The following is a 45629-nucleotide window of genomic DNA, read 5'->3' as shown; positions in this document are numbered from 1 at the left end:
GCTACCCCACCCCGGGCGGGGCCCCCCCCCCCGGCGGGGGGTACGGGCCACAGCCGCAGGAAGGTCGGGAGGTCAGGCCGGAACCGGCACCCGCTCCGACTCGCTCTCGGGCACCTCGGCGTCGTCGACCGGGGAGGACGAGGCCGAGTTGTACGCATCGTGGTCGAGGATCTTCTCGCGGGCCGCGACGATCACCGGGACCAGCGCCTGGCCGGCCACGTTCGTCGCGGTCCTCATCATGTCCAGGATCGGGTCGATGGCCATCAGCAGGCCGACGCCCTCCAGGGGGAGGCCCAGCGTCGACAGCGTCAGGGTCAGCATGACCGTGGCGCCGGTGAGGCCGGCGGTGGCCGCCGAGCCGATCACCGAGACGAACGCGATCAGGATGTAGTCACCGACGCCCAGCTGGACGTCGAAGATCTGCGCGATGAAGATCGCGGCCAGCGCCGGGTAGATCGCGGCGCAGCCGTCCATCTTGGTCGTCGCACCGAACGGGACCGAGAAGGAGGCGTACTCCTTCGGGACGCCGAGGCGCTCGGTGACCTGCTGGGTGACCGGCATGGTGCCGACCGAGGAGCGCGAGACGAAGCCCAGCTGGATCGCGGGCCAGGCGCCCTTGAAGAACTGCAGCGGGCTGACCTTGGCGACCGTGGCGAGGAGCAGCGGGTAGACGCCGAACATCACCAGGGCGCAGCCGATGTAGACGTCGGCGGTGAACGTCGCGTACTTGCCGATCAGGTCCCAGCCGTAGTCGGCGATGGCGTAGCCGATGAGGCCGATGGTGCCGATGGGGGCGAGGCGGATGACCCACCACAGGGCCTTCTGGAGGAGCTCCAGGATGGCTTCGCTGAGGTTGAGGATCGGCTGGGCCTTCTCGCCGAGCTGCAGAGCGGCGATACCGGCGACGGCGGCCATGAAGACGATCTGGAGGACGTTCAGCTCGGTGAACGGGGTGATCACGTTCTCCGGGATGATGCCGGTCAGGAAGTCGAGCCAGGAGCCGGCCTGCTCCGGGGCCTGGCCGTCCTTGGGCGTGAGGCCGGTGCCGGAGCCCGGGTTGGTGATCAGGCCGATCGCGAGGCCGATGGCGACCGCGATCAGTGAGGTGATCATGAACCAGAGGACGGTGCGTCCGGCCAGCCGGGCTGCGTTGTTGACCTTGCGCAGGTTGGTGATCGACACCAGGATCGCGAAGAAGACGAGGGGCGCGACGGCCAGCTTCAGCAGCTGGACGAAGATGTGGCCGACCTTGTCGAGCGTGGTGTAGAGCCAGTTGATGTCCTGGCTGCGGGCGAGCCAGCCCAGCAGCACACCGAGGACGAGACCGGCGACGATCTGGGCCCAGAACGGGACCTTGGGTATGCGGAAACCGGAGCCGGAGGGCTTACCGGCGGTGGCGGACGCGGGGTTCGCGGACACGGACACACTCCAGATGTGACGCATCGGGACGCACGGGGACGGTGTGCGTTGCGGGGACGGGGGTGCGGCGCCCGCGTCAGGGGCGGCGCCGCTGTGATGCCGTTATCAGACGTTGCGGCAACAGACCGCGGACATACAGCGGCAGAGATCGACATGCAGGCGCTCCACGAGCGGGATGCTCGCGGCAGGACTGAGGCGCACAGCTGTCTTCATGTCGAACACGTTAACACTTGAACTTTGAGAAGCTCAAAGGTCTTCTTTGGGTCCGGGTCGGCCCCGGATCACCCCCGCGTCGCGGGCGGTCGCCCCCAACTGGCCCTGAAAGCGCGAAAACCCCAGTACAGGAGCGTTCGCTCAAGTGCTGGGGTTTCGAGAAGAATTGGGGTGGGTGTGAGGTAGCTTACATTTCCCTTACTGGGTGACGCTGTCCTCACGGGTCCGGTTCGCATCGAGACGGGCCTTGGTCCGGTCGACCGTGGAGACGATCTGCTCGGACATCTCGTCGCGCTGCTTGCGCAGCAGGACGTAACTGAGGGGCGCCGACAGCACGAGGGCGAGCAGGATGACCCAGATGAGGTTCGAGCCGCCCGCGCCGGAGGGCAGCAGTCCGAAGTTGACGGCCACGGCGGCGAGCGCGAAGCAGCCGACGAAGATACTGAGCCGCATGGCGGTGTACCGGATCATTGCGCTCGGCTTTGCAGCGGACACAGCTCGCCTTCTCTCTACGTGACAGTCCTGCCCGTCCAGTGAAGCATGCCCCATAACCGATCAGTTCGGAGGGTTCCTCCAAGCGCTGCCCGGCAGGCCCGCCGTCCGCTCTCAGCCGAGCGGCAGCAGCATGATGACGTCGTCCCGGTCGTCCCCGTCGGCCACCCGGATCCCTCCCGGCACCCGCCCGACCTCCTTGTAGCCGCAGGAGGCGTAGAAGCGGTCGGCGCCCGTGCCGCCGCGGCAGGTGAGGCGGATGGCCTCCACGCCCTCGATGGTGCGGGCGGCGTCGGCGGCCGCGGCCATCAGGGCGCGGCCGTATCCGCGACCCTGGTGACGGGGGTGGACCATCACCGTGTACGCCCAGACCCAGTGCGCCATCAGCCGGTGCGTGTTGAGCGCGAGGAAGGCCGTTGCGGCGACGGCACCCTCCTCGTCGTAGCCGACGAGGAGCCGGGTGCGCCCCTCGGCCATGGCGGTGAGGTGCTTGACCAGATCGGGCCGGACGTCCTCGACCGAGACGGGCGGTACAAAGCCCACCGCGCCGCCCGCGTTGGACACATCGGCCCAGAGTGCGGCGACACCGTCCCGCAGGGGCCTGTCGAAGGAGGGGTCCAGTTCAAAAGTAAGCGCCATATAGGCAGATTAACTATTACTCACCCGACCCTCAAGCCCCGTCCGGAACGCGAGAAAGCTCCGGCCGGGGACGGCGGCCGGAGCTTTCGTACAGCGTCACGCGCGCCGGGGCGCGCGCCGGGTCAGACCCGCATCGGCTGCGGCGACTCGCGCCGCTCCGCGTCCGGGCCCGGGTACTCGCGGAGGATCTCGTACCGGGTGTTGCGCTCGACGGGCCGGAAGCCCGCGTCGCGGATCAGGTCCAGCAGATCCTCGCGGCCGAGCTTGTTCGGCGTGCCGTAGTTGTCCGCGTCGTGCGTGATCTTGTACTCGACGACCGAGCCGTCCATGTCGTCCGCACCGTGCTGGAGCGCGAGCTGGGCGGTCTGCACACCGTGCATCACCCAGAACACCTTGACGTGCGGGACGTTGTCGAAGAGGAGCCGGGAGACCGCGAAGGTCTTCAGCGCCTCCGCACCCGTCGCCATCGTCGTCCGCGCCTGGAGCTTGTTGCGGATCTTGCCGTCCTTCATGTCCACGAAGTCGTGCTGGTAGCGCAGCGGGATGAAGACCTGGAAACCGCCGGTCTCGTCCTGGAGCTCACGCAGCCGCAGCACGTGGTCGACGCGGTGACGGGGCTCCTCGATGTGCCCGTACAGCATCGTCGCCGGGGTCTTGAGACCCTTCTCGTGCGCGAGCCGGTGGATGCGCGACCAGTCCTCCCAGTGGGTGGCGTGGTCGACGATGTGCTGACGGACCTCCCAGTCGAAGATCTCCGCACCGCCGCCGGTCAGCGACTCCAGACCGGCCTCGATGAGCTCGTCGAGGATCTCGGAGGCGCCGAGCCCGGAGATGGTCTCGAAGTGGTGGATCTCGGTGGCGGTGAACGCCTTGAGGGAGACCTCGGGCAGCGCTTCCTTCAGCGCGCTCAGCGAGCGCGGGTAGTAGCGCCACGGGAGGGTGGGGTGCAGCCCGTTGACGATGTGCAGCTCGGTGAGGTTCTCGCCCTGCATCGCCTTCGCGAGGCGGACGGCCTCCTCGATGCGCATCGTGTACGCGTCCTTCTCGCCCGGCTTGCGCTGGAACGAGCAGTACGCACACGACGCGGTGCACACGTTGGTCATGTTGAGGTGACGGTTGACGTTGAAGTGGACCACGTCGCCGTTCTTGCGCGTACGCACCTCATGGGCCAGACCGCCGAGCCACGCCAGGTCGTCGGACTCGTAGAGCGCGATCCCGTCCTCGCGGGTCAGCCGCTCGCCGGCCCGGACCTTCTGCTCCAGCTCGCGCTTGAGTCCCGCGTCCACTAGGGCGCCTCCCATTTCTCTACGTAACAGACTTCGCTCACCGTACTCCCCCGCCCGACGCGGCCGGTGGACCCCCCGTCAGCCCTCCTCGGGCAGCTCACCGACCCGGTTCTCCCACTTGGTGGACAGCACGATCGTGGTCCGGGTCCTGGAGACACCCCTGGTGCCGCTGAGCCGGCGGATGGTCTTCTCCAGACCGTCCACGTCCCCGACGCGCACCTTGAGCATGTAGGAGTCGTCACCCGCGATGAACCAGGCGTCCTCGATCTCGGCGAGGTCCTTGAGCCGGTGCGCGACGTCCTCGTGGTCCGCGGCGTCGGAGAGCGAGATGCCGATCAGTGCGGTGACCCCGAGGCCGAGCGAGGCCGCGTCGACGGTGGCGCGGTAGCCGGTGATGACACCGGCGGTTTCCAGCCGGTTGATGCGGTCGGTGACGCTGGGCCCGGAGAGCCCCACGAGCCGTCCCAGCTCGGCGTACGAGGCCCTGCCGTTCTCCCTGAGGGCCTGGATGAGCTGCCTGTCCACCGCGTCCATGTGACTGGAACCTTCCATTATTCAGCAGTATCGCGAGTCTACGTGTAGAATCTAAGGCATGCAGGCTTCAGAGCCTGTAAATCTTCCCGAACATCCAAAAAATGCTTTCGAATCTTCAGGAGTGAAAACACCGTGTACACGATCGAGATGGCCTACGCCCGGATGCGCGAGCTGCAGGACATGGCCAACCGCTCGCGTGCCCATCAGCCCGCCGCTGCCCACCGGGTCGACAAGACCCGCAACCCGCGCGCAGCCAAGAAGCGCTGACCCCGGCCGGATCAGCCACGGGAGCCGCCACCGAGCTCTCCCTCCCAGCGGCGGTACAGCCGGTGCGGCACCCCCGCCGCGTCCAGCACCCGCCCCGCGACGAAATCCACCAGATCCTGGATGTGCGTCGCACCCGCGTAGAACGCCGGAGAGGCGGGCAGCACGACCGCGCCCGCCTCGTCCAGGGCCACCAGATGCTTCAGCGTCTGACCGCTGAGCGGAGTCTCGCGCACCGCGACGACCAGCTTCCGCCGCTCCTTGAGCGTCACGCTCGCGGCCCGCTGCAGCAGATCCTTCGAGAGCCCCAGCGCCACCCCCGCCACACACGCCGTCGAGGCCGGGACGATCAGCATCCCCTTCACCGGATACGAACCCGACGACGGCCCGGCGGCCAGATCACCGGCCGGCCAGTGACGTACACCGGACACGTCCACATCGAAGGTGTGCGGCTTCCCGTCCGCGCCCCGCGCCAGCCAGCCGCGCAGGTCCTCCTGCCAGTGCGCGTCACGGAAGGCGATCCCGGTCTCGTCCAGCAGGGTCAGCCGCGAGGCCCGGCTCACCACCAGATCGACGCTCTCCCCCGCAGCCAGCAGACCGCGCAGCACCGCAGCGGCGAATGGTGTACCCGAAGCGCCCGAAACCCCGACAATCCAAGGCTGTCGCTGGTGCTGACTCACTGAAATCCCGGAATCCACAGACCCGAGCCTATCCGGCACCCGCCGGCCGGAACCGAGCCAGGGCCTCCGTACGTTCCGAGGGATGAGGGGGGTGTGGTCATGACCGTCATGGAGACACGGACCGGAGCCCGGGCCCTGCTGGCCGGCGCGCTCATGCTGGGCTGGGTCGGGCTGCTCTGGGTGCTGGAGGCCGTCGACCTCGCGACCGGCCACAGCCTGGACAGCCACGGCATCAGCCCGCGCGAACCGGGCGAACTGCTCGACATCGTGCCCGCCGCCTTCCTGCACAGCGGCTGGGAACACGTCGCGTCCAACAGTCTCCCGCTGCTGGTTCTCGGCTTCATCGCCGCGCTCGGCGGGCTGCGCCGCTTCGCCGGCGTGGTGCTCACCGTGATCGTGGTCGGCGGCCTCGGCGTCTGGCTCACCGCCCCGGCGAACACGGTCACGCTCGGCGCGTCGGGCGTGGTCTTCGGCCTCTTCGGCTACCTGCTGATCCGCGGCTTCGTCGACCGCCGCCCGCTCGACGTGGTCGTCGGCCTGGTCGTCGCCGCGGTCTACGGCTCGCTGCTCCTGGGCGTCCTGCCGACCGACTCGGGCGTCAGCTGGCAGGGACACCTCTTCGGCCTGATCGGCGGAGCGGTGGCCGCGTTCGTCCTGCGCCGGAGCACGCCCAGGCCGCTCAGACCGTCAGGCCCCGCACCAGCAGGTCAAGCAGTGCGCACGCGAACAGAGCGATTCCGATGAACCCGTTGACCGAGAAGAAGGCCCGGTTCAGCCGCGACAGATCGTGCGGCCGCACCACCCGGTGCTCGTACACGAAGGCCACGGCGACGATCACCATGCCGATCCAGTAGAAGAGCCCCGCATCGGTGGCCAGTCCGAACCAGACCAGCAGACCGGTCGTCACCGCGTGGCAGACCCGCGCCCCCCACAGCGCGGCCGGAATACCGAAGCGCGCCGGGAAGGACAGCACCCCGTGGGCCCGGTCGGCCTGCACGTCCTGGCAGGCGAAGATCAGATCGAAGCCACCGATCCAGATGCCGACGGCAAGGCCCAGGATCACCGCGTCCCACGACCAGCTCCCGGTCACCGCCAGCCAGGCCCCGATCGGCCCCATGGCCTGGGCGATCCCCAGAATCGCGTGCGGGTAGTTCGTGAACCGCTTCCCGTACGGATAGACCACCATCGGGACGACCGCGAGCGGCGCGAGTGCCAGACAGAGCGGGTTCAGCAGCGCCGCCGCACCGAGGAAGACGACGACGGCGACGAGCGCCCCCGTCCACGCCGACTTCACCGACACCGCACCCGTCACCAGCTCACGGCCCGCGGTACGCGGGTTACGGGCGTCGATCTCCCGGTCGATGATCCGGTTCGCGGCCATCGCGAAGGTGCGCAGACCGACCATGGCCACGGTGACCAGCAGCAGCGTGACCCAGTGGATCGACCCGTCGTCCAGGAACATCGCGGTCAGGGCGGCGATGAACGCGAAGGGCAGCGCGAAGACCGAGTGCTCGATCATCACGAGCCGCAGGAACGCCTTGACCCTGCTGTTCGGTTGCGCGGGGCCGGAGCCCAGAGTCGCTTCGGCGGCGCTCACAGTCCGTATTCCTTCCACCGGCGGTCGACCTTCGCCGCCGTGTCCGGGTCGGACTCGACCATGTCAGGCCAGCCCCCGTCCCGGGTGTAACCCTCCTCGGGCCACTTCTTCGTCGCGTCGATACCCGCCTTGCCGCCCCAGAACTGCTGGTAGGAGGCGTGGTCGAGATGGTCGACGGGCCCCTCGGCGACGGTGAGATCCCGCGCGTAGTCGGTGTTCCCGAGCGCGCGCCAGGACACCTCGTGCAGATCGTGGACGTCGCAGTCGGAGTCCACGACGACGATCAGCTTGGTCAGCGACATCATGTGCGCGCCCCAGATGGCACTCATCACCTTCTGGGCGTGCTTGGGGTACTTCTTGTCGATCGAGACGATCGCACAGTTGTGGAAGCCACCGGACTCGGGCAGGTGGTAGTCCACGATGTCCGGCACGATGATCTTGAGCAGGGGCAGGAAGAACCGCTCGGTGGCCCGCCCCAGCGGCCCGTCCTCAGTCGGCGGCCGGCCCACCACGATCGACTGGAGCAGCGGGCGCCTGCGCATCGTCACGCAGTCGATGGTCAGCGCGGGGAACTGCTCCTGCGGCGTGTAGAAGCCGGTGTGATCGCCGAACGGCCCCTCGGGCAGCGTCTCGCCGGGCTCCAGCCATCCTTCGATGACGACCTCGGCGTTGGCCGGGACCTGGAGCGGGACGGTCTTGCAGTCGACCATCTCGATGCGCTTGCCCTGGATGAACCCGGCGAAGAGGTACTCGTCGATGTCCCCGGGCAGCGGTGCGGTGGAGGCGTACGTCACCGCGGGCGGCGCCCCGAACGCGATGGCGACCGGCAGCCGCTCACCGCGCCTGGCCGCCACCTGGTAGTGGTTGCGGCTGTCCTTGTGGATCTGCCAGTGCATCCCGATGGTGCGGCGGTCGTGGCGCTGGAGCCGGTAGAGCCCCAGGTTCCGGACGCCGGTCTCGGGGTGCTTGGTGTGCGTGAGCCCGAGGTTGAAGAACGAGCCGCCGTCCTTGGGCCAGGTGAACAGCGCGGGCAGCTGGTCCAGATCCACGTCGTCGCCGGTGAGGACGACCTCCTGCACCGGGGCGTTCTCCGCCTTCACCTTCTTCGGCGGCACGTGGACCATCGTCCCGAGCTTCCCGAAGGCCTCCCGGACCCCGACGAAGCCGTGCGGCAGCTCCGGCTTGAGCAGGCCGCCGATCTTGTCGCTGATGTCCGCGTACGACTTCAGCCCGAGCGCCTTGAGGAGCCGCTTGTCGGTGCCGAACACGTTCATGGCCAGGGGCATCGAGGAGCCCTTGACGTTCTCGAAGAGCAGCGCGGGCCCGCCGGCCTTGTTCACCCGGTCGACGATCTCACCGACCTCCAGGTAGGGGTCGACCTCGGCCTTGATGCGCTTGAGCTCGCCCTCGCGCTCCAGAGCCCGGAGGAGGGATCGAAGATCGTCGTAAGCCATGCCTCCCAGTATCGGCCACCGGTTACCCTGGGCCCGTCACCGGGGCGGGACATTGCCCCGCCAACTCTCCTCTGGGGGACTTTTCCACCATGCTCCGGGCCCTGATCTATCTCCTGCCGCTGGCGCTGACGATCTACGCGTTCATCGACTGCCTGAACACCCCGGAGGCCGAGGTCAAGCACCTGCCGAAGGTCGGCTGGGTCTTCATCATCCTGCTGTTCTGGGTCGTCGGCCCGATCGTGTGGCTGGCCGCGGGCAAGGTGCGCGCGGCGTCCGCCGGGGGCCCCTCCGGCCGGCGCGGCCGGTGGGTGGCGCCGGACGACAACCCCGACTTCCTCAACTCGCTCAAGGACGAGAAGAAGGACGAGAAGAAGAACGACGAGGCGAAGAAGGACGAGTCGCACCTTGAGGACTGGGAGGCGGACCTGCGCCGCCGGGAGGACGAGCTGAAGCGGCGCGAGAGCGGGCCGGAGGCGCCGCCCGCTTCGTAGCGCGGGTTGAAGCGCGGGGGCGGATCACGCGTACAGGAGCTGCCCCAGCCGGTTGAGCAGGGGCAGCAGTGCCGAGCGCTCCTCGGGTGTGAGCGCTTCGAGTGCGCCGTGCACGGCGCGCATCTCGGCGCGGATCGTGTGGGCGAGTGCGGTGCCCTCGGGGGTGCGGCTCGCGACCTTGGAGCGGCGGTCGCCGGGGGCGGGGGCCCTGCCGACCAGGCCGCGGGTCTCCATGCGGCTGATGAGGCCGGTGGCGTTCGACGCGTCGCAGACCAGATGGGCGGCGAGTGCGCTCATCGGCATGGGCTCGTTGAGTGCGATCAGCGCGCGTGCCTGGGAGGTGGACAGGCCGTGGCGGGCGGCGACGGCGGTGAGGTCGTCGTGGTGGCCGCGGACGACGACGGCCAGCGGCTCCAGGAGGTCGTCCGGGGCCGGGGCGGCTCGATCGTCCGGAGCAGTGACGGCGCGGGGCGTCGGTTCGGTGGTCATGGTCGGCCATTCTTCGATCGGCGTCCGCCGACTTTTATTTGACATGCTCAACTGTTGGCAGTTACATGGACTGAATTGCTTGAGCATATCAAGTTCTGTGCCGGAGGCGCCGCGTTTCCCTCGCACGCATTCGACCAGGCCCGCATTTCGCCCGCCCGCAGGGAGTACCCCCCATGCCCTCCGTACTGTTCGTTCTCACCGGCGCCGACCACTGGACGCTCAACGACGGCACCACCCACCCCACCGGGTTCTGGGCCGAGGAGCTGGCCGCGCCGCACCGGGTCTTCACCGGGGCCGGATACGCCGTCACGCTCGCCACGCCCGGAGGCGTCACCCCCACCGTCGACGCGGGAAGCCTGACGGCCGCCGCCAACGGCGGGCAGGAACGGGCCGACGCGGTCGCCGCGTACCTCGACTCGATCCGCCCCGAGCTCGCCGCACCGGCCCGGCTGGAGGACATCCACCCGGACCGCTACGACGCCATGTTCTACCCCGGCGGCCACGGGCCCATGGAGGACCTGGCCGTGAGCGAGCTCTCCGGGCGGCTGCTGACCACCGCGCTCGACTCCGGCACCCGGCTCGGCGTCCTGTGCCACGCGCCCGCCGCGCTGCTCGCCGCCCGCCGCGAGGACGGCGGCTGGCCGTTCGCCGGCTACCGCATGACCGGGTTCAGCAACGCCGAGGAGACCATCGGCGGGCTCGCCGACAAGGCGCCCTGGCTGCTGGAGGACCGGCTCACCGAGCTGGGCGCCGACTACACCGCCGCTGCCCCCTTCACCCCGCACACCGTCACCGACCGCACCCTGCACACGGGCCAGAACCCGGCCTCCTCCGAGCAGCTGGCTCGCGAGATCGTCGCCGCGCCGGCCCCCGTCGAGTCCCCGGCCGAGACCGTCGACCGCCTGCGCACCACCTTCCGCACCGGCCGCACCAAGAGCCTCGACTGGCGCACGGACCAGCTCCGCCGGCTGCGGGCGCTGCTCACCGAACGCGGCGACGAGCTCGCGGACGCCCTCCGTGCCGACCTCGGCAAGAGCCGCAAGGAGGCGTACCGCACCGAGATCGACTTCACGATCCGGGAGATCGACCACACGCTGGAGCGCCTGGCCGACTGGCTGCGGCCCGAGCCCGCCCCCGTACCGGCCTCGCTGGGCGGGGCGAAGGCGCACACCGTGCAGGACCCGCTCGGCGTCGTCCTGGTCATCGCGCCCTGGAACTACCCGCTGCAGCTGCTGCTCGCCCCGCTCGCCGGTGCGCTGGCCGCGGGCAACGCCGTGGTGGCCAAGCCGAGCGAGCTGGCGCCCGCGACCTCCGCCGCCGTGGCCCGGCTGCTGCCGCGCTATCTGGACCGGGACGCGGTCGCCGTCGTCGAGGGGGCGATCCCGGAGACGACCGCGCTGCTCTCCGAGCACTTCGACCACATCTTCTACACCGGCAACGGCACGGTCGGCCGGATCGTGATGGCCGCCGCGGCGAAGAACCTCACGCCGGTGACGCTCGAACTGGGCGGCAAGTCGCCGGTGTTCGTGGACCGTGGCACGGACCTGCCCAAGGTCGCGGGCCGGCTCGCGGCCGGGAAGTTCCTCAACGCGGGCCAGACGTGTGTCGCCCCCGACTACGTGCTGACCGACCCGGAGACCGCCGCCGCCCTCGCGGACGCGCTGGCCACCGCAGTCGAGGGCCTCTACGGGGCGGACGCCTCGACGCACCCGGAGTACGGCCGGATCGTCAACCGGCGCCACTTCGACCGGCTGACGGGCCTGCTCGGCTCCGGCCGCACGGTGACCGGCGGGACGCACGACCGGGACAGCAAGTACATCGCCCCGACCGTGCTGGCCGACGTGGCACCGGACGCGCCCGTGATGCGGGAGGAGATCTTCGGCCCGGTGCTGCCGATCGTCACGGTCGACGGTCTCGACGGGGCGATCGCGTTCATCAACGACCGCGACAAGCCGCTCGCGCTGTACGCGTTCACCGATTCGGACTCCGTACGCGAACGGCTGGTCGCCGAGACGTCGTCGGGGGCCGTCGGGATCGGGCTGCCGCTGGCCCATCTGACCGTGTCGGACCTGCCGTTCGGCGGGGTCGGTGAGAGCGGCATGGGCAACTACCACGGCCGGTACTCGCTGGAGACGTTCAGCCACCGCAAGGCGGTCCTGGACACTCCGATGCCCTCCTGAGCACGGCCGGCCGGGATGCCGCACCCGCTCACAGCCCGGCCGCGTACTCCTCGCGCAGTCCCGCCCAGCGCACCGGCGTCCACTTCGACCAGTCGGCGGGGTAGCCCAGCAGGGCGTCCACGAGGTAGCCGAAGTGGTCGTGCCATCCGGCGAGGCAGTCCAGCCGCAGGGTGTCGTCGCCGCGGAACTCGTTGGTGAACCGCAGCAGCACATGGTCGCCGCGCGGGGGTTCCAGGTGGAAGCGCATCCGGCCGTGCAGACCGTCCACGGTGTACTCGGCGATCCGCTCGACGTCCCATGCGGTGACGGTGCCGGAGGCGGTCGTGGCCTGCCCGACCGGTGCGGTGTTCAGCCAGGTCAGCGTGATGGCCCCGCCCATGTGCGGTTCGAAGGGGTCGGCTGCGGCCAGCCACTGCGGCAGCCCATCGGAACTGGCAACGGCTGCCCACACCCGCGGGACGGGGTGGGGCAGCCGGAGGGTGAACCGCAGAGTCTGCAGGTCACCGTGGGTCTCGCTGGTACCGGGCTCGATCACGGGCGTCGCATCGGTCATGGTTCCAGCGTGACCCGGCGGGGCGCGATCCGCACCCGTGCCGTGGGATCTCAGACGCCGGCGTAGGAGTGCTTGCCGGTGACGAAGATGTTCACGCCGTAGTAGTTGAAGATCCAGCAGCCGAAGGCGATCAGCGCCAGGTAGGCGGCCTTGCGGCCCTTCCAGCCGGCGGTGGCGCGGGCGTGCAGGTAGCAGGCGTACGCGACCCAGGTGATGAAGGACCAGACCTCCTTGGGGTCCCAGCCCCAGTAGCGGCCCCAGGCGTCGCCCGCCCAGATCGCGCCCGCGATGATCGTGAACGTCCACAGCGGGAAGACGGCGGCGTTGATCCGGTACGAGAACTTGTCGAGGCTCGACGCGGAGGGCAGCCGGGAGAGCACGGACTCGGCGAACGCGCCGGGCTGCCTTCCGTTGGCGATCTTGCTCTCGTAGCTGTCGCGGAAGAGGTACATCAGGGTGCCGGCGCCACCGATGAAGAACACGGCGCCGCAGATGATCGCGGTGGAGACGTGGATCCAGAGCCAGTACGAGTGCAGTGCGGGCACCAGCTGGTCGCTGGAGGTGTACAGCACGGTGGTCGCGATGCCGAGGTCCAGCAGGACGACGGTGACCAGGATCAGGCCCATCCAGCGGACGTTCTTCTTCAGCGCGAGCAGGATCAGGTACGCGCCGACCGCCACCACGGAGAAGGTGATGGAGAACTCGTACATGTTGCCCCAGGGGGCACGCTGCACGGACATCGCCCGGGCGACGACCCCGCCGGCCTGGACGAGGAAGGCGAGGACGGTCATGGAGACCGCGATCCGCCCGTAGAGGTCGCCCTTGAAGGTGCCGCCGGCGGCGCCGGGTCCGTCCGGGACGTCGCGGGTGCCGGCCGCGGAGCGGGTGACGATCTTCGGCCGCTCCAGTACGGCGGTGGTCCCGCCCTTCTGCGCGACCTGGACCTTCACCGTGCCGGCGGTGGCGGCTTCCTCGGTGGTCAGCGCCGCGGCGGTGCGGCCGACCTTGCTGCGGCTGCCGAACACCCACTCCGCGATGTGCGCGAAGAAGGCCAGTGTGTAGACGGCCATCGACGAATAGATCAGCACATTGCTGGTGTGTGCCAGATTCTCGTTGGTTGCGGCGGCGAGATTCACTTCTCAGCCCCTTCGGAGGGTTCTGCGGAGGACGCGTCGACGGCGTCGGGGTCCTGATCGGTGTCGGGGTCGTTGTCCGGGTCGGGCGCCATGGGCGCCACGGCGTTGAGCGTGACCGCGAGATCGGCCAGCTCCTCGGGAAGCTTCGCGGACTCGCTGCGGCCGAGTCCTGCCATTTCGACGACGGTGACGCCGTCGCTGCCACGTACGGCCCGGACCCAGACCCGGCGCCGCTGGATGAACAGGGAGCCGGCGAGACCGGCGATGGCGCCGATGGCACCGGTGAGCGCCCAGCCGCTGGCGGGCTGCTCCGAGATCTGGAAGCTGGCCCACTCGTCGATGCCCTCGAAGGTGATCGAGCCGGCACCGCCGGGCAGCTTCATCGTCTCGCCGACGAGCAGCCGCTGCTTGAGCTGCTTGCCCTTGGAGTCCTTGAACTCCTTCATCTTGGTCTTGTCCAGCTGGTACACGTTCTGCGGGAGTCCGGAGTCGACGCCGAGCGAGCCGTGGTAGCCGTTGAGCGCCAGGACCGGCATGTCGGCGGCCGGGAACTGGGAGAACATCGTGCCCTTGCCGCTGCCGGCGAAGGTCGGCACGAAGAAGGCCTGGAAGCCCAGCTGGTCCTTCTTGCCGTTCTTGTCGCGGTAGCCGTCCATCACCTTGATCGCACCGCTGGAGGTGACGTTGTTGTCGAGGGGCAGCAGCGGCACCGCGTTGCGGTAGACCTCCTTGCCCCGGCCGTCCTTGACGGAGACGACGGGCGCGTAGCCGTGGGCGTTGAGGTAGACCTTGGTGCCGTCGACGACCAGCGGGTCGTTGACCTTGATGACGGACTTCTTCGACTTGCCGTAGGCGCCCTCGGAGTACGTCACGTGCGCCTCGTAGGTGCGGGGCGTGCCGATCTGCGGTCCGCTGCGCTCGTACGTGCCGACGAAGTTGTCGAGGGTGAAGCTGAAGGGGGCGAGCGAGTCCTTGTCGAAGAGCGACCCGGACTTGAAGTCGTCGTACTGGGTGATCGTGTTGGAGAAGCCGCCGCCCTCGACGATCAGCTTGCCGCCCTCGGACTTGAAGAGCTGTCCCGTGGCGAAGGCCACCAGCATCACGATGAGCGCGATGTGGAACATCAGGTTCCCGGCCTCGCGCAGATAGCCCTTCTCGGCGGCGACCGCGTCCCCGTCGGTGTGGGCGCGGTAGCGGCGCTTGCGCATCATGGCGAGCGCGGCCTCGCGGACCTGCTCGGGCTCGGCCTCGGTGCGCCAGGTGGTGTACGCGGGCAGCCGGGTCAGCCGCTTGGGGGCGCCGGGCGGGCGGCTGCGCAGCTGGCCGATGAACGTGCCGGTGCGCGGCACGATGCAGCCGACGAGCGAGACGAACAGCAGGATGTAGATCGCGGAGAACCACACCGAGCTGTAGACGTCGAAGAACTGGAGCTTCTCGTAGATCGGCGTGACGGCGGTGTGGGCCTTCTTGAAGGTCTCCACCTTGAGTTCGTCGACGCTGTTCTGCGGGATCAGCGAGCCGGGGATGGCGCCGAGTGACAGCAGGAAGAGCAGAATCAGCGCGACCCGCATGGAGGTGAGCTGGCGCCAGAACCAGCGCGCCCAGCCGACGACGCCCATGGCCGGCAGATTCGCCAGGCTCTCCTCGCGCGGGGCGGTGGAGAGCTGTGAGCCGGCCGCGCCGAGTTCACGGGCGGTCTCCCGGTCCCGCTCGGCGCGTACCTCCCGCTCGTCGGGGCGCTCGCGCTCCTGGGAGGGGTTGGACTTGGTGTTGCTCATTGGAACTCAGATCCCCACCGTGAAGCCGTTGGACCAGCCCTGCAATTCCTGCATCATGCTGCCCCACGCGCCGGTCAGCAGGAGCAGCCCGGTCACGATCATCATGCCGCCGCCGATGCGCATGACCCATGCGTAGTGGCGCTTGACCCAGCTGAAGGCGCCGAGTGCCTTGCGGAAGGCGACGGCGGCGAGCACGAAGGGCACGCCGAGGCCGAGGCAGTAGGCGATGGTCAGTATCGCCCCGCGTCCGGCGGTGCCCTGGTCCATCGCGAGGATGCTCACCGAGCTGAGCGTCGGACCGAGGCAGGGTGTCCAGCCGATGCCGAAGAGGGCGCCGAGCAGCGGGGCGCCCACCAGGCCGGACACCGGCTTCTTGTGGATACGGAACTCGCGCTGGGTCATCCAGGGCATCAGGCCCATGAAGAAGACCCCCATCAGGATCATCAGCACGCCGAGGACCTTGGTGAGGATCCCGCTGTTCTCCTGGAGGGTCTGGCCGAAGTAGCCGAAGAGCGCGCCGCCGGAGACGAACACGGCGGTGAAGCCGACGACGAAGAGCGAGGCGCCCGCGACCATCCGGCCGCGTCGCGCGTCCGCCAGGTCCGCGCCGCTGACCCCGGTGACGTAGCTGAGGTAGCCGGGGACGAGCGGCAGGACGCAGGGTGAGAAGAACGAGACGAGCCCTCCGAGGACCGCGAGGGGCAGGGCGGCCAGCAGGGCCCCGCTCAGGACGGTCTCGTTGGTTTCGGCGAGGGTGATCACCTGATCACTTCTCCGTGATCAGCGGGTCGATCATCCGGTGCAGCTTGGTGTCGTCGAGCGCCATGAGGGAGCGGGCGGCGATCTTCCCGTCCCGGTCGATGACGACGGTCGACGGAATGGTCTGCACTTTGAGCATGCCCTTGGGGAAGCGCAGCAGCAGCTTCCCGGTGGGGTCGTAGAAGCTCGGGTACTCGATCCCGAGGTCCTTCTCGAAGCCGGCGGCCGACCCGCGTCGCGCGTCGCCGGTGTTGATGCCGAGGAACTGGACGCCCTGGTCCGCGGTGGCCTTGGCGACCTTGGTGAAGTGCTTGGCCTCCAGCCGGCAGGGCCCGCACCAGGAGCCCCACGCGTTCAGCACGACGACTTTGCCCTTGTAGTCGGCCAGGTCGAGGTGTTTGCCGTCCACGCTCTGCCCGTCGAGCTTCGGAGCGGTGGCGCGGTCACCCTTGTCCACGGTGGAGATCCCGTCGGAGCCCGTGACGAGGTGCGTGTCGCCGACGCCGCCGGACTTGCCGCCCGTTCCGCACGCGCTCAGCGTTGCTGCGAGCGCGACGGCTGCCGCGGGGGCGGCGAGCAGGGTGAAGCGGCGTCGGGATGCGCGGCCATGGCTCATGTGAAAAGTTTCGCATGGCGGTTTCGGGGATCTTGGGCACCCCCCTCGGTGCCCGTAAAGCCCGTTGTCAGGCTTGTTTAAAGAAGGCGTTCCAGCCGCCTGCGGGGGCCTGGCCGACCTCCAGCGTGCGGAGCTTCGCAAGCACGGCCGGGTCCTGGACGTCGAGCCAGTCGACGAACTGGCGGAAGGATACGAGGCGCACGTCCTTCTTCCCCGCGATGTGCTTGAGCGCATCCTCGACCGCATCCATGTAGATGCCGCCGTTCCACTCCTCGAAATGGTTTCCGATGTAGAAGGGGGCGCGGTTCGTCTCGTAGGCCCGCTTGAAACCGTTGATGTAGGACTGGGTGGCCTGTTCGCGCCAGCCGGGATACCGGGACGGCATTCCCTTGGTCGAATTCTTCGACTGGTTGGCCAGGATGTTGTAGTCCATCGAGAGGACCTCGAAGGTGTGGCCGGGGAACGGGATGCCCTGGAGCGGCAGGTCCCAGACGTCCATGCGCTTGGAGGGCCACACCTGTGTGCCGCCGGGCGAGCTGGCGTCGTAGCGCCAGCCGAGCTTCTTCGCCGTGGGAAGCAGATTGTCCTGTCCGAGCAGACAGGGAGCGCGGCCGCCGACGAGTTCCTTGCGGTAGTCGAAAGGCAGCGGATCCTGGTCCGTCCAGCCGGTGTTGGTGCGCCATTCGGTGACGAAGGAGACCGACTGATCGATTTCGCTCTGCCACTGGGAGGGCGTCCACTTCTCGACGGTTCCGGAACCGCTGCAGAAATGCCCGTTGAAGTGGGTGCCGATCTCGTGGCCGTCGTACCAGGCCTGGCGTACGTTCTTCAGCGTCTCCTTGATGTGACCGTCGGTGAGATAACCGATGTCGGATGCGCCTACGGGGTTGTTGGGCGGGCGGTAGAGGGTCTTCTTCGATTCGGGCAGCAGATAGAGCCCGGAGAGGAAGAAGGTCATCGCCGCGTCGTGTTCCTTGGCGAGTTCCAGAAAACGCGGGAACAGCCCGTTGCCGACTTCGCCGGCCCCGTCCCAGGAAAAGATCACGAACTGCGGCGGCTCCTGCCCCGGTTCGAGCGGGACCGGTGCGGCCGGCTGGTGCGGCTGCTTTCCGGTGTCGGCGGTGGAACCGTCCCCGATGGCCCTGACGTCCTTCTTCGCGGACCCGGTCCCCTTGGCTGCCCCGTCGGCACCCTTCTCCCCCTTGGCCGGCCCCGCCCTGCCGGTGTCGGAGGAGTCGGAACTGCAGCCCGCCACCCCGATGGCGGCCGCGGCCCCTAGTCCGGCTCCGAGCAAACCCCTTCGGCTGATGTCACGCATGCGGTTCCCATCTACGGTCGTTTTGCCCTAAGTCCATACAAACTGCCAAAGGCTTAGATGGGCGAAGCAACACGGGGGTTCCCCGAAATAGCACACAATTCTTTGCAGAACCAGACCCCAGCCTTGACCGAACGTAAGTCCGATCAACTTGTTCGCTCAAGTCCGTCCGGCACGCTCAAGTCCGTCCGGCACGCTCAAGCCCGTCCGGCACGCTCAAGCCCGTCCGGCGATTGGGGATAAAACGGTCACCCGAACGAACCCGGGCCCGCCCCCGACCGCAACGGGAACGGACCCGGACCCAAGACCCCCGGACCGGGGTCCGGCTACGCGCCGACCCCCTTGGACGCCCCCTTCACCGGCTTCGCACCGGCCAGCAGATGCGCCGGCACCAGATCCCGCGCCGGCTCCGAGTACCCGACCGACACGATCTTGTCGCCCCGGTACGTGAAGCTGGTCAGCGAGGCGAGCGTGCACTGCCGCTTGCGCGGGTCGTGCCACAGCCGCCGCCGCTCCACGAAGCTCCGCACGATCCAGATCGGCAGCTGATGGCTGACGCACACCGCCTCGTGCCCGCGGGCCGCGTCACGCGCCGCGTCCAGGGCGCCCATCATCCGTACGACCTGCTCGATGTACGGCTCGCCCCAGGACGGCTTGAACGGGTTCGTCAGGTGCTTCCAGTTGTCCGGCTTGCGCAGCGCCCCGTCGCCGACACCGAAGGTCTTGCCCTCGAAGACGTTGGCCGCCTCGATGAGCCGCTCGTCGGTGGCGAGGTCCAGACCGTGCGCCTTGGCGACCGGCGTGGCCGTCTCCTGGGCGCGCTCCAGCGGGGAGGCGACGACGTGCGTGATGTCGCGCTTCTCCAGGTGCTCGGCGACCCGGTCGGCCATCTGCCGGCCGAGCTCGGAGAGGTGGTAGCCGGGACGGCGCCCGTAGAGCACGCCCTCCGGGTTGTGCACCTCTCCGTGGCGCATCAGGTGGACGACGGTGATGTCCTTGCGGTCCGTGCTGTTGCTGCTGGACTCGCTCATGCGGTGGCCTCCGATGCGGCGCGGGCGGCGGCGGGCAGCGCGGCGGCGATCCGCTCGACGGCCCGGGTGTCGTGGGCCGTCGAGACGAACCACGACTCGAACGCCGACGGCGGCAGATAGACGCCCTGCGCCAGCATCGAGTGGAAGAACGGGGTGAAGCGGAAAGCTTCCTGCTGCTTGGCGTCCTCGTAGTTCCGGACGGGCCGGTCCGTGAAGAAGACGGAGAACATGTTGCTCGCCGCCTGCACGGTGTGCGCGACGCCCTCCTTGGCCAGAGCCTCGGTCACCAGCCCCCGGATCTCCGCGGAGACCGCGTCGACCTTCGCGTACGCGGCGTCGTCCAGCAGGCGCAGCTGGGCAAGCCCTGCGGCGGTCGCGACCGGGTTCCCGGAGAGGGTGCCCGCCTGGTAGACCGGGCCGGCCGGGGCCAGGTGCGCCATGACGTCGGCGCGTCCGCCGAAGGCCGCGGCCGGGAAGCCGCCGCCCATCACCTTGCCGAAGGTCATCAGGTCGGGCCGCACCCCGTCGATACCGAACCAGCCGGCCTTCGACGTACGGAAACCGGTCATGACCTCGTCGGAGATGTACAGCGCTCCGTTGGCGGCGCAGAGCTCCTTGAGCCCGGCGTTGAAACCGTCCAGCGGCGGCACCACGCCCATGTTGCCCGGCGACGCCTCGGTGATCACACAGGCGATCTCGCCGGGCTGCGCGGCGAACGCGGCCCGCACGGCCTCCAGGTCGTTGTACGGCACCACGATCGTGTCGCCGGCCTGTGCGCCGGTGACTCCCGGCGTGTCCGGCAGTCCGAAGGTGGCCACCCCGGACCCGGCGGCGGCGAGCAGCGCGTCGACGTGACCGTGGTAACACCCGGCGAACTTCACGATCTTCGCCCGGCCGGTGAATCCGCGGGCGAGGCGGATCGCGGACATCGTCGCCTCGGTGCCGGACGACACGAGTCGCACCTGCTCCACGGGATCGACGCGGGCGACGATCTCCTCGGCGAGCGCGACCTCGCCCTCACCGGGCGTACCGAATGAGGTGCCGCGAGCGACAGCCTCCTGAACTGCGGCGATGACCTCGGGGTGGGAGTGGCCGAGAATCATCGGCCCCCACGAGCACACGAGGTCGACGTACTCACGGCCGTCGGCATCGGTGAGGTACGGACCGGCACCGGACACCATGAAGCGGGGCGTACCGCCCACGGCCCGGAAGGCACGTACCGGAGAGTTCACGCCGCCGGGCGTCACGAGGGACGCGCGGTCGAAAAGCGTCTGCGAAACTGGGGCGTCATAGGGAAAGCTCACACATGCCATGGTGTCAGAGCCACGGACAGTCTTGCGGACAGGTGTTTCACCGCACGCCCGTGGGGGAGGTCACTGACACGATGATCGGGTTGCGCGGCGGGGGCTGTGTCTCCTAGTTAGTAGTCGGGTGGATGAGATATGCATCGCGGTGGCGGAGTGGGCGAAGGGACCGACGACCTGGGGCCCGAGCCTGCCCGGCGAGGGCGGCACCGGCGCGAGGCTGAGCGCAGGCAGGGCATACAGGCCGGTGGTGCGCAGGTGGGCGGCGGAGCCGAAAGCAGGAGTGGTGGCCGGGTGGGGGTGACCTACAAGTACTTCGGGGCACCTGACGGCGCCACTGCCGCACGCGTGCCCGTTTCCATGCGCCCGGAGGAGCTCGGCGGTGACGAGCTGGGCATGGGCGGCATGTTCACCAAGATCAAGCCGGAGACGGTGGCCGCGATGGTGCTCACCGGCATACAGGGCATACCCCTGCACAAGGTCCCGCCGCTGGAGCTGGTCGTCCTGCACCCCGACTACGCGGTGGTCAAGCTCCCGATGACCGTCGTCGACCCGCTGCGCGGCGTCGGCGAGGAGTCGGTGGGTGCCGCCGCCTTCATCTGGTCCACGGTCCCGGACCGCGGCGGTCCTCGTGACGCGTTCAACGTCTACCAACTGCTGCACGAGTGGCAGGACTTCAGCCATCGGCTGCACGACGCCGGGCATCAGGCCTACTGCCTGGTGTGGCCCTGACCGAGGGATTCCCGGGAGACGGGTGGGGTTTTCGGGCCCCTTCCTGACCCTCCGGGCCACCGCCGGGCCCTTCCGGGCCCGTTCCGTGCCGGTGCCGGAGGGAGCCGTTCAGCCGGCCCTGTGCTGCTGCCCTGCGCTGCCCCGTTCCCTCATCGCCGCCCGCCGAACTCCCACCGGTGCACCTCGATCTCGGCGTAGCTGTCCGGGGTGAGGACGGCACGCGCCGTGTCCGGATCCGGAGCGCTGAGCAGCACCGCCGTACCCAGCCAGGTGTCCCCGTCGTCGGACAGCAGCGGTCCGAACGCGATCAGTCCGTCCCGGTCGGGCGGCGGGACGAGATCGGCGGGGAGCCCCGAGCCGAGGCCGAGTACCAGGTACCGGTCGTCACCGGCCGGGCCACCGGGGAACTCCCACATGGTGCGTCCCAGCAGGTTGCGCCACCGGCGCAGCAGCACGTCCCGGTAGGCACCGGCCTGGTAGCAGGGCTCGTCGAAGGCGAACGCACGGGCGGCGGCGGGATCCGGCAGGTCGACGACGTGCACGCTGCCGACGGGCGTTTCGCCGTCGGCAGCGAGGGCCGGGCCGCGGGCGATCAGCTCCTGGGCGTACTGGTCCATGTACGACCAGTGCTCTTCCAGCAGTTCCATGCGCAGGGCGAGGGAGTCGGGGCGGTCGCGGTGGTAGCAGAAGAACTCCATGCCCATGACCTTCTCCGACGGACGGCGGCACCTCAAGGGGCTTTCGCGGCGCGTACGCCCCTGCCCGCGTCGGTTCACACGGTGACGCCGCTGTCCTCGCGCGGTCCAGCCGGATCGGCTTCGTGGGCACGGCCCGCCGGCAGCACGGCGGGGCGGGTGTCCGGCTCACCGGCGGTGGCGCCGCCCGCCGCGCGGCGACGGGCGGCGAAGGCGGTCGCGACGAGGGTGAGTGCGACGGTCCCGGAGAGCGCGGGCCAGTACACGTAACGGTAGTTGGACTCCGGTGCCGTGGGCAGATAGGCGAGGACGTACAGGAGCGAGCTGGCCCCGATGAGCCGGATTTCACGGGCATAGGGGCCGGGCCACCGGCGACGCAGCACGAGCACCAGCGAGACGGCCAGCCAGAACCAGCCCTGGAACAGCATCGGCAGGTCGCGGGCGAATCCGGTCACGTAGTTGCGCAGGGCGGATCTCAGCGTGTCGTTCAGCGGCTCCTTCCGCACGTCGGGGTGCAGCCGGGCGCCGGCGTTGACGTGGGTGCCGTTCCAGAAGACCTGGTTGCTCTGGAAGAGCAGCTTGGTGAAGACGCGGCCCCGGTACTCGGCGTAGCCCTTCCAGTGCCGCGGCATCTGCTGCATCCACATCCGCACGACGACGTCGGCGTGCCGGTCCAGATACGTCACGTCGAACGGCCGGCTCTGGGGGAAGCACTGCAGATAGGCGTCGGACGTGATGTGCCGCTTCTGGCAGGTGTCGGCGGTGGTGACCAGACGGTCACGCAGGTTCGCGCTCGCGCCGGCCTGTTCGGCGGCGGTGCGCATCTGGGCCGGGGTGAGGACGTGGGCGAGATCGTCGACCGGGATCACCGCGTACACACGGGTGGCCAGCGGGGCCGTGACCGCGGAGACAGCGGCGCTGCCGGCGATCAGGACCGCGGCGAAGACACCGGTGGCGGCGAGCCAGCGGCGCCGGCCGGGGGCGGGCCACGCCGCGAGTACCAGCAGGGCGAAGACCGGAATCGCTGCGGGAACACCGTTCTTCCGTACGAGGGCGGCGTACACGAGGAACAGCAGGCCGAGCACCAGCAGGGCCCAGCGGGTCCTGACCCGGCTCCGCGGCAGATCACGCACGGTGAGCGTGATCGCGAAGACCGCGAGGAGCGCGTACGCGAGGTGCACGTCCTTCCACACCACTCCCGTGAGGTTCATGATGTGCGGCGCGAGGCCGACGGCCAGTACCGCGAGGGACAGCCCGCGGCTGCCGGTCTTCTTCCACACCAGCCGGGCGAGGACCCACAGCGTCGCCCACAGCACGGCCGCCTGCACGGCCGCCATGGCCGAGAAGTCCCCCGTGATCCGGATGAGGAGCCGCCACGCGAGTGCCATCACGGGTGGATGCCAGTCGTTCACCGGCTCGTCCCCCAGGGCCTGCCACAGCTGGGTGTTGCTGTCCGAGCTCAGGTACCCGGGGTGGAAGACGGTGGCCACGGCGTATCCGCAGGCCGCCGCGATACCCGCCAGGGACCACGGCCACAGCGTGCCGTCCCTCCAGGCTCTGCGCAGCGCGGTGATCCGACGGCCGAGGATTCCGGACATGTGGGCGGGGCCCTCCCAGCCGATGGCGAAGTGTCACGTTGTCGCTCAACTGCGAGCTGAGAAATCACAGTGAGCGGACAGCGTGGCAGGAATCTATGCGTATCGGACCTTAGGTGACAACCCGGAACTATTATTCACCTGCATGCATCCGTCACCGGCTTCGGTCCCGCCCTGCGGCGGCGCCGGACTCTTCGACGACCCGGCGGGCCGGTCAGGGCGACGAAGGCTGCTGCCGCGGGTCCTGAACCGCCGCTCCTGGGCGTGCCGGTTCCCGTGTGACGGGCGCTCAGCGCATCGCCACCACGAGTGCGTCGCTCGTGGAGCACCAGACCTGGCGGGCCTCGCCGAACCCCGCCTCGCGCAGGGCGTCCTCGTGCCACCGGGTGGTGGTGGGGCGGTCGCGTTCCGCCAACGGCGCGGCGGGCTCACGGGGGTCGCCGAGGAGGGCGAAGCGGCGCCGGGCCGGTTCGGCCAGGTGCTCGTCCTCGGCGACGCTGTTCCACCAGGATGCCCAGTCGGCGGCGCCGGCGGCCTGCTCCCGCTCCTTGCGGGCCGTGTGGAAGGCGTGGACGGCCGCGTTGATGCGCGGGGCGGACGGGTCGTCCATGTGGTCCGCGTTGAGGAACACCCCGCCCTCGCGCAGCACACCGGCCAGATCCGCGTAGAGGCGGCGCAGGGGCCCGGTGTCCAGCCAGTGCAGTGCGGTCGCCGTCACGACGGCGTCGTAGGAGCGGTGCGGCAGGTGCCGGGTCCAGTCCGGATCGGTGAGGTCGGCCGTCACGAAGCCGACGCGCTCCTCGTCGCGGAAGTGACCGCGGGCGATCGTGAGGAGCGCCGGGTCGATGTCGAGGCAGGTGGACCGCGCGTCGGGCAGCCGGCGCAGCAGCCGGTCCGTGATGCTGCCGGTCCCGCAGGCGAGGTCCAGGACCCGGGGCGCACGCCCGACCAGGGCCTGTGTCGTCTCCAGCATGACGCGGAACCGCTCTTCACGGTCGGGCATGTACCAGGCCTGCTGCCGGTCCCAGCTCTCCTGCCATGCGGCCCAGTCGGACGGGCGCGTTGTGGTGGTCACCGGTGTGTCTCCTCTTCGTGGTGCGGGATCATGCCGTCGGCGGTGTGCTCTTCGGCGGGTGGGTACGGGTGCCGCTGCGGCGGTGCAGCGGGTGGTTGCCGGTCCGGCGGTGCGGCGCGTCGGGGCAGCGTCCGGGCCTGCAGCAGCAGCCGGGTCGTCGGCGCGCGGGCGGCGGACAGCACCGCCCCGCACGGCCCTTCCTCCACCACGCGCCCCTGGTCCAGTACGGCGACACGGTCCGCCAACCGCCCGGTCAGGGCGAGGTCGTGGCCGATCCACAGTACGGAGGTGCCGTGCTCGTCGCGCAGGCGGCGCACTTCGGCGAGGACGCGCTCGGTGGCGGAGGGGTCCAGGGCGGTGGTGATCTCGTCGCAGACCAGGACGCGCGGTTCGGCGAGCGCGGCGCGGGCGAAGGCGGCCCGCTGCAGTTCGCCGCCCGACAGCCCTTCGGGGTGCCGGCGCGCGGTGGCCTCGTCGACGCCGAGCCGGGCCAGTACGCCGACGGCCTCCTGCGCCGCGCGCGCGGGGGAGCGGCCGCGCAGGCGCACCGCGGTCCGCGCGATCTGGTCGAGCACGGACCGGCGGTCGTCGAAGGAACTGCGGCTCTCCTGCCAGACGTACTGGACCCGGCGCTTCGTCTCCCGGTCGCGGTGGCGCAGCGCGCGCAGCGGTACGCCGTCGAGGAGCAGTCGGCCGCCGTGCCGTTCGTGGAGGCCGGCCACGCACCGCGCCAGTGTGGTCTTGCCGCTGCCGGACGGGCCGACGACCGCGACGCAGCCGCCGGGGGGAACGTCCAGGGAGACATCGCGCAGCACGGTGTCCCTTTCCCCGGGCCGGAGCCAGGCGGTCAGTGCCCGCACGCTCAGGGCGGCGGCCGGGCCGTCCGCCGAGGGGGCGGGCCGTGGTGCGGCGACTGCCCGCTCAGGGCGGGGTGCGGGGGCCGGCGCCGGGGGCAGGAGTTGTGGGGCCGGTCCGGTGGCGGTGACGCGGCCGGCGTCGAGCAGGACGACGCGGTCGGCGAGGGCACGGACCATGTCGTGGTCGTGGCTGAGCAGCAGGATGGCGAGTCCGCCCCGTGCCAGCGCGGCCAGTTCGCGGACCAGGCCGAGCCGGGTCACCGTGTCGAGCCCGGTGCTGGGTTCGTCCAGGACGAGGGCGCGCGGTCCGCAGGCAAGGACCTGGGCCAGCGCGACGCGTTGCCGCTGCCCGCCGGAGAACTCGTGCGGCAGCCGGCGCAGCACCTCGGCGGTGTCCGGCAGTTGGGCCTCGCGCAGCGCGGAAGCGGCTCTCGCCCTGCTGCCCGCTCGGTCGGCGCCGTGCAGCCGGGAGAGTTCGCGCAGGGTCGAGCCGACCCGGCGCACCGGGTTGAGGGCGCTGCCCGGGTGTTGCGGCATGTAGGCGATGCCGCCTCCCCGGATCGTGCCCGCCTGCCGGGTGAGGCCGTCTCCGTCGACCACATCGACGCCCGCCACCCGTACCGCGCCGCTGAGCCCGGCCCCGGCCGGCGCCTCACCGAGCAGGGCGAGCGCGGTGGTGGTCTTGCCGCTGCCCGACGGCCCCACGAGAGCGGTGATCCCGCCGGCCGCGACGGTCAGGTCCACTCCGTGCAGCAGGGTCGCCCCGGGCATCCAAACGCGCAGCCCACGGACCTCCACGACCTTCTCGCGAGAACTCACCCGGCCACCTTCCTCTTCCGCGTCCCGCGCCGGCCGAGCAGGCTGTCGGCCAGCAGGTTGAAGCCGACGGTGAACAGGACGAGCATCGCGGCGGGTGCGCAGACGGCCCACGGCTGGACGAGAAGGGCCTGCCGGTTCGCGGCCACCGTCACCCCCCAGTCGGCCGAGGTCGGCTCCAGGCCGAGTCCCAGGAAGTTGGCGGCCGCGACGGTGAACACGGCTCCTGCGACCCGGGTTCCGATGTCCGCGGCCATCACCGGCAGCACGGACCGGCCGACGTATCCGAGGGTGACGCGCAGCCGGGACTCGCCCTGCACGCGCATCGCCTCCGCCACCGGGCCGCCGGCCGCCGTGAGGGCCGCGGCCCGCACCAGGCGCGTGACGGCGGGCACGTTGAGCACCGCGACCGCGAGCGCGATGGCGAGCGGCGTGGCATGCCACCGCACCCCGACCACGCTGATCACCAGCAGGGACGGCAGCGGCAGGATCAGTTCCACCGGGCGGACCAGGGCCTCGTCGACCCAGCGCCGCGGGGTGGTGGCCGCTGCCAGCCCCAGGGCGGCTCCCAGGAGGCAGGCGAGTGCGACGGCGCCGCAGGCGACTCCCAAGGTGCTCGGCCCGCCCCGCAGCAGGAGGCCCAGCACGTCACGTCCGAGGCCGTCGGTGCCCAGGAGGTGGCCGTCGCCCAGGGCGTAGGGCGGCCCGTCGGGGCCGGCGACCGCATCGGCGAGGAACGGGCCGGCCACGGCGGCGCCGACGGGCAGTGCCAGCAGCGCGGCGGCGAGGACGGTGACGGCCCGCGAGCGGATGTGCCGCTCACCGGGCCGTGCCCGGACCGGGCGTTTCGCGGCCGGCGGCAGGGCGGGTGCGTCCGATGGGACGGCTACCGATGGGACGGGTACGTCCAAAATGAGTGCGTCCGATGGGACGGGTGCGTCCAATGGGATGGGTGCGTCCGATGGAACAGGTGCGTCCGATGTCATCGCAGGACCTCCGCGCGCGGGGCGAGCCGCTGACAGGCCACGTCCGCGGCGACGTTGAGCAGCAGGGCCAGGGCCGCGAGCAGCAGGGTCAGCGCCTGCACCGTGGGCACGTCCCGGCTCCGGACGGCCTCCACGAGCGCGGTGGCACTGCCGGGTACGGCGAAGACCGCCTCGACGATGAGCACTCCGCCGAGCAACTGGTCACCCGCGCGGGCCAGTTCCTGGATACCCGGGACCGCCGCGTTCGGCAGGACGTGGCGCAGTACGAGTGCCCGCCGGCGCACGCCCAGCCGCCGCGCCTGGGCGACATAGCCCGCCTGCACCGCGTCGATGGTCCCGGCCCTGATCTGCCGGGAGAGCAGGCAGACGGTCCGGGCGAGGAGCACGGCCACGGGAAGGACCAGCAGCTGCGGCCGGTCCCACCACCCTCCGCCGTCCACCCCGACCCACGTCGACGGAAGCCAGCCCAGACGCAGGGAGACGACGGCGACCAGGAACAGCGCGAGGACGAAGTCCGGTACGGAGTTGAGGAAGAGGACGACGGCGGAGACGGCCCGGTCGAGGTGGCTGCCCTCGCGCAGCCCCGTGAGCAGTCCGAGGGCCGTGGCCAGCGGGACGAGAACGACGACGGTGAGCACGGCGAGCACCGCCGTGACGGCGAGCGATCCGGTCAGCACGGCACTCACCGGCCCGTGCCCGACCAGGGAGGTGCCGAGATCACCGGTGAGAAGACCACCGGCCCAGTGGACGAACCGCTCGGCGAGCGGCTGGTCGAGGCCCATCGCGTGCCGGGCCTCGGAGATCTGCTGCGGTGTGGCGAGTTCGTTGAAGGACACGGTGGCGGCGTCGCCCGGCAGCAGTGAGGTCAGCAGGAACACCAGGACGGCCAGCAGGCAGAGTTGCACGGCGGCGAGCGCGAGGCGCCGCAGGACGTAGCGCAGCATGCCCCTCCTCAGCCGAGCCACACGGTGTCGAACCGTGCCCAGTCGACGGTGTTGGGCGGTGCCGGAGCCACTCCGTGCAGCCGCACCGAGACGGCGTTGAGCCAGTCGGAGTGCCCCCACATGAGCAGTCCCCCCTGGTCGTGCACCCGGCGCTGGAGTGCGGCGTACTTCTTGGCCCGCGCCTCGTGGTCGGTGGTCGAGCGGGCCCCGGCGAACGACGCGTCGAAGTCGCGGTGGCGCCAGGCCGTCGCGTTCTGGGGGGACTTGGTGAGCATCCGGTCGCTGAGGTAGGTGGGGATGGGCATCGCACCGCACCGGTGGCTGCCCAGCGTGCCGGTGGTGAGCTGGTCGGTGAAGTAGGTCTCCGGCGGGCCGGTCACCACCTCCACCCGCAGCCCGGCCTCACCCGCCTGTTCCGCGAACAGATGGGCGGCCTCGACGAATCCGTCGGCGGCGGTGGAGGTGTAGAAGGAGACCTTCCGGTTCAGCGCTCCGGTGCGGCGCAGCAGCCGCCGCGCCTCCTCGACGTCCCGTTCGCGCTGCGGGATCGCGGTGGGGTAGTACTCGAAACCCTTGCCGAACATGTCGTTGCCGACGGCGGCGCGGCCTCCGGAGACCACCTCCACCAGGCGCTCGCGGTCGGCGAGCAGCTTGAGGGCGAGGGTGGCGCGCGGATCGTCGAACGGGGGCCGGTCCGTCTTCACGGCGAACCCCTCGGCGCCGGCGTGCGGCGCGGCGACGATCCGGATGCGCGGATTACCGTCGGCCAGCCGCGCGAAGGTGGCGCTCATCTCGTGGGCGTAGTGCACCTCGCCGGCCTGCACGGCGTTGCCCCGCGCCTCGGTGTCCGCCGACAGCAGCCGGATCTCGTCCGGATGGGGCGGCCCCGCCCAGTGATCGTCGAACCGACGCGCGGTGAAGGACCTTCCGGCCGTGAAGGACCGGTACCGGAAGGGGCCCGTGCCCACCGGACGGCCGGGGTCGCGGTAGCCCTCACGCACCACGGCGGTCCCGGTCATGGCCAGCAGCGTGGGCAGTTCCGCGTGCGGGGCCTTCAGCGTCAGCTCGACGGTGCGTCGCCCGATCCTGCGACAGCGGGGCAGGTCGATGACGGGCGTCAGCGTTTCCTTGGCGCGACGGCCCTCGGCGGCCGGGTCGAGGATACGGGCGAGGCTGAACAGGACGTCGTCGGCGTCGAGGACGTGCCCGTCGTGGAAGAGCGCCGCACGGAGCTCGAAGCGCCATACGGTGTCGTCGCTGTTGGACCGCCAGTGAGTGGCCAGCCGGGGGACGGGCCGCAGGGCCGCGTCCAGGTCCACGAGCTTGTCGAAGACCGCCTTGTGCCGGGCGATGTCGACGAACTGCCGCTGCGTATGCGGATCCAGCGTCTCCTTCACCCCTGCGCCCGGGAACACGGCCCGGACGGTGCCTCCCCTGCGAGGGGTGGACGATCCCGCTTCTCCGTCGGGGCCGCAGCCCGTGAGCAGGCCGCCGGCCGCGCCTGCCGACACGCCGCCCGCGATCCGGAGGAACCCCCTGCGGGTCGGGTCTGTCGGCACGCCGGACGTCCTTCCACGGGCAGGGAGAGGGATGATCGTTCTCTGCATTGAACATGCAAATGCAACTGATGTGCAATATGGCCTGCCCGTCGCTCCGGTACGCCCCCTGGCGGCCGCATCGCCTGCCGGTCAGTCATATCCGGCCATTCATTGGCCGAAGAATGATCTTCAGTTGACCTGTCGAACCTGCCGATGCAGGAGGCACCGACACTGAAGGAGGCCTGCCATGGGCGACACTCTGCTGGCCCTGTCGATCCCCGTGCTGGTCTTCGCCGCCGGCATCTACGCCGCGGGTGAGAGCTGGTGGCGGCGCCGGCATCCCGCACCGCCGTCCCCGTACACGCATCAGGCGGCCCGGCTCGCCGAGCAGGCGATGCTGGTGGACGCGGAACGGATCGTGGACGGCGCGTACGTCACCCTGGGCTCCCTCTACGACGGACCGAGTGCGCCGGAGGCGCCCTTTCCGGCCACCGACGCCGCACCCGGGCCCACCACCGCCCGGGACCGCAGCCGACAGGCGTCGACGCCCGCGCGCCGGAACTAGGTCCCCTCGTTCCACGCCGGGCGGGTCCATGGGGCCGACCGTCATGGCCGGGTCATAGGATCGACCGCCATGGCCGGACCCCAAGGACCTCAAGGACCCCAAGGACCTCAAGAAGCCCGCTGCCCCGAGGGACCCGAAGGACCTGACGGCCCTGACGGCCCGCAGGATCCGCGAGGCGCTCACGGTCCGCGGCGGGACACCCGGGGCATCGTCGACGCACCCGAGCTGTTCACACACGTGCGCTTCCGCCGCCGCGAACCCGCCCCCGCGCTGCGGCCGTACCTGGAGCACTACTGGCTGATCGACTGGGACCTGCCCCAGCCGTACGTCTCCCACCTGGTGCCGCACCCCAGCGTGAACCTCGTCTTCGAGCGGTACGCGGGCTGCGGCAACGAGGAGGCCGGGTTCGCGGAGGTCTCGGGCATCGGCCTGGAGCTCTTCACGCAGAAGCTGGAGGGGCGGGGGCGGGTCTGCGGGGTGCAGTTCCGGCCCGGCGGCTTCCACCCGTTCGCACCGGACCGGCCGGTGTCGCAGTGGACGGGGCGCCGGGTCCCGGCGCCCGAGGCGTTCGCGCCGCCCGCCCCACCGTCGGCCGTCCTGGACCCCGCCCAGGAGGACGAGCGGATCGCGGCCCTCGACGCGTATCTGCTGGCACTCGGCCCCGCGCCGGATCCGTCGGCGGACCGGGCGATGGCCCTGGTCGAGCTGGTACGCACCGACCGCGGAATCCGCCGAGTCGGCGAACTCGCCCGCGCCGAGGGCGTGTCGGCACGCTCGCTCCAGCGGCTGTTCGCCACGTACGTAGGGGTCGGCCCGAAGTGGGTCATCCTCCGCTACCGCATCCACGAGGCGCTGGAACGCGCCGAGTCGGACCCGGGCGTGGACTGGGCCGCGCTGGCCGCGGATCTCGGCTACAGCGACCAGGCGCACCTGGTCAGGGACTTCACCGCGACGGTGGGCGTGCCACCGACCGCACTGAAGGCCCGCTGACCGTCAACTGGCCCCACTGGTCCCCCACCGACTGTCAGTGCCCCGTCCTACAGTTCTGACATGGAGCGCACCGAAGCACCATCCGTACGGATCGAGCCCTGGTCGGACAGCGACCTGGAGCTGCTCCGCCGTGCCAACGCACCGGAACTGATGGACCACCTCGGCGGCCCCGAGTCGGAGGAGCAGCTCATAGGGCGCCATGGCCGCTATGTGGCGCTGAGCGCGGACCGTACGGGGCGCGGCAGGATGTTCCGCATCGCGCTGACCGGCGAGGACGAGGCCGTGGGCACCATCGGCTTCTGGGAGCGCACCTGGCAGGGCCAGGAGGTGTACGAGACGGGGTGGGCCGTTCTCGCGGGGTTCCAGGGCCGGGGCATCGCGTCGGCCGCGACCGCGGCGGTGGCCGAGCAGGCGCGAGCCGAGAACAGGCACCGCTATCTGCACGCCTACCCGTCCGTGGCCAACGGCGCGTCCAACGGGGTCTGCCGCAAGGCGGGATTCACCCTGCTCGGCGAGTGCGAGGTCGAGTACCCGCCCGGCCACCCGCTGCTGACGAACGACTGGCGGCTGGATCTCCACCCGGACCGCTGAGGGATCACGGGCCGGATCACCGAGCGGGCCGGAATACCGAGCGGACCGCTGACCGGTCCCACTGCCGGGCCGAGGTGCCGGGCCGCGGTGCCGGATCGCCCTACCTGATCGCGCTGCCGAGCCCCACTGCCGGACAGGTGCTCGCGCCGCGCCCGGCACGTAAAGCGTTTGACGACCGAGTCCCCCTCCGGAATATTTACCTGCGTCACACAGATTATGTGCACCACAGATATTGTGCGACCACAGAGACCACGCCGGGGCCGAGACATACGCATACGCCCATCACGCCCATGACCGGATAACCCGAGGAGACCCACCGCCATGCTCACTCTCGTCACCGGATGCCGCGGCCGCGTCGGCTCCGCCCTCGCCTCGCTCCTGCACAGCGGTGGCCACGCCGTCCGTGCCGCCTCCCGCAACCCCGCCCAGCTCTCCCTGCCCGCCGGCATCCCGCTCGTGGCCTGCGATCTCGGCGACCCCACGACCTTCGCCACCGCCCTGGAGGGCGTCGACTCCGTCTTCCTCTACGCCGAGCCGTCCCACATCGACGACTTCCTCACCGCCGCGCAGGCCGCCGGGGTCGGGCACATCGTGCTGCTCTCCTCCAGTTCGGTTCTCGCCCCGGATGCCGCCACCAACCCGATCGCCGCCTCCCACCACGCGGTGGAAGCGGCCCTGATCGCCTCTCCCCTCACCGCGACACTTCTGCGTCCCGGCGCCTTCGCGGGCAACGCCTACCAGTGGTCGAGTGCCTTCCGCGGCGGGCGCTCCGTCGACCTGCCCTACCCCCGCAGCCGGACCAGCCCGATCGACGAGACGGACATCGCCGAGGCGGCCCTCGCCGTCCTCACCGACACCCGGCTCCAGGGCGCGGGGTATCACCTGACCGGCCCCGAGTCGCTCTCCATCGCCGAGCAGGTCGAACTGCTGGCCGCGGCCTCCGGCAGCCCCGTGACCGTCAACGCCGTGAGCCGGGACGACTGGAAGGATTCCGTCTTCCCCTTCGTGCCGGCCGAGATCGCCGAGGGGCTGCTCGACTACTGGGCCGCCACCGACGGCTCACCGGCCGAGGTCACCGGCGACACCGAGAAGCTCACCGGCCGCCCGGCGCGCACGTTCGCCGCCTGGGCCGCCGAGCACGCCGCAGCGTTCCGCGACGCCTGACACTCCCCCGAACCGACCCCGGCCCCGACCTCACCCAGGCCGGCGGACTTCGCCCTCCCGCAGCCCCGCGACCTGCACCGCGCTCAACTCGACCGTCCGCCGCATATGGGCGATGAGCAGCGCGACCTCGGCGTCGTCGTAGGTGTCGAACATGGCCGCCCAGCCACCGTTCAGCTGCTCCCAGACCGCACCGAACTCCGCCATCCGCTCGGGCACCGTCGCGACGAGCACCCGCCGCCGGTCCACCGTGTCCCGGGCGCGCGTGACGTAACCCGCCCGCTCCAGCCGGTCGACGAGCCGCGTCGCCGACCCCGTGGTGAGCCCGGTCAGCTCCGCGATCCGGCCCGTGGTGACCGGAGCCGCCTCCAGGCTGAGGAGGTTGAGGCACTGGAGATCGGTGGGGTGGAGCCGCAGCCGGTCGGCGACGGCCTGGTTGAACAGGGCGTAGGCGGCCATGTAGCGGCGCGACACGACGGAGAGCTCGGCGAGCATCGCGGTGCGGCCGGGCGGGGTGGGGCACGGGGACTTCTGCGGCATGCAGAGAGTGTACGAAGCAGATATGACCCGGCCGCGGCGACGGACGCCTGCAACTCCCCTTCGCGCCAACAAACGTAGGCCAACACTCGTTGACGAGCCGGTCACCCTGCTCTACGTTTATCAACAAGCGTTGGCCCACAAGCGTTGGTAATCGGCATCGGGAGACCACCATGACCAACAGCTCAAGCCCCAGCACCAGCCCGAACCGCGACACCACCTCCGCCCCGGGCACCACCGCCGTCGACGTACTCGTCGTGGGCGCCGGCCCCACCGGGCTGCTGCTCGCGGGCGACCTGGCCGCCCAGGGCCTGTCGGTCACCGTCGTCGAGCGCCGCCGCCACGAGGCGGGAAACGTCACCCGCGCCTTCGCCGTACATGCCCGGACGCTCGAACTGCTCGACACCCGCGGGCTCGCCGACGAGCTGGTCAAGACAGGCACCACCCTCACCGGGCTCCGCCTCTTCGGCCGTCTCGGCCTCGATCTGTCCCGGCTCCGCACCCGGTTCCCGTTCCTGCTGATCACTCCGCAGTACGAGGTCGAGCGCCTGCTGGAACGCCGCGCCCGCACCTCCGGCGTGGACCTGCGGTACGGGGCGGAGCTGACGGACCTGGACCGGACGTCGAGCACCGACACGGTCACCACCGGAATCCGGCAGGCGGACGGCACCCGGACCGCCGTCACGGCTCGCTACGTCGTGGGCACCGACGGGGTCCGCAGCTCGGTGCGCCAGGCCCTCGGGCTCCCCTTCCCCGGTGAGTCCGTCATCCGTTCCATCGTCCTGGCCGACGTCCGGCTCAGCGACGAGCCGGCCGAACTCCTGACAGTCAACGGAGTGGGCGACGCCTTCGCCTTCATCGCGCCGTTCGGCGACGGCTGGTACCGCGTGATGGGGTGGGACCGCACCCGCCAGGCCGCCGACAGCGATCCGGTCGAGCTCGGCGAACTGCGCGAGATCGTCCGCCGCGCGTTCGGCACCGACTACGGGATGCACGAGGCCCGCTGGATCTCCCGCTTCCACAGCGACGAACGCCAGGTGCCCGCGTACCGCACCGGACGGGTCTTCCTCGCCGGGGACGCCGCGCACGTCCACTCGCCCGCGGGCGGCCAGGGGATGAACACCGGCCTCCAGGACGCCGCCAACCTCTCCTGGAAGCTCGCCGCCGCGCTCCGGGGCCACTCGGCCGGCCCCGAGGCGCTCCTGGACAGCTACCACGCCGAACGCCACCCGGTCGGCACCAAGGTGCTCCGGGCCAGCGGCACGATCGTCCGCCTCGCGATGGCCCACGGCCCGCTCCAGCGGACGGTCAGGACACTGGCCACCCGAGCGCTGTCCCTCGTCCGCCCGGCCTCGGACCGGGCCATCGGCATGCTCTCCGGCATCGGGATCGCCTACCCGGCACCGCGCGGCTCCCACCGGCTCACCGGAAAGCGCGCCCCCGACCTCGGCCTGGCGGAGGGACGCCTGCACCAGCTGCTGGGCAAGGGTGCGTTCGTCCTCGTCACGCCCGCGGGGGTGCCCACACCCACCTCATCGGCCCCGCTCCTGCACACCCACTGGACGGGCGACCGGACGACGGCCCTGCTGGTCCGCCCCGACGGCTACATCGCCTGGGCGGGCGACCGGACCGACCCGGCGACCCTGCGGGCCGCACTGACCCGATGAGCCACGGGCCCGACCACCGCGCGACCACCACCGCGACCGCGACCACCACCCCGACTCAGAAGACGTACTCGTCCCCGGTCGCCGGAGCCAGCACCTCGTGCTCGCTGTTCGCCGAGTTCCGGTCCGTCACATCGCCGTTCCACACGGTGTCGATCCGGACGACCACCTCGGCCGGCCGGCCCTGAAGCTGGAGTTCGAGCGCGAGCTGCCGAGGCTGCGAGCCGTCGGCGCGCAGCGGACCCGTCCGGCACAGCACGGTCCGGCGATCGGCCTGCAGACACTGGCCGGGCAGCTCCTGCCGGCCGGCGAGCGGCACGGACACCCGCAGCCGGACGGTCGCCCCCGGGAGGTCGGACGGACCGCTGTTCTGGCTGACCACCCAGACCCCGAGCCCGGAGCCCCACAGCGAGACATGACCGTGGTGCGACACATCCGCCTCCGGCGCGATGGCCCGCTCCACCGGCGCACCGACGGCCGCGGCCGTCCCAGCCGTACCGAGCGCCAGAGCCGACGCCATTGCCGCCGCAGCGGACACCCTCAGCAGGGTCTTACCCGTCACTACCATGCCCTGAAGATACAGATCTGCACCAAATATCCATATATTCCGACCACTTCGGCGTGTCGCCGGGGTCCGTCCGGGGCTGCCGAGGCCTGCCGCGCCCCGCGGGCAGGACGCTGGTCTGCATGTCTGTCGTGTCGCCGCACATGACACCCTGCTCACATGTCCGTGGTCCGCTCCATCGCCCTGTTCGTCGTCGCCGCACTCTTCGAGATCGGTGGCGCCTGGCTCGTCTGGCAGGGCGTCCGGGAACACCGGGGCTGGGCCTGGATCGGTGCGGGCGTCGTCGCGCTGGCCACGTACGGCTTCGTCGCCACGCTGCAGCCGGACGGCGAGTTCGGACGCGTGCTCGCCGCGTACGGCGGTGTCTTCGTCGCCGGATCGATCGTCTGGGGCATGGCCGCCGACGGCTACCGGCCCGACCGCTGGGACGTGACCGGCGCGCTGATCTGCCTGGCCGGGATGGCCGTCATCATGTACGCCCCCCGCAACCACTGACCGCGCCCCTGCCTATCCTGGCCCCGTACCGATCAGCTGTCCGAGGAGCCCGCCATGGCCGCATCCCCCATCGCCGTCATCACCGGAGCGAGCAGCGGCATCGGTGCCGCGACCGCCCGGCAGCTGGCGGCCGCCGGCTACCGCGTCGTGGTGACAGCCCGCCGCAAGGACCGCATCGAGGCGCTCGCCGCCGAGATCACCGCGGCGGGCCACCAGGCCACGGCATACGCCCTGGACGTCACCGACCGTGCCGCGGTCGACGAGTTCGCCACCGTGTTCCGCTCCCTGGCCGTCCTCGTCAACAACGCGGGCGGCGCGCTCGGGGCGGACCCCGTCGCCACCGGCGACCCTGCCGACTGGCGCCAGATGTACGAGACCAACGTCATCGGCACCCTCAACGTCACCCAGGCCCTGCTCCCCGCCCTCACCGCGAGCGGCGACGGCACGGTCGTCATCCTCTCCTCGACCGCGGGCTTCTCCGCGTACGAGGGCGGCGGCGGGTACGTGGCCGCCAAGCACGGCGAGCACGTCCTGGCCGAGACCCTCCGCCTGGAGATCGTCGGCACCCCGGTCCGGGTCATCGAGGTCGCCCCCGGCATGGTCAAGACGGAGGAGTTCGCCACCACCCGCTTCCGCGGCGACGCAGAGAAGGCCGCCAAGGTCTACGCGGGCGTCGACGCCCCGCTCAGCGCGGACGACGTGGCCGACACGATCACCTGGGCCGTCACCCGCCCCAGCCACGTGAACATCGACCTGCTGGTGGTCCGCCCCCGCGCTCAGGCCTCCAACTCCAAGGTCCACCGCACGAACTGAGCCCCACGGCGCTCCCGCCGTGGGGGCCTTCACCCCTTCACGCACACAATCTGCTTCACCTTGGCGACGACTTCCACCAGGTCCCGCTGCTGTTCCATGACCTGCTCGATCGGCTTGTACGCCGCCGGGATTTCATCCACAACCCCGGAGTCCTTGCGGCACTCCACACCCTGCGTCTGGTCCGCCAGGTCACGTGCGGAGAACCGCCGTTTGGCCGCGTTACGACTCATCCGGCGGCCGGCACCGTGCGAGGCCGAGTTGAACGCCTCCTCGTTTCCGAGGCCCTTCACAATGTACGTGGCCGTACCCATCGAGCCCGGAATGATCCCCAGCTCCCCACTCCCTGCCCGGATGGCACCTTTGCGCGTGACGAGCAGGTCCATACCGCCGTAACGCTCCTCCGCGACATAGTTGTGGTGACAGCTGACCTCCTGAGCGAAGGTCACCTTCGCCTTCTTGAACTCCTTGCGGACGACGTCCTTGAGGATCGCCATCATGGTCGCGCGGTTGTACTTCGCGTACTCCTGCGCCCAGAAGAGGTCGTTGCGGTAGGCCGCCATCGGCGGGGTGTCCGCAAGGAAGACCGCCAGGTCGCGGTCGACCAGGCCCTGGTTGTGCCCAAGCTTCTGGGCCTCGCCGATATGGAAGTCGGCGAGTTCCTTACCGATGGCACGCGACCCTGAATGCAGCGTGAGCCACACCGCACCGGCTTCGTCAAGGGAGACCTCGATGTGGTGATTTCCCCCTCCGAGCGTCCCCATCTGCTTAGTAGCGCGTTCCTGACGGAATTTGACCGCATCGGCCACCCCGTCGAACCGCTCCCAGAAGTCGTCCCAGCGGGTCGCCGCGAGACCGTCCAGCCGGTCAGGGTCCACCGGGTCGTCGTGCATCCCACGGCCCACCGGAATGGCCTGCTCGATCCGCGACCGGAGCCCGGACAGGTCCCCCGGCAGGTCGTTGGCGGTCAGCGACGTCTTCACCGCGGACATCCCGCAGCCGATGTCCACACCCACCGCCGCCGGGCAGACCGCACCGTGCATCGCGATCACCGAGCCGACCGTGGCGCCCTTGCCGAAGTGGACGTCCGGCATGACGGCCAGACCCTTGATCCAGGGCAGCGTGGCGACGTTGCGCAGCTGCTGCATCGCGACATCCTCGACCGAGGCCGGATCGGCCCACATGCGGATGGGCACCTTCGCACCCGACACCTCTACGTACGACATTTTTCCTCGATTCCCCCGAAAAGCCTGAAAGCGCAAAACCGGTGCCAAGGTCGGCAAAAGTATCGGTCGACCGGCATTCACAGCGGCGCGTGCGATACACATTGTGTCCACCCGCCGCCGTCGAGCGGCAACCGTTTTTCGCACGAAGGGAGCTCAGCACCGTGCGACGAATGGCGTACGCATCCGGCGCCGTGCTCATTGCAGCGCTCGCGGCCGGCTGCAGCAGCGGCACCGGAACCGGAGATGCCGCCGATGACAGCAAGCCCGGCGCCACGGCCACTTCCGCCGCGCCCCCCGGCAAGTACGCCACGCTTCCCGAAGCCTGCCGCTCCATCGCGCCGGCCACGCTGAAGGACCTCCTGCCCGGTTCGGCCGAGCTGCCCGAGGCCCAGCAGGAGAAGGTGTTCGACGGTTCGCCCGCCGTGACCTACGACACCGACCGCCGGGCCGGCTGCCGCTGGAAGGCCGAGGCACCCGACGGTGCCCGCAGCCTCTTCGTCGACTTCGAGCGCGTCGTCTCGTACGACCCGTCCGTGAGCGACGACGACCGCGCCCGCGAGGTGTACGCGAAGGAGGAGACCGCCGCCGATCTGCCCTCGTCCTCCCTCCTGCCCGACAGCACCCCGACCGCCTCGGACACCCCGTCCGGGAGCGCGAGCGGAAAGCCGGACGAGGGTGCGGACGGGAGCACGGAGCCGGCCGACGGGGACAGCACGGACGGCAGCGCCGCCGAGGACCTCAAGCCCCGCGTCCTCGACACGCTCGGCGACAGCGCATTTCTGGACGATCAGCTCACCCGGGCAGGTTCCACCGCACAGCACCGCACCGTGAGCGTGGTATTCCGCACATCGAACGTCATCGTGACCATCGAGTACACCGCACAGCCCGCCCTCTCCACCGAGGTCCCCGACAGCAAGGAACTGCAGGAGAAGGCCCAGGCACTGGGCCGGAAACTGGTCGACAGGTTCAGCGAGTAACCCCGCCCCCGGACAGCCCCGGCCACCCGTCGGGCGGCCCGCGAACCGTCCGGCCGAGGCGGCATCCGGCTGCCGTCCGTCGTACCGTGGCCCTCCGGAACCACCGTCCGCCGACCACCCGAACCAAGCCGGCGTCCTACGCCCACCGAACATCGGGCGCCCACCGAACACCGGGCAGCCCGGCCGCCGCGCCACCCGAGTGAAGGAACCATGCACCGATCAGCTCCGCGACTCACCCGCATACTCGCCTGCGCCGCCGTTCCGGTGATGCTCGTCGTCGCCGGCTGCTCGTCGGACTCCGACGGCAAGAAGGACGAGGCCTCGTCCTCCTCCGCCGCACCGGATGCGACGAAGTCGGAAGCGAAGGTCGCGACGGCGCGGTTCGCCGAGCTGCCCGAACCGTGCAAGTCGATCGCCTCGAAGACGGTCAAGTCGCTGGTCCCCGCGGCCAAGACCAAGAACGGCACCGAGGGCAAGTCCAGCGACACCGCCGCCCGCGGCAGCTGCTCCTGGAACGGCCTCGACGACAACGGGGTCAAGGGCTCCCAGTACCGCTGGCTCGACGTCGGCTTCACCCGCTTCGCCTCGGACCAGGCCCTGGGCAGCGGCGCCGACCGCGCCGGGGACGACCTCAAGAAGCAGACCGCCAAGGCCCAGGCCGCGGAGAGCGCGAAGAAGCTCGAAACGGCGCCCCTCAGCGGCGTCGGCGACGAGGCGACCACGGTCACGTACGACCTGAAGAAGACGGGTGAGGACTTCAAGTACGCGACGATCATCGCCCGTACGGGGAATGTCGTCGTCACCGTCACCTACAACGGCGCGGGTTACGCCGGTTCGAAGACCCCGTCCGCCGACACCGTCCTGAAGGGCGCCAGGATGGCGGCCAAGGATGCCGTCGCCGCGGTCGCCGCCGCCAACGAGAGCAAGCAGTCGAGCCCGTCACCCGACGCCTCCAAGTCCTCCGGCAAGGCGACGGAAAAGGCGACCGGCAAGGCAACGGACAAGGCTTCCGGCAAGGCCTCCGAGTAGCCCTCCCAGCGATTCGGAGGCCCAACTCCCCCGCGCCGAAGCGGATTTACGAAGCCCGGTCCTCGCCCGAGAACCGGGCTTCGCCCCTCCCCGCGCAACGCCGCGCGCCCGCATGTGCCAGGCTGTGCCCGCCAGAACTCGAAATCGTCCTTCCGGACGGCCCGTCGCCAGACGGAGAAACGGGGAGGGGATCGCGGGTGGCCGCGATGCAGCTGACACGCACGCACCGGATACTCATCGGGCTCGTGGTCGCCGGTGCGGTGCTCATCGCGGCGATCGGTTTCGCGGGCTCGTACTCCGCCGTTCGCGAGCTCGCCCTGCAGAAGGGCTTCGGGAACTTCTCGCTGGTCTTCCCGATCGGCATCGACGCGGGCATCTGCGTCCTGCTCGCCCTGGACCTGCTGCTGACCTGGCTGCGCATCCCGTTCCCGCTGCTGCGCCAGACGGCCTGGATGCTGACCGCCGCGACGATCGCGTTCAACGGCGCGGCCGCCTGGCCCGACCCGCTCGGCGTCGGCATGCACGCCGTGATCCCGGTGCTGTTCGTCGTCTCCGTCGAGGCCGCCCGGCACGCCGTGGGCCGGATCGCCGACATCACGGCCGACAAGCACATGGAGGGCGTCCGCCTCACCCGCTGGCTGCTCTCCCCCGTCCCGACGTTCCGGCTGTGGCGGCGGATGAAGCTGTGGGAGCTCCGGTCGTACGAGCAGGTCATCAAGCTCGAACAGGACCGGCTGATCTACCAGGCCCGCCTCCAGGCCCGCTTCGGACGCAGCTGGCGCCGCAAGGCCCCCGTCGAGTCCCTCATGCCGCTGCGCCTGGCGAAGTACGGCGTCCCGCTCGCCGAGACCGGCCCCGCCGGACTCGCCGCCGCAGGCATCGAGCCGGTCCTGCTGCCCCCGGCCCCCGCCGCAGTCGCCGCAGTCGCCGCAGTCGAACCGGACCGGTACCAGGCGCAGGCGCAGCAGCCCGAGCTGGTCGGTGGCCCGCAGCTGGAAAAGCAGTACGCCGAGCCGCACCCGCAGAACCAGCAGCACAACCAGTCGCAGGGGCAGCAGCAGAGCACCTTCCAGGTGGACCCCCAGACCCAGGCCCCCGCCCCCGGGGAAGGGCCCGGCGAGCAGGAGCTCCCTGCCACGCACGAGACCACGCACGAGAGCCCGTGGTTCGCCGCGCAGGCGCCGGACGGCGCGTACGAGGGTTCGTACAACCCGACGTACGTGGAAGGCCTGGAGCCCACGCCCGTCATGATCCCGGCCGGGCCTGGCCGCAACCGCCCGTTGGGCAACGTGGGCACGATCGGCGCGGTGCCGGGCCCCCGTGGCGAGCAGCAGCCGCTGCCGACGCCCGGGACCGGGCCGGCCCCCGAGGCCGACGAGGTCCCGGAGGAGCCGAAGCCCGTCGCGGAGGCCGCCGAGGAATGGGCGCAGGAGTGGGCGCAGGAGGACGCGGAGTTCAGCGAGATCGCCTACGAGGTCTTCGCCGCGTTCGTCACCCAGCACAGCACGTACCCGAGCATCGAGGTCCTCGACATACATCTGTCGGACGGCCACAACGTGCGGCACCCGCGCAGCGCCGCCCTGCTCCGCCAGCTGATCCAGGGCTTCAAGAACCGCTACCACGCCGAACTCGAAGCGGACCACATCGCGTAAGGCACACCACGCACGAGGAAGGGCCGCCCCCCGCACCAGCGGGAGGCGGCCCTTCCTCGTGCACGCACAGCAGCCAGCGGCTGCCCGCGCCCTACGCTCCGAGCAGCCTGCGCACCCGGTCCGCCCCGACCGCGAGCAGCAGCGTGGGCAGGCGCGGGCCGGTGTCCCGGCTGACGAGCAGCCGGTACAGCAGCGCGAAGAACGACCGCTGCGCCACCTTCAGCTCGGGCGTCGGCTTGGCGTCGGGCTCCAGGCCGGCCAGCGTCTTCGGCACGCCGTAGACGAGCGTGGTCAGCCCGTCCAGCGACCAGTGGGAGTCGAGACCCTCCACCAGCAGCCGCAGCGAGGCGCGGCCCTCGTCGTCCAGCGAACCGAGCAGCTCCTTGTCCGGCTCGTCGCGGACGATGGTGCGCGCCTCGGCCGGGACCTGGGTGGTGATCCAGCTCTCCGCCCGGTCCAGCCGCGGCCTGGCCTCGTCCAGCGAGGTCAGCGGGTTGTCCGGGTCCAGCTCGCTGAGGATGCGCAGCGTCTGGTCCTCGGCCCCGGCCGTGATGTCGGCCACCGAGGCGAGGGTGCGGTACGGCAGCGGACGGGGCGTACGCGGCAGCTCACCGGCGGCCGTCCCGATCGCGCGGGAGTGCGCGGCGGCGTCCGCCGGGAGCACGGAACCGTCGGCGACCTTCCGCTCCAGCGAGTCCCACTCGTCGTAGAGCCGCTGGATCTCCTGGTCGAAGGCGATCTTGAAGGACTGGTTGGGCCTGCGGCGCGCGTACAGCCAGCGCAGCAGCGGCGCCTCCATGATCTTCAGCGCGTCGGCCGGGGTCGGCACGCCGCCCTTGGAGGAGGACATCTTCGCCATGCCGGAGATGCCGACGAAGGCGTACATCGGCCCGATCGGCTGCACCCCGTCGAAGATCTCGCGGACGATCTGCCCGCCGACGACGAACGAGGAACCGGGCGAGGAGTGGTCCACGCCGCTCGGCTCGAAGATCACGCCCTCGAACGCCCAGCGCATCGGCCAGTCGACCTTCCAGACCAGCTTGCCGCGGTTGAACTCCTTCAGCCGGACCGTCTCGGCGAAGCCGCAGGCCGAGCAGGTGTAGTTCAGCTCGGTGCTCTCGTCGTCGTACGACGTGACCGTGGTGAGGTCCTTCTCGCAGTTGCCGCAGTAGGGCTTGTACGGGAAGTAGCCGGCCGAACCGCCGCTGCCGTCGTCCTCGCTCGCCGCACCGGAGCCCGCCTCGGCCGCCAGCTCGGCCTCGTCGGCCTTCTTCTGCTGGGGCTTCTTGCCGCCCTTGCCGGCCGCCGGGTCCTTCTTGGTCCGGTAGCGGTCCAGGACGGCGTCGATGTCGGCGCGGTGCCGCATCGCGTGCAGGACCTGCTCGCGGTACGTGCCCGCCAGGTACTGCTCCGTCTGGCTGATTCCGTCGTACTCGACGCCCAGCTCGTCCAGCGAGGCCGTCATGGCGGACCTGAAGTGCTCGGCCCAGTTCGCATACGGGGAGCCGGCCGGGGCGGGTACCGAGGTCAGCGGCTTGCCGATGTGCTCGGCCCAGGACTCGTCGACACCCGGGACACCGTTCGGCACCTTGCGGTAGCGGTCGTAGTCGTCCCAGGAGATCAGGTGCCGGACGGTGTGTCCGCGGCGGCGGATCTCGTCGGCGACCAGGTGCGGGGTCATGACCTCGCGCAGGTTGCCCAGGTGGATCGGGCCCGACGGGGAGAGACCGGATGCGACGACGACCGGTTTGCCAGGCGCACGACGCTCCGATTCGGCGATGACATCGTCCGCGAAGCGGGAGACCCAGTCGGTCTCGGTGCTGCTCTGACTCTGAGCCACGGTCGGCACGTCCTTCTCTCTTGTAGGACTCATAGGGGCAGAGGCCATTCTCCCAGGTACCGCCCACAGCGCGAAAACGGCTTTACACCCCGTGGGATACTTGGGGACATCCCTTGTACTCCTACGGAAACGGCAGCCAGCTGATGGCCTCGGTCAATTCCCTCGCTTCCACGCTCCAGCAGCAGCTGGCGGACGCCCTGACGGCAGCCCTGCCGGATGCCGGTACCGCGGACCCGCTGCTGCGCCGAAGCGACCGGGCCGACTTCCAGGCCAACGGCATCCTGGCGCTCGCCAAGAAGCTGAAGGGCAACCCGCGCGAGCTGGCCGCCCAGGTCACGGCCGCCCTCCCGGCGACGGACCTGATCAAGGACATCGAGGTCTCAGGACCCGGCTTCCTGAACATCACGCTGTCGGACAGGTCGATCGTCGAGACGCTCGCCGCGCGTGCGGCGGACGCCGAGGGCCGGCTCGGCGTGCCGTACAACAGCGCCGCGGGCACCACCGTCATCGACTACGCCCAGCCGAACGTGGCCAAGGAGATGCACGTCGGCCACCTGCGGTCCGCCGTGATCGGTGACGCGATGGTGCAGATCCTGGAGTTCACCGGCGAGTCCGTGGTCCGGCGCCACCACATCGGCGACTGGGGCACCCAGTTCGGCATGCTCATCCAGTACCTGATCGAGCACCCCGACGAGCTGGACCACCAGGGCGACAAGGCCGACGGCGAAGCCGCCATGTCCTCGCTCAACCGGCTCTACAAGGCCTCGCGGGTCCTGTTCGACTCCGACGAGGAGTTCAAGGCCCGCTCGCGGGACCGGGTGGTGGCCCTCCAGGCCGGTGAGCCGGAGACGCTCGCCATGTGGCAGCGGTTCGTCGACGAGTCGAAGATCTACTTCTATTCCGTCTTCGACAAGCTCGACATGGAGATCAGCGACCCCGACATCGTCGGCGAGTCCGGCTACAACGACATGCTGGAGGAGACCTGCCGGATCCTGGAGGAGACGGGCGTCGCCGTCCGCTCCGAGGGTGCGCTGTGCGTCTTCTTCGACGACGTGAAGGGCCCGGACGGCAACCCGACGCCACTGATCGTCAAGAAGACGAACGGCGGCTACGGCTACGCGGCGACCGACCTCTCCGCGATCCGCGACCGGGTGCAGAACCTCAAGGCGGACACCCTGCTGTACGTGGTGGACGCGCGGCAGTCCCTGCACTTCAAGATGGTCTTCGAGACGGCCCGCCGGGCCGGCTGGCTGAACGAGGACGTCAAGGCGCACCAGCTCGCCTTCGGCACGGTGCTCGGCAAGGACGGCAAGCCGTTCAAGACCCGTGAGGGTGTCACCGTCCGGCTGGAGGAGCTGCTGGACGAGGCGGTCGAGCGGGCGACGGCCGTCGTGCGGGAGAAGGCCGAGAAGATCGGCCTGTCCGAGGAGGAGATCGTCGAGAACGGCCGGTACGTCGGCGTCGGCGCGGTGAAGTACGCCGACCTGTCAACCTCCGCCGTGCGTGACTACAAGTTCGACCTGGACCAGATGGTGTCGCTGCACGGCGACACGTCGGTGTACCTCCAGTACGCGTACGCGCGGATCCGGTCGATCCTGCGCAAGGCCGGCGACGCGAAGCCGGTCGCGCACCCGGAGCTGGAGCTGGCCCCGGCCGAGCGGGCGCTCGGTCTGCACCTGGACCAGTTCGGCGAGGTGCTGTCCGAGGTGGCGGCGGGCTACGAGCCGCACAAGCTGGCCGCGTACCTCTACCAGCTCGCCTCGCACCTCACCACGTTCTACGACCAGTGCCAGGTCCTGAGCGACGAGAACCCGGCGGAGGTCGTGGAGAACCGTCTCTTCCTCGTCGAGCTCACGTCCCGGACCCTGCACCAGGGCATGGCGCTGCTCGGCATCAGGACCCCCGAGCGGCTCTGAGCGACCCCGCCTCCGCACGCGGACGGCAGAGGGCGGGGGCGGGCCCCCCGGGGGGGGGCGGGCCCCCCCCCGGTGGTGGGCGGGGAGACGGGCCCGGCGCGCGGGGGCCACCCGGGACGCGGGGCCGGCGCGGGCCCCCCCCC

At 70.5% G+C, this 45629-nt stretch carries 44 protein-coding genes; 16 read left to right on the top strand and 28 right to left on the bottom strand.

Annotated features, from left to right (window positions below; all coding sequences use genetic code 11):
- Nucleotides 1-72: 72 nt before the first annotated feature.
- The 5 genes from ACFVW8_RS20130 to ACFVW8_RS20110 form a co-directional block, all read right to left on the bottom strand.
- Nucleotides 73-1419, bottom strand: coding sequence for a dicarboxylate/amino acid:cation symporter (locus tag ACFVW8_RS20130; protein ID WP_389691794.1), 1347 nt, complete (start codon nucleotides 1417-1419; stop codon nucleotides 73-75).
- A gap of 411 nt (nucleotides 1420-1830) precedes the next feature.
- On the bottom strand, nucleotides 1831-2085 hold the full coding sequence (locus tag ACFVW8_RS20125) for a DUF4229 domain-containing protein (protein WP_389691792.1): 255 nt from the start codon (nucleotides 2083-2085) through the stop codon (nucleotides 1831-1833).
- Between the two features lie 153 nt (nucleotides 2086-2238).
- Entirely contained in the window at nucleotides 2239-2763 is a 525-nt protein-coding gene (locus ACFVW8_RS20120; RefSeq protein WP_389691790.1) for a GNAT family N-acetyltransferase, read from the bottom strand.
- Between the two features lie 122 nt (nucleotides 2764-2885).
- Complete coding sequence (mqnE, locus tag ACFVW8_RS20115) at nucleotides 2886-4049, bottom strand: aminofutalosine synthase MqnE (protein WP_389691802.1); 1164 nt, start codon at nucleotides 4047-4049, stop codon at nucleotides 2886-2888.
- Between the two features lie 78 nt (nucleotides 4050-4127).
- Entirely contained in the window at nucleotides 4128-4583 is a 456-nt protein-coding gene (locus ACFVW8_RS20110; RefSeq protein ID WP_363027324.1) for an Lrp/AsnC family transcriptional regulator, read from the bottom strand.
- Between the two features lie 132 nt (nucleotides 4584-4715).
- Between ACFVW8_RS20110 and ACFVW8_RS20105 the strand changes: the two genes are divergently transcribed.
- On the top strand, nucleotides 4716-4850 hold the full coding sequence (locus tag ACFVW8_RS20105; RefSeq protein ID WP_389691787.1) for a hypothetical protein: 135 nt from the start codon (nucleotides 4716-4718) through the stop codon (nucleotides 4848-4850).
- Between the two features lie 11 nt (nucleotides 4851-4861).
- On the opposite strand, the gene ACFVW8_RS20100 is transcribed toward ACFVW8_RS20105, so the two are convergent.
- Nucleotides 4862-5527, bottom strand: a complete 666-nt coding sequence (locus tag ACFVW8_RS20100; protein ID WP_389691785.1) for a UbiX family flavin prenyltransferase — start codon at nucleotides 5525-5527, stop codon at nucleotides 4862-4864.
- Nucleotides 5528-5626: 99 nt separating this feature from the next.
- On the opposite strand from ACFVW8_RS20100, the gene ACFVW8_RS20095 reads away from it, so the two are divergent.
- Nucleotides 5627-6271 (top strand): rhomboid family intramembrane serine protease, encoded by a 645-nt coding sequence (locus ACFVW8_RS20095; protein WP_389691783.1) that lies wholly within the window; start codon nucleotides 5627-5629, stop codon nucleotides 6269-6271.
- Here the strand turns inward: ACFVW8_RS20095 and mqnP are convergent.
- Nucleotides 6207-7124: a menaquinone biosynthesis prenyltransferase MqnP gene (mqnP, locus tag ACFVW8_RS20090; protein WP_389691781.1), complete on the bottom strand. Its 918-nt coding sequence runs from the start codon at nucleotides 7122-7124 to the stop codon at nucleotides 6207-6209. The genes ACFVW8_RS20095 and mqnP overlap by 65 nt on opposite strands.
- Complete coding sequence (locus ACFVW8_RS20085; protein ID WP_389691779.1) at nucleotides 7121-8578, bottom strand: menaquinone biosynthesis decarboxylase; 1458 nt, start codon at nucleotides 8576-8578, stop codon at nucleotides 7121-7123. The genes mqnP and ACFVW8_RS20085 overlap by 4 nt, the downstream gene beginning before the upstream one ends.
- A gap of 89 nt (nucleotides 8579-8667) precedes the next feature.
- On the opposite strand from ACFVW8_RS20085, the gene ACFVW8_RS20080 reads away from it, so the two are divergent.
- Nucleotides 8668-9069, top strand: a complete 402-nt coding sequence (locus ACFVW8_RS20080) for a PLD nuclease N-terminal domain-containing protein (protein ID WP_389691777.1) — start codon at nucleotides 8668-8670, stop codon at nucleotides 9067-9069.
- A gap of 24 nt (nucleotides 9070-9093) precedes the next feature.
- Here ACFVW8_RS20080 and ACFVW8_RS20075 read toward each other — a convergent pair whose 3' ends face one another.
- The gene (locus ACFVW8_RS20075) at nucleotides 9094-9558 is read right to left on the bottom strand and encodes a MarR family winged helix-turn-helix transcriptional regulator (RefSeq protein WP_389691775.1); all 465 of its coding nucleotides are present in this window, start codon (nucleotides 9556-9558) and stop codon (nucleotides 9094-9096) included.
- A 173-nt stretch (nucleotides 9559-9731) separates the two neighbouring features.
- Here ACFVW8_RS20075 and ACFVW8_RS20070 point away from each other — a divergent pair, with 173 nt between their 5' ends.
- Nucleotides 9732-11738, top strand: coding sequence for an aldehyde dehydrogenase family protein (locus ACFVW8_RS20070; protein ID WP_389691773.1), 2007 nt, complete (start codon nucleotides 9732-9734; stop codon nucleotides 11736-11738).
- 28 nt (nucleotides 11739-11766) lie between these two features.
- Here the strand turns inward: ACFVW8_RS20070 and ACFVW8_RS20065 are convergent, their stop codons facing one another.
- From ACFVW8_RS20065 to hemL, 8 genes are all read right to left on the bottom strand, one after another.
- Nucleotides 11767-12291 (bottom strand): SRPBCC domain-containing protein, encoded by a 525-nt coding sequence (locus tag ACFVW8_RS20065; protein WP_389691771.1) that lies wholly within the window; start codon nucleotides 12289-12291, stop codon nucleotides 11767-11769.
- A gap of 50 nt (nucleotides 12292-12341) precedes the next feature.
- On the bottom strand, nucleotides 12342-13427 hold the full coding sequence (ccsB, locus tag ACFVW8_RS20060) for a c-type cytochrome biogenesis protein CcsB (protein WP_389691769.1): 1086 nt from the start codon (nucleotides 13425-13427) through the stop codon (nucleotides 12342-12344).
- Nucleotides 13424-15205, bottom strand: a complete 1782-nt coding sequence (locus ACFVW8_RS20055; protein WP_389691767.1) for a cytochrome c biogenesis protein ResB — start codon at nucleotides 15203-15205, stop codon at nucleotides 13424-13426. Before ACFVW8_RS20055 ends, ccsB begins: the two co-directional genes overlap by 4 nt.
- A gap of 6 nt (nucleotides 15206-15211) precedes the next feature.
- On the bottom strand, nucleotides 15212-15967 hold the full coding sequence (locus ACFVW8_RS20050) for a cytochrome c biogenesis CcdA family protein (RefSeq protein WP_389691765.1): 756 nt from the start codon (nucleotides 15965-15967) through the stop codon (nucleotides 15212-15214).
- Nucleotides 15968-15971: 4 nt separating this feature from the next.
- Nucleotides 15972-16580, bottom strand: coding sequence for a TlpA family protein disulfide reductase (locus ACFVW8_RS20045; RefSeq protein ID WP_389691763.1), 609 nt, complete (start codon nucleotides 16578-16580; stop codon nucleotides 15972-15974).
- A gap of 67 nt (nucleotides 16581-16647) precedes the next feature.
- Nucleotides 16648-17898: a hypothetical protein gene (locus tag ACFVW8_RS20040; RefSeq protein ID WP_389691761.1), complete on the bottom strand. Its 1251-nt coding sequence runs from the start codon at nucleotides 17896-17898 to the stop codon at nucleotides 16648-16650.
- A gap of 323 nt (nucleotides 17899-18221) precedes the next feature.
- On the bottom strand, nucleotides 18222-18926 hold the full coding sequence (locus ACFVW8_RS20035; protein ID WP_389691759.1) for a histidine phosphatase family protein: 705 nt from the start codon (nucleotides 18924-18926) through the stop codon (nucleotides 18222-18224).
- Nucleotides 18923-20239 (bottom strand): glutamate-1-semialdehyde 2,1-aminomutase, encoded by a 1317-nt coding sequence (gene hemL, locus ACFVW8_RS20030; RefSeq protein WP_389691757.1) that lies wholly within the window; start codon nucleotides 20237-20239, stop codon nucleotides 18923-18925. The genes ACFVW8_RS20035 and hemL overlap by 4 nt, the downstream gene beginning before the upstream one ends.
- A gap of 129 nt (nucleotides 20240-20368) precedes the next feature.
- On the opposite strand from hemL, the gene ACFVW8_RS20025 reads away from it, so the two are divergent.
- Nucleotides 20369-20962 (top strand): hypothetical protein, encoded by a 594-nt coding sequence (locus tag ACFVW8_RS20025; RefSeq protein WP_389691755.1) that lies wholly within the window; start codon nucleotides 20369-20371, stop codon nucleotides 20960-20962.
- A 149-nt stretch (nucleotides 20963-21111) separates the two neighbouring features.
- Here ACFVW8_RS20025 and ACFVW8_RS20020 read toward each other — a convergent pair whose 3' ends face one another.
- From ACFVW8_RS20020 to ACFVW8_RS19990, 7 genes are all read right to left on the bottom strand, one after another.
- Nucleotides 21112-21660 carry a YciI family protein gene (locus tag ACFVW8_RS20020; RefSeq protein WP_389691800.1) on the bottom strand — a complete coding sequence of 183 codons (549 nt, stop codon included), beginning with the start codon at nucleotides 21658-21660 and terminating at the stop codon, nucleotides 21112-21114.
- A 74-nt stretch (nucleotides 21661-21734) separates the two neighbouring features.
- A complete protein-coding gene (locus ACFVW8_RS20015) occupies nucleotides 21735-23255 on the bottom strand; it encodes a hypothetical protein (protein ID WP_389691753.1) in 1521 nt (506 codons plus the stop codon).
- Nucleotides 23256-23541: 286 nt separating this feature from the next.
- Complete coding sequence (locus ACFVW8_RS20010; protein WP_389691751.1) at nucleotides 23542-24327, bottom strand: class I SAM-dependent methyltransferase; 786 nt, start codon at nucleotides 24325-24327, stop codon at nucleotides 23542-23544.
- Nucleotides 24324-26003 carry an ABC transporter ATP-binding protein gene (locus ACFVW8_RS20005; protein ID WP_389691749.1) on the bottom strand — a complete coding sequence of 560 codons (1680 nt, stop codon included), beginning with the start codon at nucleotides 26001-26003 and terminating at the stop codon, nucleotides 24324-24326. Before ACFVW8_RS20005 ends, ACFVW8_RS20010 begins: the two co-directional genes overlap by 4 nt.
- Nucleotides 26000-26911, bottom strand: coding sequence for an ABC transporter permease (locus ACFVW8_RS20000; protein ID WP_389691747.1), 912 nt, complete (start codon nucleotides 26909-26911; stop codon nucleotides 26000-26002). Before ACFVW8_RS20000 ends, ACFVW8_RS20005 begins: the two co-directional genes overlap by 4 nt.
- Nucleotides 26912-26982: 71 nt before the next feature.
- Entirely contained in the window at nucleotides 26983-27930 is a 948-nt protein-coding gene (locus ACFVW8_RS19995) for an ABC transporter permease (RefSeq protein WP_389691745.1), read from the bottom strand.
- Between the two features lie 8 nt (nucleotides 27931-27938).
- Nucleotides 27939-29489 carry an ABC transporter substrate-binding protein gene (locus ACFVW8_RS19990; protein ID WP_389691743.1) on the bottom strand — a complete coding sequence of 517 codons (1551 nt, stop codon included), beginning with the start codon at nucleotides 29487-29489 and terminating at the stop codon, nucleotides 27939-27941.
- Nucleotides 29490-29715: 226 nt separating this feature from the next.
- Between ACFVW8_RS19990 and ACFVW8_RS19985 the strand changes: the two genes are divergently transcribed.
- The 4 genes from ACFVW8_RS19985 to ACFVW8_RS19970 all read left to right on the top strand — a co-directional run bounded on the left by ACFVW8_RS19985 (nucleotide 29716) and on the right by ACFVW8_RS19970 (nucleotide 32778).
- Nucleotides 29716-30033, top strand: coding sequence for a hypothetical protein (locus ACFVW8_RS19985; protein WP_389691741.1), 318 nt, complete (start codon nucleotides 29716-29718; stop codon nucleotides 30031-30033).
- Nucleotides 30034-30270: 237 nt separating this feature from the next.
- Entirely contained in the window at nucleotides 30271-31023 is a 753-nt protein-coding gene (locus tag ACFVW8_RS19980) for a DUF6597 domain-containing transcriptional factor (protein ID WP_389691739.1), read from the top strand.
- A gap of 60 nt (nucleotides 31024-31083) precedes the next feature.
- Nucleotides 31084-31614, top strand: coding sequence for a GNAT family N-acetyltransferase (locus ACFVW8_RS19975; protein ID WP_389691737.1), 531 nt, complete (start codon nucleotides 31084-31086; stop codon nucleotides 31612-31614).
- A gap of 321 nt (nucleotides 31615-31935) precedes the next feature.
- Complete coding sequence (locus tag ACFVW8_RS19970) at nucleotides 31936-32778, top strand: NAD(P)H-binding protein (protein WP_389691735.1); 843 nt, start codon at nucleotides 31936-31938, stop codon at nucleotides 32776-32778.
- Nucleotides 32779-32808: 30 nt separating this feature from the next.
- Here the strand turns inward: ACFVW8_RS19970 and ACFVW8_RS19965 are convergent, their stop codons facing one another.
- A complete protein-coding gene (locus ACFVW8_RS19965) occupies nucleotides 32809-33315 on the bottom strand; it encodes a MarR family winged helix-turn-helix transcriptional regulator (protein WP_389691733.1) in 507 nt (168 codons plus the stop codon).
- Nucleotides 33316-33485: 170 nt separating this feature from the next.
- Between ACFVW8_RS19965 and ACFVW8_RS19960 the strand changes: the two genes are divergently transcribed.
- Complete coding sequence (locus tag ACFVW8_RS19960) at nucleotides 33486-34979, top strand: FAD-dependent oxidoreductase (RefSeq protein ID WP_389691731.1); 1494 nt, start codon at nucleotides 33486-33488, stop codon at nucleotides 34977-34979.
- A 55-nt stretch (nucleotides 34980-35034) separates the two neighbouring features.
- Here ACFVW8_RS19960 and ACFVW8_RS19955 read toward each other — a convergent pair whose 3' ends face one another.
- Nucleotides 35035-35544 carry a hypothetical protein gene (locus ACFVW8_RS19955; RefSeq protein ID WP_389691729.1) on the bottom strand — a complete coding sequence of 170 codons (510 nt, stop codon included), beginning with the start codon at nucleotides 35542-35544 and terminating at the stop codon, nucleotides 35035-35037.
- A gap of 156 nt (nucleotides 35545-35700) precedes the next feature.
- Here ACFVW8_RS19955 and ACFVW8_RS19950 point away from each other — a divergent pair, with 156 nt between their 5' ends.
- Both ACFVW8_RS19950 and ACFVW8_RS19945 read left to right on the top strand, forming a co-directional pair.
- Nucleotides 35701-36036: a YnfA family protein gene (locus ACFVW8_RS19950; RefSeq protein WP_389691727.1), complete on the top strand. Its 336-nt coding sequence runs from the start codon at nucleotides 35701-35703 to the stop codon at nucleotides 36034-36036.
- 54 nt (nucleotides 36037-36090) lie between these two features.
- On the top strand, nucleotides 36091-36849 hold the full coding sequence (locus ACFVW8_RS19945) for an SDR family NAD(P)-dependent oxidoreductase (RefSeq protein WP_389691725.1): 759 nt from the start codon (nucleotides 36091-36093) through the stop codon (nucleotides 36847-36849).
- Nucleotides 36850-36878: 29 nt separating this feature from the next.
- On the opposite strand, the gene ACFVW8_RS19940 is transcribed toward ACFVW8_RS19945, so the two are convergent.
- Nucleotides 36879-38072 carry an RtcB family protein gene (locus tag ACFVW8_RS19940; RefSeq protein ID WP_389691723.1) on the bottom strand — a complete coding sequence of 398 codons (1194 nt, stop codon included), beginning with the start codon at nucleotides 38070-38072 and terminating at the stop codon, nucleotides 36879-36881.
- Between the two features lie 170 nt (nucleotides 38073-38242).
- Between ACFVW8_RS19940 and ACFVW8_RS19935 the strand changes: the two genes are divergently transcribed.
- The 3 genes from ACFVW8_RS19935 to ACFVW8_RS19925 all read left to right on the top strand — a co-directional run bounded on the left by ACFVW8_RS19935 (nucleotide 38243) and on the right by ACFVW8_RS19925 (nucleotide 41730).
- The gene (locus tag ACFVW8_RS19935) at nucleotides 38243-39049 is read left to right on the top strand and encodes a DUF3558 domain-containing protein (RefSeq protein WP_389691721.1); all 807 of its coding nucleotides are present in this window, start codon (nucleotides 38243-38245) and stop codon (nucleotides 39047-39049) included.
- 210 nt (nucleotides 39050-39259) lie between these two features.
- Nucleotides 39260-40078 (top strand): DUF3558 domain-containing protein, encoded by an 819-nt coding sequence (locus ACFVW8_RS19930; RefSeq protein WP_389691720.1) that lies wholly within the window; start codon nucleotides 39260-39262, stop codon nucleotides 40076-40078.
- 206 nt (nucleotides 40079-40284) lie between these two features.
- Nucleotides 40285-41730 carry a DUF2637 domain-containing protein gene (locus ACFVW8_RS19925; protein WP_389691718.1) on the top strand — a complete coding sequence of 482 codons (1446 nt, stop codon included), beginning with the start codon at nucleotides 40285-40287 and terminating at the stop codon, nucleotides 41728-41730.
- Nucleotides 41731-41821: 91 nt separating this feature from the next.
- On the opposite strand, the gene lysS is transcribed toward ACFVW8_RS19925, so the two are convergent.
- Nucleotides 41822-43579, bottom strand: coding sequence for a lysine--tRNA ligase (gene lysS, locus ACFVW8_RS19920; RefSeq protein ID WP_389691798.1), 1758 nt, complete (start codon nucleotides 43577-43579; stop codon nucleotides 41822-41824).
- A 134-nt stretch (nucleotides 43580-43713) separates the two neighbouring features.
- On the opposite strand from lysS, the gene argS reads away from it, so the two are divergent.
- Entirely contained in the window at nucleotides 43714-45486 is a 1773-nt protein-coding gene (argS, locus tag ACFVW8_RS19915; protein ID WP_389691796.1) for an arginine--tRNA ligase, read from the top strand.
- Nucleotides 45487-45629: the final 143 nt, after the last annotated feature.

This window comes from Streptomyces sp. NPDC058221 (assembly GCF_042882365.1).
Classification (GTDB): Bacteria; Actinomycetota; Actinomycetes; order Streptomycetales; family Streptomycetaceae; genus Streptomyces.
Note: the sequence above shows the minus strand (reverse complement) of the source record. Positions and strands in the feature narration are given on the sequence as shown.

Coding starts and splice junctions, on each gene's coding strand:
- ACFVW8_RS20035 (WP_389691759.1), bottom strand. CDS start 18,926: ATGAGCGAGTCCAGCAGCAACAGCACGGACCGCAAGGACATCACCGTC.
- ACFVW8_RS19985 (WP_389691741.1), top strand. CDS start 29,716: ATGGGCGACACTCTGCTGGCCCTGTCGATCCCCGTGCTGGTCTTCGCC.
- ACFVW8_RS20125 (WP_389691792.1), bottom strand. CDS start 2,085: ATGCGGCTCAGTATCTTCGTCGGCTGCTTCGCGCTCGCCGCCGTGGCC.
- ACFVW8_RS19970 (WP_389691735.1), top strand. CDS start 31,936: ATGCTCACTCTCGTCACCGGATGCCGCGGCCGCGTCGGCTCCGCCCTC.
- ACFVW8_RS20070 (WP_389691773.1), top strand. CDS start 9,732: ATGCCCTCCGTACTGTTCGTTCTCACCGGCGCCGACCACTGGACGCTC.
- ACFVW8_RS19960 (WP_389691731.1), top strand. CDS start 33,486: ATGACCAACAGCTCAAGCCCCAGCACCAGCCCGAACCGCGACACCACC.
- ACFVW8_RS20025 (WP_389691755.1), top strand. CDS start 20,369: ATGCATCGCGGTGGCGGAGTGGGCGAAGGGACCGACGACCTGGGGCCC.
- ACFVW8_RS20020 (WP_389691800.1), bottom strand. CDS start 21,660: ATGGAGTTCTTCTGCTACCACCGCGACCGCCCCGACTCCCTCGCCCTG.
- ACFVW8_RS19950 (WP_389691727.1), top strand. CDS start 35,701: ATGTCCGTGGTCCGCTCCATCGCCCTGTTCGTCGTCGCCGCACTCTTC.
- ACFVW8_RS19935 (WP_389691721.1), top strand. CDS start 38,243: ATGGCGTACGCATCCGGCGCCGTGCTCATTGCAGCGCTCGCGGCCGGC.
- hemL (WP_389691757.1), bottom strand. CDS start 20,239: ATGGCATGTGTGAGCTTTCCCTATGACGCCCCAGTTTCGCAGACGCTT.
- ACFVW8_RS19940 (WP_389691723.1), bottom strand. CDS start 38,072: ATGTCGTACGTAGAGGTGTCGGGTGCGAAGGTGCCCATCCGCATGTGG.
- ACFVW8_RS19930 (WP_389691720.1), top strand. CDS start 39,260: ATGCACCGATCAGCTCCGCGACTCACCCGCATACTCGCCTGCGCCGCC.
- ACFVW8_RS19995 (WP_389691745.1), bottom strand. CDS start 27,930: ATGCTGCGCTACGTCCTGCGGCGCCTCGCGCTCGCCGCCGTGCAACTC.
- ACFVW8_RS20040 (WP_389691761.1), bottom strand. CDS start 17,898: ATGCGTGACATCAGCCGAAGGGGTTTGCTCGGAGCCGGACTAGGGGCC.
- ACFVW8_RS19945 (WP_389691725.1), top strand. CDS start 36,091: ATGGCCGCATCCCCCATCGCCGTCATCACCGGAGCGAGCAGCGGCATC.
- ACFVW8_RS20095 (WP_389691783.1), top strand. CDS start 5,627: ATGACCGTCATGGAGACACGGACCGGAGCCCGGGCCCTGCTGGCCGGC.
- ACFVW8_RS20120 (WP_389691790.1), bottom strand. CDS start 2,763: ATGGCGCTTACTTTTGAACTGGACCCCTCCTTCGACAGGCCCCTGCGG.
- ACFVW8_RS19925 (WP_389691718.1), top strand. CDS start 40,285: ATGCAGCTGACACGCACGCACCGGATACTCATCGGGCTCGTGGTCGCC.
- ACFVW8_RS19955 (WP_389691729.1), bottom strand. CDS start 35,544: ATGGTAGTGACGGGTAAGACCCTGCTGAGGGTGTCCGCTGCGGCGGCA.
- ACFVW8_RS20075 (WP_389691775.1), bottom strand. CDS start 9,558: ATGACCACCGAACCGACGCCCCGCGCCGTCACTGCTCCGGACGATCGA.
- ACFVW8_RS20080 (WP_389691777.1), top strand. CDS start 8,668: ATGCTCCGGGCCCTGATCTATCTCCTGCCGCTGGCGCTGACGATCTAC.
- argS (WP_389691796.1), top strand. CDS start 43,714: ATGGCCTCGGTCAATTCCCTCGCTTCCACGCTCCAGCAGCAGCTGGCG.
- ACFVW8_RS20065 (WP_389691771.1), bottom strand. CDS start 12,291: ATGACCGATGCGACGCCCGTGATCGAGCCCGGTACCAGCGAGACCCAC.
- ACFVW8_RS20015 (WP_389691753.1), bottom strand. CDS start 23,255: ATGTCCGGAATCCTCGGCCGTCGGATCACCGCGCTGCGCAGAGCCTGG.
- ACFVW8_RS20110 (WP_363027324.1), bottom strand. CDS start 4,583: ATGGACGCGGTGGACAGGCAGCTCATCCAGGCCCTCAGGGAGAACGGC.
- ACFVW8_RS19965 (WP_389691733.1), bottom strand. CDS start 33,315: ATGCCGCAGAAGTCCCCGTGCCCCACCCCGCCCGGCCGCACCGCGATG.
- ACFVW8_RS19975 (WP_389691737.1), top strand. CDS start 31,084: ATGGAGCGCACCGAAGCACCATCCGTACGGATCGAGCCCTGGTCGGAC.
- ACFVW8_RS20085 (WP_389691779.1), bottom strand. CDS start 8,578: ATGGCTTACGACGATCTTCGATCCCTCCTCCGGGCTCTGGAGCGCGAG.
- ACFVW8_RS20055 (WP_389691767.1), bottom strand. CDS start 15,205: ATGAGCAACACCAAGTCCAACCCCTCCCAGGAGCGCGAGCGCCCCGAC.
- ACFVW8_RS20045 (WP_389691763.1), bottom strand. CDS start 16,580: ATGAGCCATGGCCGCGCATCCCGACGCCGCTTCACCCTGCTCGCCGCC.